This is a genomic window from Pseudomonas sp. FYR_7 (assembly GCF_043106155.1).
Lineage (GTDB): Bacteria > Pseudomonadota > Gammaproteobacteria > Pseudomonadales > Pseudomonadaceae > Aquipseudomonas > Aquipseudomonas parafulva_B.
Map to the genome: position 1 here is coordinate 54544 of NZ_JBICMI010000018.1, position 57671 is coordinate 112214.

Genomic DNA, 57671 nt, shown 5'->3' on the forward strand with positions numbered 1-57671 from the left:
CCAAGGGCAATCCATCGGGTTGCAGATCGGCGAAAACGCCGACACCGAGCGATAGCGGCCGGGGTTGCGCAATGCGCAGACCAGGGCGCCGTGCCCGCCCATGGAGTGCCCACTGATGCTGCGCTCGCCCGAGGCGGGGAAATGCGCCTCGATCAGGGCCGGCAGTTCCTGCACCACGTAATCATGCATGCGGTAGTGCTGAGCCCAGGGTTGCTGCGTGGCGTTGAGGTAGAAGCCAGCACCTAGACCAAAGTCCCAGGCACCGTCAGGATCGCCGGGTACCTGCTCGCCGCGAGGGCTGGTGTCGGGCGCCACGATGATCAGCCCCAGCTCTGCGGCCAGGCGCTGGGCGCCGGCCTTCTGCATGAAGTTCTCGTCGTTGCAGGTCAAGCCGCTAAGCCAGTACAGCACCGGCAGCTTCTCGCCCTGCTCGGCCTGAGGTGGCAGGTAGACGGCGAAGACCATGTCGCAACCCAGCACCTTGGAGGTGTGGCGGTAACGCTTGTGCCAGCCGCCGAAGCTCTTCTGGCAGGAAATGTTGTCCAGGGTCATGGCAAGCCTCAGAAGTGGATGACGCTGCGAATGCTCTTGCCTTCGTGCATCAGGTCGAAGGCCTTGTTGATGTCCTCCAGGCCCATGGTATGGGTGATGAAGGTATCCAGCGGAATCTCGCCCTTTTCGGACATTTCCACGTAGCTCGGCAATTCGCTGCGGCCACGCACGCCGCCGAAGGCCGAACCGCGCCAGACGCGCCCGGTGACCAATTGGAACGGCCGGGTGGCGATTTCCTGACCGGCGCCGGCGACACCGATGATCACCGACTCGCCCCAGCCCTTGTGGCAGCACTCCAAGGCGGCACGCATCAGTTGCACGTTGCCGATGCACTCGAAGGAGAAGTCCACGCCGCCGTCGGTCAGGTCGACGATCACTTCCTGGATCGGGCGATCGTGCTCCTTGGGGTTGATGCAATCGGTAGCGCCCAGTTGGCGAGCGATTTCGAACTTGGCCGGGTTGATGTCGATGGCGATGATGCGCGAGGCCTTTGCCTTGACCGCACCGATGATGGCCGAGAGGCCAATGCCGCCCAGCCCGAAGACGGCGACGGTATCACCCGGTTGTACCTTGGCGGTGTTCAGCACTGCGCCAATACCCGTGGTCACGCCGCAGCCCAGCAGGCAGACCTTCTCCAGCGGCGCCTCTTTCTGGATCTTGGCCACCGAAATTTCCGGCAACACGGTGTATTCGGAGAAGGTCGAGGTGCCCATGTAGTGGAACAACTGCTGACCCTTGTAGGAGAAACGCGTGGTGCCGTCGGGCATCAGGCCCTTGCCCTGGGTGGCGCGGATGGCCTGGCACAGGTTGGTCTTGCCGGACAGGCAGAATTTGCACTTGCCACACTCAGGGGTATACAGCGGAATCACATGGTCACCCACCGCCACCGAGGTCACGCCCTCGCCCACGGCTTCGACGATGGCGCCGCCTTCGTGGCCGAGGATCGACGGGAAGATGCCTTCCGGGTCAGCACCGGACAAGGTATAGGCATCGGTGTGGCACACGCCGCTGGCGACCACGCGCAGCAACACCTCGCCCGCCTTGGGCATGGCCACATCGACTTCGACAATTTCCAAGGGTTTCTTGGCTTCGAAAGCTACGGCAGCGCGGGATTTGATCATCGCAGGGTCTCCAGATACGTGAATGAAATCGGCAGACAGTGTATTTCACCCGCAATTGTTGAATAATCCGGTGAAAGACAAAACATTATTGCCGTGCAGGGATAATCATGAATAACCGCTGGGAGGGCATCGATGAATTCGTTGCCGTGGCCGAATTGGGGCAGTTCACGGCGGCAGCGCAACGGCTGGGCGTGTCCTCTTCCCATGTAAGCCGGCAGATAGCGCGCTTGGAAGAACGCGTACAGACGCGCTTACTGTATCGCAGCACACGAAAAGTCACGCTCAGCGAGGCCGGCCAGACGTTTCTGCAGCACTGCCAGCGCTTGCAGGACGGGCGCGAGGAAGCGCTGCGGGCGATGGGCGATCTGGCCAGCGAGCCCAAGGGGCTGCTGCGCATGACGTGCGCCGTGGCCTATGGCGAGCGCTTCATCGTGCCCTTGGTCACCCGTTTCATGGCGTTGTACCCGCAGTTGAGGGTGGACGTCGAACTGAGCAACCAGACCCTGGACCTGCTGCACGAAGGCATGGACCTGGCCATCCGCCTCGGTCGCCTGGCCGACTCGCGCCTGATCGCGACGCGCCTGGCACCCCGGCGCATGTACGTGTGCGCCTCGCCAGGCTACCTGGCGCGCTACGGCAGGCCGCACAGCCTGTCGGAACTGGCCAGGCACAACTGCCTGATAGGCAGTTCGGATGTGTGGGCGTTGCAAATGGAGGGGCGTGAAATCAGCCAGCGCGTTCAGGGCAACTGGCGGTGCAACAGCGGCCAGGCGGTGCTGGACGCGGCGCTTCAAGGCATCGGCTTGTGCCAACTGCCGGATTACTACGTGCTCGAACACCTGCACAGCGGTGCTTTGGTCCCGCTGCTGCAAGCCCACCAACCTCCCAATACGGCGGTGTGGGCCTTGTACCCGCAGCAGCGGCACCTGTCGCCCAAAGTGCGGCGCCTGGTGGACTATCTGAAAGAGGGCCTGGCAGGTCTGCCGGAGTATCGGGCATGACCGGCGCTCAGCCACAATGGCGGGCGCTGGCAGCCTGATTCAATCACTGGCGAGGTGAACGGCCCAGGTCAACGTCTCCCACTCCAGCGCTGGCGCAGCCACTCCAGGTCTTCAGGGCGCGTAACCTTGAGGTTGTCACTGCGGCCCTCGATCAGCCGTGGCGATTGACCGGACCATTCCATGGCCGAAGCCTCATCGGTCACCACCACATCCGACACCAGGCACTCGGCCAGTGCCCGATGCAGCGCCCCCAAACGGAACATCTGCGGTGTATAGGCCTGCCAAATGGTGCTGCGGTCAACCGTGGCGCTAACGCGCCCGTGGCCGTCGGCCCTTTTGAGCGTGTCACGGGCAGGTACGGCCAACAGGCCGCCCACCGGATCATCTGCCAATTCCGATAGCAGCTTGTCCAGGTCACTGCGTGCCAGGTTGGGCCGCGCCGCGTCGTGCACCAACACCCAGTCATCATCTTCCGCGCCCTGGGCATGCAACAGCAACAAGGCATTGAGCACCGAGTCAGCACGCTCGCGCCCTCCGGCAGCCCGGCGGATGCGCGGGTCGCTGGCGCACCGAAGGCCGGGCCAGTACGGGTCATGTTCAGCGATGCTGACCACGACCCCCTTGAGGGAGGGGTGGCCGAGAAAACACGCCAGGCTGTGCTCGATGATGGTCTGCCCTGCCAGCTCCAGGTATTGCTTGGGACGATCGGCAGCCATGCGAGCGCCCACACCCGCTGCAGGAATCACGGCCCAGAAGGCCGGCAAGCGTTCACTCATTTCTGGGGCAACTGAAAGAGGGTTTCGCCTTCCTTGACCATGCCGAGCTCGTGGCGGGCACGCTCTTCGACGGTTTCCATGCCTTTTTTCAACTCCAGCACTTCGGCGTCGAGCACACGGTTACGCTCCAGCAGCCGCTCGTTCTCGGCATGCTGCTCGTCAATCTGCTGCTTGAGCTCGGCCACCTGCGCCAGGCTGCCATTGCCTACCCACAAACGGTATTGCAGGCCGCCCAGCAGCAGAAGCAGGACCAGGAACAACCAATAAGGACTGCGCATCAAGATATCCAGGTTGAAAGACCCTGTTGGTTCAGGGTCTCAGATAGCACGAAGCCTGGCCTAAGCCAGGCTTCTCAGACAGAAACCCGATGGAACGTAGGAAGTTACGGTACGAACGTTCCTACAGCTCCGGCTGCTGTCTTTTTACCATCTCTTGCTTAGCCGCGAAACTCGGTACGGCCACGGTAAACCGCCTTGGCACCCAGTTGCTCTTCGATGCGCAGCAATTGGTTGTACTTCGACACGCGGTCAGAACGGCACAGCGAACCGGTCTTGATCTGACCGGCCGCAGTACCCACGGCCAGGTCGGCGATGGTGGAGTCTTCGGTTTCACCCGAGCGGTGGGAGATCACGGCCGTGTAACCGGCGGCCTTGGCCATCTGGATGGCCTCCAGGGTCTCGGTCAGCGAGCCGATCTGGTTGAACTTGATGAGGATCGAGTTACCGATGCCCTTCTCGATGCCTTCCTTGAGGATCTTGGTGTTGGTCACGAACAGGTCGTCACCGACCAGCTGCACCTTCTCGCCGATCTTGTCGGTGAGGATCTTCCAGCCAGCCCAGTCGGACTCGTCCAGGCCATCTTCGATCGAAATGATCGGGAAGCGCTCGGTCAGGCCTTTGAGGTAGTCGGCAAAGCCTTCGGCGTCGAACGACTTGCCTTCGCCGGACAGGTTGTACTTGCCGTCTTCATAGAACTCGGAGGCGGCGCAGTCCAGGGCCAGGGTCACGTCGGTGCCCAGCTTGTAGCCGGCTTTCTCGACGGCTTCGGCGATGGCGCCGAGGGCATCTTCGTTGGAGGCCAGGTTAGGGGCGAAGCCACCTTCGTCACCGACGGCAGTGTTCAGGCCACGGGCCTTGAGCACGGCCTTGAGGTGATGGAAGATCTCGGTCCCCATGCGCAGGCCGTCGGAGAAGGTCTTGGCACCCACCGGCTGGACCATGAACTCCTGAATATCGACGTTGTTGTCGGCATGCTCGCCACCGTTGATGATATTCATCATCGGTACCGGCATCGAGTACTGGCCTGGAGTGCCGTTGAGGTTGGCAATGTGGGCATACAGGGGCAGGTCCTGATCCTGGGCAGCCGCTTTGGCAGCCGCCAGGGACACGGCCAGGATCGCGTTGGCGCCCAGCTTGGCCTTGTTCTCGGTACCGTCCAGCTCGATCATGGCGTGGTCCAGGGCCTTCTGGTCGGAAGGGTCCTTGCCCAGCAGCAGGTCGCGGATCGGGCCGTTGATGTTGGCGACAGCCTTCAGCACACCCTTGCCCAGGTAACGGCTCTTGTCGCCATCACGCAGCTCCAGCGCTTCGCGCGAGCCGGTGGAAGCACCGGACGGCGCGCACGCGCTGCCGATGATGCCGTTGTCGAGCAGTACATCGGCTTCCACGGTGGGGTTGCCACGCGAATCGAGAACTTCACGACCTTTGATGTCGACGATTTTTGCCATTGTTGTAAGCACTCCAGAATTGACGAAAACAACGCAGCTTAGAAAATTCTTGCCGTTCACCGGACGAGGATGCTGTGGCAGGCCCGGCGAAGGGAGCCCCTGACCGAGTGGTCAGGGGTGAATCGGACGGTACTTTACCCGAGAAAAGTGCTTTACGCGGTTTCTACCGTCGGAAAACTTTTCACCAGGTCATCCAGTTGCTTGAGCTGAGCCAGGAATGGCTCCAGCTTGTCCAGGCGCAGGGCACACGGGCCGTCGCACTTGGCGTTGTCCGGATCGGGGTGAGCTTCGAGGAACAGCCCTGCCAGCCCCTGGCTCATGCCAGCCTTGGCCAGGTCGGTCACCTGAGCGCGGCGCCCGCCAGCGGAGTCGGCACGACCACCCGGCATCTGCAGGGCATGGGTCACGTCGAAGAACACCGGGTATTCGAACTGCTTCATGACACCGAAGCCGAGCATGTCCACGACCAGGTTGTTGTAACCGAAGCTCGAACCACGCTCGCACAGGATCAATTGGTCATTACCGGCTTCTTCGCACTTGGTCAGGATGTGTTTCATCTCCTGGGGTGCGAGGAACTGGGCCTTCTTGATATTGATCACCGCGCCGGTCTTTGCCATCGCCACCACCAGGTCGGTCTGGCGCGACAGGAAAGCCGGCAACTGGATGATGTCGCAGACCTTGGCTACCGGCTCGGCCTGGTAAGGCTCGTGCACATCGGTAATCACCGGCACGTTGAAGGTACGCTTGATCTCCTCGAAGATCTTCAGGCCTTCTTCCATGCCAGGGCCGCGGTAGGAGGTGACCGAGGACCGGTTGGCCTTGTCGAAGCTGGCCTTGAACACATACGGGATACCGAGCTTTTCGGTAACCCGCACGTACTCTTCGCACACCTTCATGGCCAGGTCGCGGGATTCCAGCACGTTCATGCCACCGAACAGGACGAATGGCTTGTCGTTGGCGATATCGATATGACCGACGCGGATGATCTTCTGGGGCATGGATCAGGCCTTGTTCTTCTGGGCGAGCGCCGCCTTGACGAAGCCACTGAACAGCGGGTGGCCATCGCGTGGGGTGGAGGTGAACTCCGGGTGGAACTGGCAGGCGACAAACCAGGGGTGGTCCTTGGACTCCACCACCTCGACCAGGGCGCCGTCTTCGGAACGACCGGAAACCACCAGACCTGCGTCCACCAGTTGCGGCAGCAAGTTGTTGTTCACTTCGTAGCGGTGACGGTGGCGCTCGGTGATGATGTCCTTGCCATAGCACGCATGCACGTTGGAACCTGCAGCCAGCTGGCAGTCCTGAGCACCCAGGCGCATGGTGCCGCCCAGGTCGGACGCCTCGCTGCGGGTTTCGACCGCACCGGTGGCGTCTGCCCACTCGGTGATCAGGCCGACGACCGGATGACCACTATCGCGATCGAACTCGGTGGAGTTGGCGTCGCTCCAGCCCATCACGTTACGGGCGAACTCGATGACGGCCACTTGCATGCCCAGGCAGATACCCAGGTACGGCACCTTGTTCTCACGGGCGTATTGCACCGCCGTGATCTTGCCTTCGACACCGCGCAGACCGAAACCACCGGGGACCAGGATGGCATCGGCGCCTTCGAGCAGGCTGGTACCCTGGTTCTCGATGTCTTCGGAATCGATGTAGCGCAGGTTGACCTTGGTGCGGTTGGTGATGCCCGCGTGGCTCATCGCTTCGATCAGCGACTTGTACGCATCGAGCAGCTCCATGTACTTGCCGACCATGGCGATGGTGACTTCATGCTCCGGGTTGAGCTTGGCGTCGACCACCTTGTCCCACTCGGACAGGTCGGCACCCGTGCACTGCAGGCCGAAACGCTCGACGACGAAGTCGTCCAGGCCCTGGGCATGCAAGACACCTGGAATCTTGTAGATGGTGTCGACGTCTTCCAGCGAAATCACCGCACGCTCTTCAACGTTGGTGAACAAGGCGATCTTGCGGCGCGAGGATGCATCGACAGGATGATCGGAGCGGCAGATCAGCACGTCAGGCTGCAGGCCGATGGAGCGCAGCTCCTTGACCGAATGCTGGGTCGGCTTGGTCTTGGTTTCACCGGCGGTGGCGATGTAAGGCACCAGCGTCAGGTGCATCAGCATCGCGCGCTTGGAGCCTACTTCCACGCGCAGCTGGCGAATGGCTTCGAGGAACGGCTGGGACTCGATGTCACCCACGGTGCCGCCGATCTCGACCAGGGCCACGTCGGCATCGCCTGCACCCTTGATGATGCGGCGCTTGATTTCATCGGTGATGTGCGGGATGACCTGGATGGTCGCGCCCAGGTAGTCACCACGGCGTTCCTTGCGCAGCACGTGCTCGTAGACGCGGCCGGTGGTGAAGTTGTTGTTCTGGGTCATGGTGGTGCGGATGAACCGCTCATAGTGGCCCAGGTCCAGGTCGGTCTCGGCGCCGTCCTGGGTGACGAATACTTCACCGTGCTGGAACGGGCTCATGGTGCCTGGGTCGACGTTGATGTACGGATCCAGCTTGAGCATGGTGACCTTCAGGCCCCGCGCCTCCAGGATGGCCGCCAGGGAAGCCGAGGCAATGCCTTTCCCCAATGAAGAAACAACACCGCCCGTGACGAATATGTAGCGCGTCATGAAAAACCCTAGAAGTCTGCGTTAAAGCGGCCAGCGCCGCCGGAGATAGCGAAGGAGGGCAAACGCCCCCGATCACCTGCGTCAATCACAGTGCATCTCGAAAAACTGCCGCGTGTGTACAGACCAGGGGTAACCCTGGCAGGGCGCTCGCTCGTCATTTCTAAGAATCAGCCCAGCAAAAAACTGCTTGGTAATCGGCAACTCCTGTGTTTTCGCGGAACCCACAGAAGCTGTATCAAGAAGGGAGGGTAGTCTACCCGAATGTACCCACTAGCTCAAACCTTGCGCGCTGGTCGGCAACTGCCAGTGCAGGCAGTAATCGCCCTGGGCCAGACTGGGTAGGTTGGCTACCGCCAGCAGCCGCTCGCCTTGGTAGAGCAGCGGCAGGCGCAGGCGCAGAAAATGCGGCACGTGCAGTTCATTGAGCAAGCGCTTGAGATCACGTCGCCCGCGCCCTGGGATGTCCAGCCACTCCCCGCCCTGACGGTAGCCGATACGCAGGCCCGTCAGCGCGCCTGCGCCAACAAGTCGCACGCTGCCGTTGCCAGGTAAGGCCAACGGCTGATCGGCGTTTTCCCACTCCATGGCCTTACAGGGCGTTTGCAACCAGTCGCCGCTCAGCCACCAGATGCGCCCCTGGCTGCGCACCAGTTGGCCATCGGCCAGTTGCCACACGGGGCAGGCATCGACCGCGGCATTGCGCAGGTCCGCCCAGCCGGCCCAGTGGCGCGCGTCGGGCAACCGGGTTCGGTGGCTGAGCCAATACTGCAACGCATTGCGCTGGCGGGCAGGTGAAAGCGCGAGCAGGCCGGCCAGGTCCAGCGAATCGAGTCCAGGCCAAGCAGCAGGAGCACCCTGGCGTACGGGCGCCAGGTCGTTTTCGGCCAGCTCGTCCAGCAGGCTCAGGGCTTCGCCCAGGTGTTCGGCGGCGCGGGCCAGGTTCTGCCCGGCTTGCGGCCAGCGCTGCACAAGGGATGGCAAGACCTCCCTGCGCAGATAGTTGCGGGCAAACCGTGTATCGGCATTCGAAGGGTCCTCGACCCAGCCCAACGCATGCGCCTGGGCATAGCCTTGCAACTGTTGCCGGGAACAACCAAGCAACGGCCTGACCAGCCTGCCCTGCCCTAGCGCCCGCTCCCTCGGCATCGCCGCCAGGCCACGCAACCCCGCGCCCCGCAGCAGGCGAAACAGCAGCGTTTCAGCCTGATCGTCGCGGTGCTGGCCGGTGAACAGCATGTCACCTGCCGCCAATACCCGCTCGAACGCAGCGTAACGGGCCTGACGGGCAGCCTGCTCCAGGCTCGGGCCTGGGGCGACGTCGACCTCGATGACCTGCAGCTCGACGCCCAGGTCATCGCACACACGCTGGCAATGGGCAGGCCACGCCTGCGCGGCGGGTTGCAGGCCATGATGGATGTGAATTGCGCGCAGCGGCGGTGCAGGATGGCTACGGGCGTAGGCGGCGAGCCAGTGCAGCAGGACGGTGGAATCGAGGCCGCCTGAGAGGGCGACGTACCACGTACGGGCGCATAGCCAGGGGGCGAGATCAATCATCGAGGCCTCGATCAACCTGGGTGACGGATGTGAGTGAGCCTGGGATACAGGCTCACCCGAGGGGCCGACAGGCGGCCCCAAGGGCGATCAGACGCCGTAGCTCATCAGGCGGTCGTAGCGGCGCGCCAACAGTGCGTCGTGGTCCAAGCCGCTGAGCATGTCCAGCTGCTCCACCAGCTCGGCGCGGATGCTTTCGGACATGGCGGCAGGATCACGGTGAGCGCCACCCAGTGGCTCCGGGATGACCTTGTCAACGATGTCCAGGCTCTTGAGGCGCTCAGCCGTGATGCCCATGGCCTCGGCGGCATCGGCAGCCTTGTCGGCCGTCTTCCACAGGATCGAAGCGCAGCCTTCGGGCGAAATGACCGAGTAGGTGGAGTACTGCAGCATGTTCAGCTGGTCGCACACGCCGATGGCCAGTGCGCCGCCCGACCCGCCTTCACCGATCACCGTGGCGATGATGGGCGTCTTCAGGCGCGCCATCACGCGCAGGTTCCAGGCGATGGCCTCGCTCTGGTTACGTTCCTCGGCATCGATGCCTGGATAGGCACCCGGCGTGTCGATGAAGGTCAGGATCGGCATGCGGAAACGCTCGGCCATTTCCATCAGGCGGCACGCCTTGCGGTAGCCCTCGGGGCGCGGCATGCCGAAGTTGCGGCGAACCTTTTCCCGCACTTCGCGGCCCTTCTGGTGCCCGATGACCATGACTGGCTTGCCGTCCAGGCGTGCGGTACCGCCAACGATGGCGGCATCGTCGGAGAAGTGGCGGTCGCCGTGCAGTTCTTCGAATTCGGTGAAGATGTGCTGCAGGTAGTCCAGGGTGTAGGGACGACGCGGGTGACGTGCCAGGCGAGCGATCTGCCAGCTGGTCAGGTTGCCGAAAATGCTTTCGGTCAGGGTATTGCTCTTGTCTTGCAGACGGGCAATTTCATCGCTGATGTTCAGCGAATTGTCGTTGCCTACCAGGCGCAGGCCTTCGATCTTGGCTTGCAGGTCGGCAATCGGCTGTTCGAAGTCGAGAAAGTTCGGGTTCATAGTCATCCGTCTTGGGTCTACGGCCAGGCGGCCGGCCGGTTGATCCGTTTGGCGCCATACCTTAAGGGATCAGGCGCCTTCAGGTCGAGATTAAATGTTGAGCGGCTCAACGGTATTGCAAAAAGACGTTCTCACGTCCGAACTGGTCACGCAGGGTCTGAATCAGCCCGTCTGCGGGATCGATGGCCCACTGGTCGCCAAATTGCAGCATGGCCTTGGCATCGCTGCCGGTGTATTCCAGCGTGATCGGGCAGGCGCCGCGGTGACGGGTGATCAGCTCACCCAGCCACTTGAGGCGATCGCCCTTGAGCGCCTCGTGGGCGACCTTCAGGCGCAGGCTCTCGGCCAGCTTTGTGCGGGCATCCTCCAAGGTCATCACCTGCTTGACCCGCAGCCGCAGGCCGCCTGAGAAATCGTCGTTGCTGACCTCCCCTTCGACCACCACCATCGCATCGTTCTGCAGCAGTGATTGGGCCGTGATGTAGGCATCGGCAAACAGCGAGGCCTCGATACGTCCAGACCTGTCATCCAGGGTGACGAACCCCATCTTGTCGCCCTTTTTGTTCTTCATGACCCGCAGGGCGATGATCATGCCGGCAATGGTCTGGGTTTCGCGCGACGGCTTGAGGTCAATGATGCGCTGGCGCGCGAAGCGGCGGATTTCAGCCTCGTATTCATCGATCGGGTGGCCGGTGAGGTAAAGGCCCAGCGTGTCCTTCTCGCCCTTGAGCCGTTCCTTGAGTGTCAGTGGCCGCGCCTTGCGGTAACTGGCATACACGTCAGCGTCCGGTTCGTCGAACATGCCGCCGAACAGGTCGATGTGACCGCTGTCGGCCGTGCGGGCCGTCTGTTCGGCCGCCTTGATGGCATCGCCCAGTGCGGCCAGCAGGATGGCCCGGTTGATGTCGATGTGGGCGTGGTAGGCCTTGATCTCGTCGTGAAAGTGCGGGCCGAGCCGGTCCAGCGCGCCACTGCGCACCAGTGCATCGAGGGTGCGCTTGTTGACGCGCTTGAGGTCGATGCGCTCGCAGAAGTCATACAGGTCCTTGAACGGGCCGCCTTCGGCACGGGCCTCGACGATCGCCTCCACAGGCCCCTCACCCACGCCCTTGATCGCGCCAAGGCCATAGACGATGCGGCCATCGTCGTTGACGGTGAACTTGAAGTCCGAGAAGTTCACATCTGGCGCATCCAGACGCAACTTCATGGTGCGCACTTCCTCGACCAGCACCACCACCTTGTCGGTGTTGTGCATGTCCGCCGACAGCACCGCCGCCATGAACGGTGCCGGGTGGTGGGTCTTGAGCCAGGCCGTCTGATAGGACACCAGGCCATAGGCCGCCGAGTGAGATTTGTTAAAGCCGTAGCCTGCGAACTTCTCTACCAGGTCGAAGATGTTACCTGCAAGATCTTCATCGATTCCATTGTTGGCACAGCCTTCGATGAAGCCGCCGCGCTGCTTGGCCATTTCCTCGGGCTTTTTCTTGCCCATCGCCCGGCGCAGCATGTCGGCGCCGCCCAGGGTGTACCCGGCCATGACCTGGGCAATCTGCATCACCTGTTCCTGATACAGGATGATGCCGTAGGTCGGCGCCAGCACCGGCTGCAAGCCTTCGTACTGATAGTCCGGATGCGGGTAGGCTAGCTCGGCACGGCCGTGCTTGCGGTTGATGAAGTCGTCCACCATGCCCGACTGCAGCGGGCCGGGACGGAACAATGCCACCAAGGCGATGAGGTCTTCGAGGCAGTCGGGCTTGAGCTTCTTGATCAGCTCTTTCATGCCGCGCGACTCGAGCTGGAACACCGCCGTGGTTTCGGCCTTCTGCAACAGCTCGTAGGTCTTGCGATCATCGAGCGGGATGAAGTCGATGTTCAGGTCGGGCAGGTCTTTCTTGGCCTGCTCACGGTTGATGATCTCCATCGCCCACTTGATGATGGTCAGGGTGCGCAGGCCGAGGAAGTCGAACTTCACAAGGCCCGCCGCCTCCACGTCGTCCTTGTCGAACTGGGTGATCAGGCCGCCGCCCTCTTCGTCGCAGGCGATGGGCGAGAAATCGGTGAGCTTGGTCGGCGCGATGACCACGCCACCGGCGTGTTTGCCGGTACCGCGCGTGACGCCTTCGAGCTTCAGGGCCATGTCCCAGATTTCACGAGCGTCTTCGTCACCCTTGAGAAAATCGCGCAGAACTTCTTCCTGCTCGTAGGCCTTCTCCAGGGTCATGCCCACTTCGAACGGAATCATCTTCGACAGACGATCGGCCAGGCCGTAGGACTTGCCTTGCACGCGCGCCACGTCGCGCACCACGGCCTTGGCCGCCATGGTGCCGAAGGTGATGATCTGGCTCACGGCATTACGCCCATAGGCCTCTGCCACGTAGTCGATCACCCGGTCCCGACCGTCCATGCAGAAGTCGACGTCGAAGTCGGGCATGGACACCCGTTCAGGGTTCAGGAAGCGCTCGAACAGCAGGTCGTAGGCCAGTGGGTCGAGGTCGGTGATCTTGAGCACATAGGCCACCAGCGAACCTGCACCCGACCCCCGGCCAGGCCCCACCGGTACGCCATTGTTCTTGGCCCACTTGATGAAGTCCATCACGATCAGGAAGTAGCCGGGGAAACCCATCTGGATGATGATATCCAGCTCGAACTTGAGGCGGTCCAGGTACACCTGGCGCTTTTGCTCGTAGTCGGGCGTGGTCTCTTTCGGCCACAGCACCGCCAGGCGTTCTTCCAGCCCTTCGTGGGACACGTGCCGCAGGTAATCATCGATCCCCATGCCATTGGGCGTCGGGAAGTCGGGCAGGAAGTACTTGCCCAGTTGCACCTGGATATTGCAGCGCTTGGCGATTTCGACGGTGTTGGCCAGGGCGTCCGGCAGGTCGCTGAACAGCTCGGCCATTTCTTCGGCCGACTTCAGGTATTGCTGGTCGCTGTACAGGCGCGGGCGACGCGGATCGTCCAGTGTCCAGCCTTCACCGATGCACACCCGGGTCTCGTGGGCGTCGAAATCGGTCTGCTTGATGAAACGCACATCGTTGGTGGCCACCAGCGGCGCACCCAGCCGATCGGCCAGGGCCACGGCGGCATGCACATACTCTTCATCCCTGGGGCGACTGGTGCGCTGGACTTCGACATAAAAGCGCTCGGGGAACATGGTCATCCAGTCCTCCAGCAGCGCTTGCGCCTCCTCGCTGCGCCCCCCCAGCAACGCCATGCCGATGTCGCCTTCCTTGCCCGCCGACAGCGCGATCAGACCTTCACTGGCCGCTGCAATCCAGTCGCGCTGGATGATGACCAGGCCATTGCGCTGGCCCTCGGTCCAGCCCCGGGAGAGCAGCTCGGTCAGGTTACGATAGCCCTGGGGGTTCATGGCCAGGAAGCAGATGCGCGACAGCGGCGCCTGTGCATCTTCGCCGGCCAGCCACAGGTCGGCACCACAGATCGGCTTGATGCCCGCCCCCATGGCCGCCTTGTAGAACTTGACCAGTGAGCACATGTTGCTCTGGTCAGTGATCGCCACCGCAGGCATGTTCATCCCGGCCAGCGCCTTGGCCAGCGGTTTGATCCGGACCAGACCGTCGACCAGCGAGAATTCGGAGTGGACGCGCAGGTGAACGAAGGAAACCGACATGAATGATCCTGTAGCAGTGCTAAACGACAAGGGCGCGATTGTAGCTCAATTGGGCAGGGGTTTTGGGCGTCGGTTGCCGCCGTGCGACGGTAGGGCTACCTGAGCACGTGCCAGGGTAAGCCGCCCAGCCCGGCCCCGCAGGGCCTAAGCCCCTTAGGTGCGCAATGGCGGGTATCAGATCAGCGAGGCGGTCACAGCCTCACGCACACCCCAGGCGGCACGCACGGGCGCAAACGATCGACGATGAATGGGTGTGGGCCCGAGCCGTGCCAGCGCCTCCAGGTGCACCGGCGTCGGGTAGCCTTTGTGCGCACCTATGCCGTAGCCGGGGTAGATCAGCTCGAAGGCGCCCATCTCGCGATCACGCGTCACCTTGGCCAGGATCGAAGCCGCCGCGATCGCAGGCACTTTGGCGTCCCCCTGCACCACCGACGCCGATGGCACCGACAGCTGCGGGCAGCGATTGCCGTCGATCAAGGCCATGTTCGGGGTGATGTGCAAACCTTCCACCGCGCGCTGCATGGCCAACATGGTGGCATGCAGAATGTTGAGGCGATCGATTTCCTCGACCGCGGCGCGGGCAATGAAAAAGCTCAGGGCCTTGTCGCAAATTTCGTCGAACAAGGCTTCGCGGCGCGCCTGGGTTAGCTTCTTCGAGTCGTTGAGCCCAAGGATTGGGCGTGCCGGGTCGAGGATCACGGCAGCCGTCACCACGTCACCACACAGGGGGCCGCGGCCCACTTCGTCGACGCCGGCGACCAGGTCTTCGACCAGATTGAAATCCAGACCGAACTGCATGTCAGCGTTTCTCCAGCAGGGCCAGCACAGCGTCGGCGGCTTGGTTGGAGGCATCCCGGCGCAAGGTGCGGTGAATCTCGTCGAACGAGTCGGTTTGTCCGGTGCCGTCGCGCAGCAAAGGCAGCAGCGCATCGACCAGCGCTTCGCTAGTCGCGGCGTCTTGCAGCAACTCAGGCACCAGCGCACGGCGCGCCAGCAGGTTGGGCAAGGACACGTAGGGGCTTTTGACCAGCCGCTTGAGTATCCAGTAGGTCAGCGGCGCCAGGCGGTAGGCAACCACCATGGGCCGCTTGAACAGCAGCGCTTCCAGGGTGGCTGTACCCGATGCAATCAGGACGGCGTCACAGGCGGCCAGCGCCTCGTGCGAACGGCCATCGAGCAGGGCCAGCGGCAAGTCGCGACCCTCGAGCATCTGCTCCAGTTGGGCGCGGCGGGCGGCGTTGGCACAGGGCAGCACGAAGCGCACCCCCGGCACCCGCTGCTGCAAACGTTGCGCTGCATCCAGGAACAACGCACCCAGGCGCCCGACTTCACCCCCGCGGCTGCCGGGCATCAGGGCGACCACCGGACCCTCGCCCAGCCCCAGGGCGGCGCGCGCTGCGGGTCGATCCGCCTGCAGGGCAATGGTATCGGCCAGGGGGTGGCCGACGAATCGCACCGGCACGCCCTGTTCTTCATAGAAGCGGGCCTCGAACGGCAACAGTGTCAGCATCAGGTCACAGCCCTGACGGATTTTCAACACACGCTTCTGCCGCCATGCCCACACTGATGGGCTGACGTAATGAACGGTCTTGATACCCGCCTGGCGCAGCTTGAGTTCGATCTCCAGGGTAAAGTCGGGCGCATCGATACCGATGAACACGTCCGGCTTCTGCTCGATCAGGGTCTGGACCAGCAGCTTGCGACGCTTGAGCAATTCACGCAGGCGACCAAGCACCTCGACCAGCCCCATGACGGCCAAACGCTCCATGGGGAAGTAGGATTGCAGGCCTTCGGCTTCCATGAGCGGGCCACCGACCCCGATGAAGCGCACATCGGGATGGCGCGCCCTCAAGGCGCGCATCAAGCCGGAACCGAGAATGTCGCCGCTGGCTTCACCCGCGACCAGGGCTACGCAAAGCTGGACCATGTCAGCGAGTGATGCCGCGGGCCGAACTCACGATCGACTGGCGGAACAGCTCGACCTCCGGATGCTGCGCCGCCGGCGCTTCGAGTTCGCGCAATGCATCCTCCACCGTCAGGCCCTGGCGGTAGACGATTTTGTAGCAGCGACGCAGCACATGGATTACTTCGTCGCTGAAACCACGGCGGCGCATGCCTTCAAAGTTCATGCTGCGCGCTTCGGCGGGGCTGCCGAAAACGGTGACGAACGCGGGTACGTCCTTGCCGATGGCCGTGCCCATGCCGGAAAACGCATGGGCACCGATGTGGCAATACTGGTGAACCAGGGTGAACCCGGATAGGATCGCCCAGTCGCCCACATGCACATGGCCCGCCAGCGCGGTGTTGTTGACCAGGATGCAGTGGCTGCCGATCACACTGTCATGGCCAATGTGGGCATAGGCCATGATCAGGTTATGGTCGCCAACGGTGGTTTCGGCGCGATCCTGCACGGTACCACGATGGATCGTGACGCCTTCACGGATGACGTTGTGATCGCCGATCACAAGGCGAGTCGGCTCACCCTTGTACTTGAGGTCCGGGGTGTCTTCGCCAATCGAGGAAAACTGGAAGATACGGTTGTGCTTGCCGATCCGGGTCGGCCCCTTGAGCACAACGTGTGGGCCGATGACGGTGCCCTCCCCGATTTCGACATCGGGGCCAACGATCGACCAAGGGCCCACCTCGACGCCTTCGGCCAGCTTGGCCGAAGGGTCGATGATGGCCCGAGGATCAATCGAATTCATAGGGAGCGTTCCGCACAGGTGATTTCGGCCGAGCATACTGCCTTGCCGTCGACCAGGGCACGGCATTCGAACTTCCAGATCATGCTCTTGCGGCTCAGGAACTTCGCTTCCAGCACCAGCTGGTCACCCGGCAGCACCGGCTGACGGAAACGCAGCTTGTCGGAGCCGACGAAGTAGTACAAGGTGCCGTCGGCAGGTTTGGCATCGAGCATCTTGAAACCGAGAATGCCGGCCGCCTGGGCCATGGCTTCGATGATCAGGACGCCGGGCATGATGGGGTGCGCCGGGAAGTGGCCGTTGAAGAATGGCTCGTTGATGCTGACATTCTTGTAGGCACGAATGCTCTGGGCCTCGTAATCCAGATCCGTCACGCGGTCCACCAGCAGGAACGGGTAACGGTGAGGCAGGTATTCGCGAATCTCGTTGATGTCCATCATTTCGGGGGGAAGCCTGTATAAGAATAGGGAGCGCAGGTGCTGACCACACGCTCCTTTTGCAATCCAAAGAGGAGCCAGCTAGCGACTGTTCACTCTTGCTCAGGAAATGGTATCAGCCTTCTGATGTCGGCTGCCCACCTGAGGTCACGGTATCGACGCGTTTTTCCAGCTGCTGGAGACGCTTGGCCATGTCGTCCAGGTGGCGGATGCGCGCGGCGCTCTTGCGCCAGTCAGCCAGAGGCTGCATGGCAGTACCGGAAGAATAGCCACCCGGCTCGGTGATCGAGCGGGTCACCATGGTCATCCCGGACACGAAAACGTTGTCGCAAACATCGATATGACCGACCATGCCTACGCCACCGGCGATGGTGCAATGCTTGCCGATACGTGTGCTGCCGGAGATGCCCACGCACGCAGCCATGGCCGTATGCTCCCCGATCTGCACGTTGTGGGCAATCTGGATCTGGTTGTCGAGCTTGACGCCGTCGGCGATACAGGTGTCGGACAGCGCGCCACGGTCCACGGCCGTGTTCACACCGATTTCCACATCGTCACCGATGCTCACACCGCCAATCTGGGCAATCTTGCGCCACACGCCTTTTTCGTTGGCAAAGCCAAAGCCTTCACCACCGATCACTGCGCCGGACTGGATAACCACTCGCTTGCCGATGGTGACATCGTGATACAGCGTGACCCGCGGCGCCAGCCAGCCCCCTTCGCCGATCACGCAGCGGGCACCGATGAAGCAATGGGCGCCGATGGTGACATGGGCGCCGATACGCGCACCGCTTTCAACGACCGCGAAAGGCCCGACACTGGCCGTCGCATCCACCTGGGCATCCCCGGCCACCACGGCGCTGGGGTGAATCCCCGCCACAGCCTTGGGTTTGGGGTCGAACAGGTGGGAAATGCGGGCATACGCCAGGTAGGGGTCGGCAACGATCAGGGCATGACCGGCGAACGCCTCGGCATCGGCCGCCTTGAGCAGCACGGCAGCCGCCTGGCTCTCGTCCAGGTACTTGCGGTACTGCGGGTTGGCAAGAAAGCTCAACTGACCCGGCCCGGCCTCCTGCAAGGTGGCAAGGCCCGTGATCTGCAGCGTCTCGGGACCCTTGAGGGTGGCCCCGAGGGTCTCGGCCAGTTGGCCAAGCGTCATGGTCACGGTCATATCAACGGGCTTGGTTCATACGCTCGATAACCTGGCGGGTGATGTCGTACTGAGGCTTGACATCAATGACCGCACCGCGCTCGAGCACCAGGTCGTAACCGCCCTTCTTGATCACTTCCTCGACCGCGCCGTCCAGCTTGGGCTTGAGCTGCTTGAGCATGTCGCGGTCGGCAACGGCCTTGGCTTCGTTCAGCTCCTTGGACTGGAACTGGAAGTCGCGGGCCTTTTGCTTGAACTCGAGCTCCAGGCGCTCACGCTCCTGCTGCTGCATCTTGTCGCCGCCTTTGATCAGGCGATCCTGGATGCCCTTGGCGCTGCTCTCCAGGCCCTTGAGCTTGGTCAGCTGAGGGCCGAACTTCTTTTCGGCATCCACGGCGTATTTCTTGGCGGCATCGGACTCGAGCAGGGCCATCTGATAGTTCAGAACGGCAACCTTCATTTCGGCGAAAGCCGGGGTGGCGACCAGCGCCGCGGCCACTACGGCCATTTGGGTCAACTTGCGCACGATGAACTCCTGGATAAACCGTTGTCGTTAAGCAAGGGCCGACCTTAGAAGGTCTGGCCCAGAGAGAATTGGAACACCTGGGTGTCTGCCTCGTCCGGCTTCTTGATCGGCATCGCCAGGCTGAAGCTCAACGGGCCCAAGGCCGTGATCCACGTCACGCCAAGACCGACCGAACTGGCCATGTCGGAGAAACCGACCTTAGCGCAGTCCGGTTTTTTACCGCAGTTGGTGTCGAATACGTTACCCACGTCCCAGAAGACCGAGGTACGCAGGGACCGCTGGTCCTTGACGAACGGCAGCGGGAACAGCAACTCGACGCCGCCTTGAACCAGGACGTTGCCACCGAATGGAAGCGGGTCTTGGTCGGGGTCGCGGATGGTGCCTGGTCTGTGACCAACTTCGCCAACCCCTTTACTTGGGGTACTGCGGGGACCGAGGCTACTGTCCTTGAAACCGCGAACAGAGTTGAAACCACCCGCGTAATAGTTTTCATAGAACGGCAAGCCAGAGGTACCCCCAAAGCCATCGCCATAGCCGAGTTCTGTGTGCAGACGCAAGGTGTAGTTCTGGCTGAGTGGCTTGAACAACTGGCCGCGGTAATCGAGCTTGTAGAACGACAAGTCACTACCAGGGATCGTGGTCTCAAGGCTCAAGCTTTGAGAATGGCCCCGCGTCGCCAGTACACCCTTGTTCAAGGTCGACTCGGACCAACCAATCGATGCTTTGAAGTTGGTGAAGTTACTGCCTTCCTTGTCAATGAAATCAAAGATCTCACCGACGGTGTACTTACCCGTCTTCAGCTTGTCCTGCTGCACGCTCAACCCATAGGTCAGGCGCGACGTCTCGCTGATCGGGTAACCCAGGCTCACACCGGCACCCAGGCTGTCCACCGCATAGCTCGCCACGTCGACGTCGAGGTCGTCATAGTCGGTGCTGCGGTAGAAGGCGTTGTAACCCAGGCTCACGCCATCGGCAGTGAAGTAGGGATCAACGAAACCGAAGTTGTATCGCGACTGGTACTCGGACCGGGTCAGGCCAACGGACACCTTGTTACCTGTACCCAGGAAGTTGCTCTGGCTGATCGAGCCACCCAGGATCAGGCCCGCGCTCTGGGCAAAGCCGACGCTGGCGGTGATCGAACCGGAGGCCTGCTCCTCGACGCTATAGTTCACGTCGACCTGGTCGTCGGTACCCGGTACCGGTGGGGTCTCGACGTTCACGTCCTTGAAAAAGCCCAGGCGCTCAAGGCGGGTCTTGGATTGGTCGATCAGGTAGGTCGATGCCCAGCCGCCTTCCATCTGACGCATTTCGCGGCGCAGCACTTCGTCTTCGGTCTTGGTGTTGCCGCGGTAGTTGATGCGGTTGACGTAGGCACGCTTGCCCGGATCGACCACGAACATGATGTCCACGGTGTGATCCTGGTCGTTTGGCTGAGGCACGCCGTTGACGTTGGCGAAGGTATAGCCTTCGTTACCCAGGCGACGGGTGATCAGCTCGGACGTGCTGGTCATCACCTTGCGCGAGAACACCTGGCCCGGCTGCACCAGCAGCAGCGACTTGATCTGGTCTTCCGGCACCTTGAGGTCACCGGAGAGCTTCACGTCACGGACGGTGTATTTCTCGCCTTCGTTGATGTTGACGGTGATGTAGACGTGCTTCTTGTCAGGCGTGATGGACACCTGGGTGGACGCGATGTCCATGTTGATGTAGCCGCGGTCCAGGTAGTAGGAACGCAGACGTTCCAGGTCACCGGACAGTTTTTCACGGGCATACTTGTCGTCGTTCTTGAAGAAGGACAACCAGTTAGTCGTCTTGAGCTCGAACAGCTGCCCCAGGGTGTCGTCATCGAACACGTTGTTGCCAACGATGTTGATGTGCTGGATGGCAGCGACGGTGCCTTCGTTGATCTTGATCTTCAGGGCCACACGGTTGCGCGGCTGCGGCACCACCTCGGCGTCGACCTCGGCCGAGTAACGGCCCTGGGCCACGTACTGGCGCTGCAGCTCGTTACGCACGCCTTCGAGGGTGGCACGCTGGAAGATCTCGCCTTCGGCCAAGCCCGATTGCTTCAGGCCCTTCATCAGGTCTTCGGTACTGATCGCCTTGTTGCCTTCGATCTCGATGCTCGACACCGACGGGCGCTCGACCACATTGATGATCAGCACGTTGCCATCACGGTTCAGCTCGATGTCCTGGAAAAACCCGGTCTTGAACAGCGAGCGGGTCGACTCCACCAGGCGCCGGTCATCGGCCTGGTCGCCCACATTGAGGGGCAAGGCACCGAAGACACTGCCCGCGGAAACCCGCTGCAGGCCGTTGACGCGGATATCGGAGATGGTGAAGGACTCGGCGTGAACTTCAGCGATCATCAGTGCGGAGAGCACCGCAGTTAGCAACAGACGTTTCATGAAGTCCTTTTATTCCAACTGGCAATAAACAACCTGCCGTCATGAACGACAGATTTCGCAATTGAGCGAAGCTTTTATAGTCGACCCAGATCGTTGATCAGGGCGAGCAGCATCACCCCCAAGACCAAACTGATACCGATCTGGACCCCCCAACCTTGTACCCGATCAGACAACGGACGACCGCGCGCCCATTCAACCAGGTAGAACAGCAAGTGCCCCCCATCCAGTACCGGGATGGGCAGCAGGTTAAGAACCCCCAGGCTTATGCTCAGGTAGGCCAGGAAATTCAGGAAATCCCCCACGCCGGACTGGGCTGAAGCGCCCGCCACTTTAGCAATGGTTATCGGTCCACTCAAGTTTTTTACCGAGAGCTCACCGAACAGCATTTTCTTCAGTGACTGGAGCGTGAGCACGCTCATGTTCCAGGTGCGCGACAGGCCTTCACCCACCGCCTCCACCGGCCCATAGCTGACTTCGCGCAGCATCGAGGCCGGCCATTGACCGCCCTTGACGCCCGCTCCCAGGTAGCCTGCAGCGGCCTCACCTTCGCCCTTCGCGCCCAGCGTCACCGGTATGTCCAGCGGCGCACCGTCACGCTCCAGACGCACCACCACCTGGGCGCCGGGCCGCGCGCGCACGCTATCGACCACCTGCTGCCATTCGCTCACCGACTGGCCGCCGACGCCCAGCAACCGGTCACCGGTTTTCAAGCCTGCAGCCGCGGCCGGCCCCTTGGGATCGATCTCGGCCAGCACCGGCACGATGGCCGGGCGCCAGGGTTCAAGGCCCAGCGAGCGAATCGGATCAGGCTCATCGGCACCTTTCAACCACTGGTCGAGTTTCACCTGGCGCTGTTGCTCGGCACTGCTGCCCTCATCGCGCACAACGATGTTCAGCGTGCCACTCTCACCCAGGCGGCGCACCAACTGCAGATTGACTGCCGACCAGCCGTTGGTCGGCTTGCCGTCCACCGAGACGATCTCCTGGCCGGCCGTCAGCCCTGCAGCCGCCGCCAGGCTACCCGTCTCGACGGTGCCGATGACCGGCCGGATCTGCTGGCTGCCAAGCATTGCCAATACCCAGAAGAAGAAGATGGCCAGCAGGAAGTTGGCGACCGGCCCGGCGGCAACGATCGCGATGCGCTGGCCGACCGGCTTGCGATTGAACGATTGGCCCACCAGCGCAGGGGGCACATCGCCTTCGCGCTCGTCGAGCATCTTCACGTAGCCGCCCAGCGGAATGGCTGCGATGACGAACTCGGTACCCTGACGATCATGCCAGCGCACCAGCGGCGTACCGAAGCCCACCGAGAAACGCAGCACTTTCACGCCACAGCGACGCGCCACCCAGAAGTGGCCGAACTCGTGGAAGGTGACCAGCACACCCAAGGCGACGAGCGTACCAATAATCATGTAGAGCGCTGTCATGTCCATCTCCGAATGATGAGCAATGGGTCAGTGGGGGTGCTGTTGTCGATAACCGGGCCAGCCAGCCTCAGCGGCCGTTGCGGTGCAGCCAGGCCCAGGCCAGCTCGCGCGCTCGCTGGTCGGCGGCAAACACTGCCTCCAGCGAAGTCAGCGGCACCACGGGCTCCTGGTCCAGTACCTGTTCGATCATACTCGCGATCTCCGGGAAGCGGATACGGCCCTGGAGGAACGTCTGCACCGCCATTTCGTTGGCCGCATTGAGCACGGCAGGGGCGCTGTTGCCCACCTGCGCCGCCTGTCGCGCCAGGCGCAGACAGGGGAAACGCTGCTCATCGGGCGCCTCGAAATCCAGGCGAGCAATGCTGAACAGGTCCAGCGGGGCCACCCCGGAATCGATTCGCTCCGGCCAGGCCAGCGCATTGGCGATGGGGGTACGCATGTCCGGATTACCCAACTGCGCCAGCACCGAACCGTCGACGTAATCGACCAGCGAGTGGATCACGCTTTGCGGGTGCACCACCACCTCGACCAGGCTTGGCGGCGCATCGAACAGCCAGCAGGCCTCGATCAACTCCAGGCCCTTGTTCATCATGCTCGCCGAGTCGACGGAAATCTTGCGCCCCATCGACCAGTTCGGGTGGGCGCACGCCTGTTCAGGTGTGACGTCCAGCAAGGCCTCGGTCGATGTCTGACGGAACGGCCCACCCGAGGCCGTCAGCAGAATGCGGCGCACCCCCACAGCGCTCAACCCGCGCCCGTAGTCGCTGGGCATGCACTGGAAGATGGCGTTGTGCTCGCTGTCGATGGGCAGCAACACCGCACCCGACTGGCGCACGGCGTCCATGAACAGGGCGCCGGACATGACCAGCGCTTCCTTGTTGGCCAGCAGCACTTTCTTGCCGGCCTGTACGGCCGCCAAGGTCGGCCGCAGGCCTGCCGCGCCGACGATGGCGGCCATGACCGCATCCACTTCACTAGCACAGGCTACCTGGCACAACCCGGCCTCGCCTTCCAGCACTTCGGTAGCGCACCCTGCCGCCGTCAGGCCCGCACGCAGGCGCCCCGCCGCCTCAGCGCTCGGCACCACGGCATAGGCCGGGCGATGCCGCACGCACAGGGCCAACAGCTCCTCGATGCGCGTGTAGCCGGTCAAGGCGAAGGCCTGATAGCGCTCAGGATGGCGGGCGATCACGTCCAGGGTGCTCAGGCCGATGGAGCCGGTCGCCCCAAGTACGGTAATGCGTTGCACCTGACTCACATCACACCCCATTCGGCCGCCCACAACAGCACGGCGAACAATGGAATGGCCGCCGTCAGGCTGTCGATGCGGTCGAGCACGCCACCGTGGCCGGGTAGTAGGTTGCTGCTGTCCTTGATGCCCGAGCGGCGCTTGAACATGCTTTCGGTCAGGTCTCCGATCACCGAGGCCATCACCACCAGTGCAGCGCCTGCCAGGCCGAGCAGTAGCTGACCGAAGCTCCAGTCACGACTGATACCCACCACCAGGGTGATCACCAGGCTGACCGCCAACCCGCCGTAGACGCCTTCCCAGCTCTTGCCAGGGCTGACCTGCGGCGCCAGCTTGCGCTTGCCGAAGGCCCTGCCGGAAAAGTACGCACCGATGTCGGCCGCCCAGACCAAAGCCATGACCGACAGGATCAGCCAGTTACCCAGCGGCCAGTGCTTGAGCAGCACCAGGCCTTGCCAGGCCGGCAGCAACACCAGCAGGCCGATCAACAGCCGGCAGGCGGCACTGGCCCACAGTTCGCTGGTGCGCGGGTAGGTCAGCACCAGCCAGGTGGCCAGCCCCCACCAGATGACGGCCGCCCCAAGCACCCAGGGGGCCAGTTCCGGGAGGATGTACAGCAGCATCAATGCCCCAGCGACGACCAGGGCATAGGCGACACGCAAGGGCTGAGCCATCAACCCCGCCAAACGCGCCCACTCCCAGGCGCCGAGCGTAACCACCAGGCCGATGAACAGGGCGAAGTTGCCCCCCTCGAGCAGGAAGAACCCGCCCAGCGCTATCGGCAAAAGGATCAGCGCGGTAATGATGCGTTGTTTAAGCATTAAGCACGCGCTCCAGCCTCGACCTGCTCGCTGGTCTTACCAAAGCGGCGCTGGCGCGAAGCGAAATCAGCCAATGCACTGCGCATGGCTTCGTGTTTGAAGTCCGGCCAGTAAAGGTCGGAGAAATACAGCTCGGCGTAGGCCAGTTGCCACAACAGGAAATTGCTGATGCGATGCTCGCCACCGGTACGGATGCACAAGTCCGGCAAGGGCTGCTCGCCGGTCGCAAGGCACGTCTGCAACAACCCCGGGGTGATGTCATCGGGGCGCAAATGGCCAGCCTGGACTTCACGCGCCAGCCGCTGCGCGGCCTGGGCGATGTCCCACTGCCCACCGTAGTTGGCGGCGATCTGCAGGATGAAGCGGCTATTGCCTGCAGTCAGCGCCTCGGCTTCGCGCATGGCAGCCTGCAGTTCCGGGTGAAAACGGGAGCGGTCGCCGATGATGCGCAGGCTGATGTTGTTGTCGTTCAAGCGACGTGCCTCACGGCGCAACGCCGAGAAGAACAACTCCATCAATGCACCGACCTCATCGGCAGGGCGTTGCCAGTTCTCACTGGAGAAGGCAAAGAGGGTCAGCACTTCGACGCCGGCCTCGGCGCAGACTTCGATGACTGCACGCACGGCATCGACACCCGCCTTGTGCCCGGCAACGCCAGGCAACAAGCGCCGTTTCGCCCAGCGGTTGTTGCCGTCCATGATGATCGCGACGTGACGCGGCACCGAGGGAGGCACCGCTGGCTTGGTCTTTTCCATTAAAAAAAACCTGGCCTTAGACGGCCATCAGGTCCTTTTCCTTGGCTTTGAAGGCTGCATCCACCTCGGCGACGAACTTGTCCGTCAGCTTCTGGATGTCATCGGCGGCGCGGCGTTCTTCGTCTTCGCTGATGGACTTGTCCTTGGTCAGCTTCTTCAAGTCCGCCAGGGCATCACGACGCACGTTGCGCACGGCGACCTTGGCGTCCTCGGCAACGCCGCTGGCCTGCTTGGTGTAGCCCTTGCGGGTTTCTTCGGTCAGGGCAGGCATCGGCACACGGATGGTGGTGCCGGCGCTCGATGGGTTGAGCCCGAGGTCGGAGGTCAGGATGGCCTTCTCGATGGCAGCGCTCAGGTTTTTGTCGTGAGCGACGATCTTCAGGGTGCGCGCGTCCTCGACGCTGATCGCAGCGACCTGGTTCAGCGGCATCTCGCTACCCCAGGCAGTGACCTTGACGCTGTCCAGAATGCTTGGGTGCGCGCGACCGGTGCGGATGGCCGCCAGGTTGCGGCCCAGGGCCTCGATGGACTTGGTCATGCGCTCCTGCGCGTCTTTCTTGATGTCGTTGATCATGCTTGGCCTTCCTCGATCAGAGTGCCTTCAGCGCCGCCCACCACGATGTTCAGCAGGGCGCCTGGCTTGTTCATGTTGAATACCCGCAATGGCATGCCGTGGTCACGGCACAGGCAGATTGCGGTCAAGTCCATCACGCCGAGCTTACGATCCAGGACCTCGTCATAGGTCAGGCGATCGAACTTCTCGGCATGCGGGTCCTTGAATGGATCGGCAGTGTACACACCATCGACCTTGGTCGCCTTGAGCACCACGTCGGCATCGATTTCGATGGCCCGCAGGCAGGCTGCCGAGTCGGTGGTAAAGAACGGGTTGCCGGTACCGGCGGAGAAAATTACCACATCCCCGGAGTTGAGGTGGCGAATCGCTTTGCGACGGTCATAGTGATCGGTGACGCCCACCATGGAGATGGCCGACATGACCAGTGCCGGGATATTCGAGCGCTCCAGCGCATCGCGCATGGCCAGGGCGTTCATCACGGTGGCCAGCATCCCCATGTGGTCGCCGGTGACGCGATCCATGCCGGCGGCGCTCAGTGCGGCCCCTCGGAACAGGTTGCCACCACCGATGACCAGGCCGACCTGCACACCGATACCGACCAGCTGCCCGACTTCCAGGGCCATGCGATCGAGCACCTTCGGGTCGATCCCGAAGTCTTCGGAGCCCATCAGGGCCTCGCCGCTAAGTTTGAGCAAAATGCGTTTATAGCGAGGTTGGCGACCACTCACCTGCTGAGCCATTGCGAGTCTCTCCTGCGGCGTACTGTAGAAAATTCGTGCGGGCTGTTTGCAGCCTGCTAACTGTAGCGTGGCACCGTTTCGGCGCCAGCGGCGGCAGCGTTGTGTAAACGCCTCGCCGCTTTGACAAAGAGGCTGCGCGCGTGAGCGGGCAGCCTCTTTGGGGCGACAGACGGGGCTGTCTTACTGCTTGGCAGCAGCAACCTGTGCGGCAACTTCAGCAGCGAAGTCGTCGACTGGCTTCTCGATGCCTTCGCCAACCTTGAAGTAGGTGAAGGAAACGATTTCAGCACCGGCTTTCTTGGCCAGTTCGCCGACCTTGACTTCCGGGTTCATGACGAACGCCTGCTCTTTGAGCGAGGCTTCAGCCTTGAACTTGGTGATGCGGCCGTTGATCATGTTTTCAACGATGTTTTCCGGCTTGCCGGCGATCTTGTCGGCGTTCAGCTGCAGGAAGACACCCTTCTCGCGCTCGATGGCTTCGGCGGAGATTTCCGACGAGTCCAGGAACTCGGGGTTGGACGCTGCAACGTGCATGGCGATGTTCTTGGCCAGCTCGACGTCACCGCCTTTCAGGACAACGACAGCACCGATCTTGTTGCCGTGCAGGTAGGCGCCGACTACGTCGCCTTCCACGCGCACCAGGCGACGGATGTTGACGTTTTCGCCGCACTTGGCGACCAGGGCTTCACGGGCAGCTTCACGCGAGGCGATCAGCGGAGCGGCGTCGGTCAGCTTCTGGGCGAAGGCTTCTTCCAGGCTTTCGGCGACGAAGTTCTTGAAGTCGTCTTGCAGGGCCAGGAAGTCGGTCTGCGAGTTCACTTCCAGCAGTACGGCGGCCTTGCCGTCGGTCTTGACGGCGATCGCGCCTTCGGCAGCCACGTTGCCAGCCTTCTTGGCGGCCTTGATGGCGCCCGAGGCACGCATGTCGTCAATGGCTTTTTCGATGTCGCCGCCAGCCTTTTCCAGGGCTTTCTTGCAATCCATCATGCCTTCGCCGGTACGCTCGCGCAGTTCTTTGACCAGCGCTGCAGTAATTGCTGCCATTTCAAAATCCTCTTGGAAAGTTTTTCAACCATTCCACCCGTTTGTGACGGGCGTTCAATTCTGCTAATCCGCTGTCTGTGCCTGCATGCCCATGGAAGGGACGGCTGTCGACAGCAGGATTTCAAGGTGGCAAAAAGGGGGCATAGCCCCCTTTTCGCGTGCCAAGTCGACGCTAGCGTCTATTACTCGGCAGCAGGTGCAGCCGCTTCTTCAGCGTAGACTTCGGTGCCGCCAGCAACATTGTTGCGGCCACGGATGACAGCGTCAGCCATGGAAGTCATGTACAGCTCGATAGCGCGAATGGCGTCATCGTTACCTGGGATGATGTAGTCAACACCTTCCGGGCTGCTGTTGGTATCGACAACACCAATGACCGGGATACCCAGTTTGTTGGCTTCGGTGATCGCGATGCGCTCGTGATCAACGTCGATGACGAACAGAGCGTCAGGCAGACCGCCCATGTCCTTGATGCCGCCCAGGCTGCGGTCCAGTTTTTCCAGATCGCGGGAGCGCATCAGGGCTTCTTTCTTGGTCAGCTTGGCAAAGGTGCCATCTTCGGCCTGAGTTTCCAGGTCGCGCAGACGCTTGATCGAAGCACGGATGGTCTTGTAGTTGGTCAGCATGCCGCCCAACCAACGGTGGTCAACGTACGGCGAACCGCAGCGAGCAGCTTGCTCGGCGACGATCTTGCCGGCGGAACGCTTGGTGCCGACGAACAGGATCTTGTTCTTGCCCTGGGCCAGGCGCTCTACGAACGACAGAGCGTCGTTGAACATCGGCAGGGTTTTTTCCAGGTTGACGATGTGGATCTTGTTGCGCGCACCGAAAATGTACTTGCCCATTTTCGGGTTCCAGTAACGGGTCTGGTGGCCGAAGTGCACACCGGCCTTCAGCATATCGCGCATGTTGACTTGGGACATGATAGTTCCTTGATAAGTCGGGTTGGGCCTCCACGTATCCCAATGACCAACCCGCGAACCCTGAAGCTCGGGGCACCCAGGCCATCGTGTCGACACGTGTGTGGGTTTGGATGCAGACGGAGCTGGCTCCGAAAGCGGCGCATGTTATACCACAGGCTGCGCGTAAACAAAACACGAAACTCACCCCCCAATCGCCGGACGGCAGGGCATGGGCGCCAGCGCACGGCCAGGGCGGTTGGAGGGATGCCTTTGCAAGGGCAGCGTGCCGCTACGAGCCCGCACCTCTGATAGAATGACGCCTTTCCCGATTTGAACGCGCCGTCTGCGGCGCCGAGTAGAGAGCCTGTAATGACCGTCACCATCAAGACTGCAGAAGACATCGAGAAGATGCGCATCGCCGGCCGCCTGGCAGCCGACGTGCTGGAAATGATCGAGGAGCATGTCAAGCCCGGTGTCACCACCGAAGAGCTCGATCGCCTGTGCCACGACTACATCGTCAATGTCCAGCAGGCCATCCCGGCGCCGCTCAACTACAAGGGCTACCCCAAGTCCATCTGCACGTCCATCAACCACGTGGTCTGTCACGGTATCCCCAATGACAAGCCCCTGAAAAATGGCGATACCCTGAACATCGACATCACGGTGATCAAGGACGGCTACCACGGCGACACCAGCCGCATGTTCCACGTCGGCACCGTGCCGGTATGGGCCGAGCGCCTGTCCCAGGTCACCCAGGAATGCCTATACAAGGCCATCGAGCTGGTCAAGCCGGGCTGCCGCCTGGGCGACATCGGCGAAGTCATCCAGAAGCACGCCGAGAAGAACGGCTTCTCGGTGGTGCGCGAGTTCTGCGGTCATGGCATCGGCAAGGTGTTCCACGAAGAGCCGCAGATCCTCCATTACGGCCGCGCCGGCACTGGCATGGAACTCAAGGAAGGCATGACCTTCACCATCGAGCCGATGATCAACCAGGGCAAGGCCGACACCAAGGTGCTGGGCGATGGCTGGACCGCGATCACCAAGGACCGCAAGCTCTCGGCGCAGTGGGAGCATACCCTGGTGGTCACGGCGACCGGGTACGAGATCTTCACCCTGCGCAAGGACGACACCATCGCCCGCACTTCGGCCTGAGCCACCCTAGCAGCCTTCGATGACAGGAACCTGACCCCATGCCCCAGCTCGACCCCGAACTGTTCGACCGTGGTCAGTTCCAGGCGGAACTGGCCCTCAAGGCCAGCCCCATACCCGCCTTCAAGAAGGCCATTCGCCAGGCGGGCGAGGTGCTGGACAGACGCTTTCGCGCAGGCCACGCCATCCGCCCACTGATCCAGGCCCGGGCCTGGCTGGTGGACAACGTCCTGCAGCAGGCCTGGAACCAGTTCGACTGGGGCGCGCAGGACGGCATTTCCCTGGTGGCGGTCGGCGGCTACGGGCGTGGTGAGCTTCACCCGCACTCGGACATCGACCTGCTCATCCTGCTGGGTGATGCCGAGCATGAGCGGTATCGCGACGCCATCGAGCGCTTTCTGACCCTGCTGTGGGACATCGGCCTGGAGGTCGGCCAGAGCGTGCGCACCGTCGACGAGTGTGCCGAACAGGCCCGCGCCGACCTCACCATCATCACCAACATGATGGAGAGCCGCACCATCGCCGGCCCGGAAGCCCTGCGCCAGCGCATGCTCGAGGTCACCAGCACGGCGCACATGTGGCCGAGCCGCGAGTTCTTCCTGGCCAAGCGCGCCGAGCTGCAGGCGCGTCACCACAAGTACAACGACACCGAGTACAACCTCGAGCCCAACGTCAAGGGTTCGCCTGGCGGGCTGCGGGACATCCAGACCGTGCTGTGGGTGGCGCGCCGCCAGTACGGCACCCTGAACCTGCATGCCCTGGCCGGCGAAGGCTTCCTGCTGGAAAGCGAGAACGCGCTCCTGGCCTCCTCCCAGGACTTCCTGTGGCGGGTGCGTTACGCCCTGCACATGCTCGCCGGCCGTGCCGAGGACCGCCTGCTGTTCGACCACCAGCGCAGCATCGCCGCCCTGCTGGGCTACAGCGACGAAAACCCCAAGCGTGCCATTGAGCAGTTCATGCAGCAGTACTACCGGGTGGTGATGAGCATCAGTCAATTGTGCGACCTGATCATCCAGCATTTTGAGGAAGTCATTCTCGCCGACGACGACAGCGGCACCACCCAACCGCTCAATGCACGCTTCCGCCTGCATGACGGCTACATCGAGGCCGTGCGCCCGAACGTGTTCAAGCGCACGCCGTTCGCCATGCTGGAAATGTTCGTGCTGATGGCCCAGCACCCGGAAATCAAGGGCGTGCGTGCCGATACGGTACGCCTGCTGCGCGAGCATCGGCACCTGATCGACGACACCTTCCGCAACGATATCCGCAACACCAGTTTGTTCATCGAGCTGTTCAAGTGTGAAATCGGTATTCATCGCAACCTGCGGCGCATGAACCGGTACGGCATCCTCGGGCGCTACCTGCCGGAGTTCGGGCTGATCGTCGGGCAGATGCAGCATGACCTGTTCCACATCTATACCGTCGATGCCCACACCCTCAACCTGATCAAGCACCTGCGCAAGCTGCAGTACACGCCGGTGTCGGAGAAATTCCCGCTGGCCAGCAAGCTCATGGGCCGCTTGCCCAAGCCTGAGCTGATCTACCTGGCCGGCCTCTACCACGACATTGGCAAGGGCCGTCAGGGCGATCATTCCGAGCTCGGCGCGGTGGATGCCCTCAAGTTCTGCGAGCGCCACCAACTCCCTGCCTGGGACAGCCGGTTGATCGCCTGGCTGGTACAGAACCACCTGGTCATGTCCACCACCGCCCAGCGCAAGGATTTGTCCGACCCGCAGGTGATCAATGACTTCGCCTTGCACGTAGGGGACGAAACGCGGCTGGACTACCTCTATGTGCTGACAGTGGCGGATATCAACGCCACCAACCCCACCTTGTGGAATTCGTGGCGAGCCAGCCTGTTGCGCCAGCTGTACACCGAAACCAAGCGTGCCCTGCGCCGTGGGCTTGAAAACCCGCTGGATCGTGAGGAGCAGATCCGCCAGACCCAGTCCTCGGCACTGGACACGCTGGTGCGCGACGGCACCGACCCGGATGACGTGGAGCAGTTGTGGTCTCAGCTGGGGGATGATTACTTCCTCAAGCACACCGCCTCCGACGTGGCCTGGCACACCGACGCCATCCTGCAACAGCCCGCTGACGGCGGCCCGCTGGTGTTGATCAAGGAAACCACCCAGCGCGAATTCGAAGGCGGGACCCAGATCTTCATCTATGCCCCTGACCAGCACGATTTCTTCGCCGTGACGGTGGCGGCCATGTCGCAGTTGAACCTGAACATCCACGACGCCCGCATCATCACCTCCAGTAGCCAGTTCACCCTGGACACCTACATCGTGCTGGATAACGACGGCGGTGCGATCGGCGACAACCCGCAGCGGGTCAGGCAGATTCGCGACGGCCTGACCGAGGCCCTGCGCAACCCCGAGGACTACCCCACGATCATCCAGCGTCGGGTGCCGCGCCAACTCAAGCACTTCGACTTCCCGCCGCAGGTGACCATCCTCAACGACGCCCAGCGCCCGGTGACCATTCTCGAAATCACCGCGCCCGACCGGCCGGGCCTGCTGGCGCGGCTGGGGCGCATCTTCCTGGAGTTCGACCTGTCGTTGCAGAACGCCAAGATTGCCACCTTGGGCGAGCGGGTGGAGGACGTGTTCTTCATCACCGATGCCGACAACCAGCCACTGTCCGACCCGCAACTGTGCAGCCGCCTGCAGGAAGCCATCGTGCAACAACTGCAAGCAGGGCAGGCCAGCGCCAGCCCTGCCCGCGTGACCTTTTGACGACATGATTGACGAGACCTTGCGCCAATGAATCCTGCCTTGAGCCAGCTTCAGCCCTACCCTTTCGAAAAGCTGCGTGCCCTGCTGGGTAGCGTTACACCCGCTGCTGACAAGCGCGCCATTGCCCTGTCGATCGGCGAGCCCAAGCACGCCTCGCCACCCTTCGTGGCCCAAGCGATGGCCGACAATCTCGACAAGCTGGCGGTATACCCCAGCACCCTGGGCCTGCCTGCCTTGCGCCAGGCCATCGGACAGTGGTGCGAGCGACGCTTTGGCGTGCCGGCTGGCTGGCTGGATGCCGAACGTCATATCCTGCCCGTGAACGGCACCCGCGAAGCGCTGTTCGCTTTTACCCAGGCGGTGGTCGACCGTGATGCCGATGGCCTGGTGTTGAGCCCCAACCCGTTCTACCAGATCTATGAAGGGGCTGCGCTGCTGGCCGGCGCCACCCCGCATTACCTGCCATGCCTGGAAAGCAATGGCTTCAACCCCGACTTCGACGCGGTGCCCGACCACGTCTGGGCCCGTTGCCAGGTCCTGTTCCTGTGTTCACCCGGCAACCCCACCGGCGCCCTGGTGCCGATGGACACCTTGAAGAAGTTGATCGCGCTGGCCGATGCGCACGACTTTGTGATCGCCGCCGACGAATGCTACAGCGAGTTGTATTTCGATGAAGATGCACCGCCCCCGGGGCTGCTGACGGCCTGCGCGGAGCTGGGACGTCGCGATTTCAAGCGCTGCGTGGTATTCCACAGCCTGTCCAAGCGTTCGAACCTGCCGGGTCTGCGCTCGGGCTTCGTCGCCGGCGATGCCGACATCATCAAGCCGTTCCTGCTGTACCGCACCTACCATGGCTGCGCCATGCCGGTGCAGACACAGCTGGCCAGCATCGCCGCCTGGGAGGACGAGGCGCATGTGCGCGCCAACCGCGACCAGTACCGCGCCAAGTACGACGCCGTGCTGGCCATCCTTGAACCGGTACTGGACGTGCAACGCCCGGACGGCAGTTTCTACCTGTGGGCCAAGGTACCGGGTAGCGATGTCGACTTCACGCGCGATCTGTTCGAGGCCGAGCACGTGACCGTGGTACCAGGCTCGTACCTGTCCCGTGAAGTGGATGAGGTAAATCCCGGCGCCGGACGCGTGCGCATGGCACTGGTCGCCCCACTGTCCGAATGCATCGAGGCAGCCGAGCGAATTCGCGCGTTCATGCACGCGCGCTGAAGCCTTTACGCGAGACGGGGCCAGCTCACTTGACCTGGCCCAGGTTAGCCTCGCTCATGTCCAACTCGCCCAGCACATGCCGCACCACCTCGTCACCGAGCAGGTGCTGGCGGTGCAGGTTGTACAGTTCCAGGCGCTGGGCCCGCAGCGCACGCAAGCGCAGACGGCGCTCGAGCAGGTCCATCTGCTCGGCCAGGGCCCTGGCCTCTTCGCTGTCGTTGTGCCGGTCCAGCTGATCGCGATACTCGGCCATCAGCCGAGCTTTCAACTCCGTAGCCAGTGTGGCCTGGGCGGCATCCTGCGGGGCGTTGGCATCGACCACCTCCTCGGCCTCCAAGGCGTGAATCGCAGCCTCAGCGGTGCGTCGCCAGGCCTCATGTACCTCTTGCTGCATGCGCTCGTCAGGGCTTTTGCTCACCCCGCGCAGCAAAAGCGGCAACGCGACACAGGCGCTGATCAACGACAGCAGGATGACACCGGCGGCAATGAAGATCAGCAGGTCGCGTTCTGGAAACGCCTTGCCCGCCCCAATCAGCAACGGGATCGACATCACACCTGCCAGGGTGACAGCCCCTCTCACACCGCCCAGCGTGAGCAGCCAGCACGAGCGCGCGGTGGGCAACATCACCAGCGCAGGCCTGCCCCGCCAGCGGCGTAGAACCCCCACCAGGCGCCAGATGCTCTGCACCCAGATGAACCGCAGCAAGATCAGCGTCGCGAAGATGGCGACCACGTCCAGGCAGCGCCAGGCCAGGGTCGGCCACAGCGTGGTTTCATGGCTGACCACCGCCTTGACGATGTCGGGCAGTTGCAAGCCCAGCAGCAGGAAAATCAAGCCGTTGAACGCGAACTCCAGCAGCGACCACACGCTGCGATTGAGCAGGCGGGTACTGGTCTGGCGTGGCAGCAGGTCGAGCCAGCTCTGCATCATGCCAGCCGCCACTGCCGAGAGGATGCCCGATACCCCGAGGCGCTCGGCCACCACATAGGCCGCGAACGGCAGCAGCAGCATGAACACCACATGGGTAGCCGGGTCGTCCCAGCCGCGGCCGATCATCCAGGCACGCAGGCGGCCGACCAGCCAACTCAGCGCCACCCCCACAGCCAGGCCGCCGAGCGCTACCAGTGCGAAGCTGAAGCTGGCGTCGGTCAGTGAAAACACACCGGTAATGGCGGCAGCCAGGGCGAACTTGAATGTGACCAGGCCCGAAGCATCGTTCATCAACGCCTCACCCTGGAGCATGTGCATCAATGGCGTAGGCAGGCGGTCCTGGGTAATGGCCGAAACGGCCACCGCGTCGGTCGGCGACAATACGGCTGCCAGCGCGAATGCTACCGGCAACGGGATGCTCGGCAGCAGCCAGTGGATGAAATAGCCCGCACCGACCACGGTAAACAGCACCAACCCCACCGCCAGGGCCACCACCGGGCCCCGAATGCGCCACAACTCGCGCTTGGGAATGCGCCAGCCATCGGCGAACAACAGCGGCGGCAAAAACAGGAACAAAAACAGCTCGGGGTTCAGGGCGACATGCAGCCCGAGGGTCGGCCAGGCCAGCAAAGCGCCAGCGGCGATCTGTACCAGCGGCAGAGGCAGGGGAATGAGGCGGCCGACCAATTTCGACACGCTGACCAGCATCAGCAGGATAAGGACGGTATAGGCGGACTGCATCCAGTGGGTCTTCCTTCTTCAAACGGCCCCGTGCACGAGGACAAAACGTAAACCTGGATCAGCATGGTAACGGGTGACAAGCTTGCCTGGCCGCTGCACCAAGGTCGCAGGTGGCGAACTAATGTGTAACATGAAGATACACCTGACACCCAAGGGTTCAGCCGGGATTGGGCAATGACTGGTGGTTGGGTGCAATTGGGCGCACGTTGCTGCCTAGGCAGAGCGGCAGCAGGAGTATGCAGCAGCAACCCCGCCCGTTCGGGTCAACCGCCCGTGGCGCCGTGCGAAGGGTTATCGCATAATCGCGCGACTGACATTCGGAAATGGAGAGATTGGGGCGACACGTATCCCCGATGCACACAATGACCTACACGCTCTACGGCATCAAAGCCTGCGACACCATGAAAAAGGCTCGTACCTGGCTCGACGACCAGGCCATCGCCTACGAATTCCATGACTACAAGACTCAAGGCATCGACCGTGACAGCCTGAACCGCTGGTGCGACGAGCACGGCTGGGAAACCATCCTCAACCGCGCCGGCACCACGTTCCGCAAGCTGGACGACGCCAGCAAAGCCGATCTCGACCAGGCCAAGGCCGTCGAGCTCATGCTGGCCCAGCCTTCGATGATCAAGCGCCCGGTACTCGACCTGGGTACGCGCACGCTGGTGGGTTTCAAGCCCGACCTGTACGCCGCAGCCCTGGCCTGAGTCCCTACCCCATTTAGTACGAGGTAACTACATGTTCAATTCCCTGTTCAGCCTGGCCTTCGGTGTCGGCTCCCAGAACCGCCAGGGCGCCTGGCTGGAAGTGTTCTACGCACAGCCCCTGATCGACCCGAGCCCCGAGTTGGTCGCTGCCATCGCACCGATCCTTGGCTATGAAGGTGGCAACCAGGCCATCACCTTCAGCAACGCCCAGGCCGCGCAACTGGCCGACGCCGTCAGAAGCGTCGATGCCGCTCAAGCCGCCCTGCTCACGCGCCTGGCAGAAAGCCAAAAACCGTTGGTAGCCACCCTGCTGGCCGAAGACGCCACCCTGGCCTCCACGCCCGAGGCGTACCTCAAACTGCACCTGCTGTCCCATCGCCTGGTCAAGCCGCACGGCGTGAGCCTGGCCGGTATCTTCCCCCTGCTGCCAAACGTGGCCTGGACCAACATCGGTGCCGTGGACCTGGCCGAGCTCGCCGAGCTGCAACTCGAAGCGCGCCTGCGTGGTGAGCTGCTGGAAGTGTTCTCGGTGGACAAGTTCCCGAAGATGACCGACTACGTGGTCCCGGCCGGCGTGCGCATCGCCGACACTGCACGGGTACGCCTGGGCGCCCACATCGGCGAAGGCACCACCATCATGCACGAAGGCTTCGTCAACTTTAACGCCGGCACCGAAGGCCCAGGCATGATCGAAGGGCGTGTTTCGGCCGGCGTCTTCGTCGGCAAGGGCTCGGACCTCGGTGGCGGCTGCTCGACCATGGGAACCCTGTCCGGTGGCGGCAACATCGTTATCAAGGTGGGCGAAGGCTGCCTGATCGGTGCCAACGCCGGTATCGGCATCCCGCTGGGTGATCGCAATACTGTTGAAGCGGGTCTGTACATCACCGCCGGGACCAAGGTGAACCTGCTGGATGAGCACAACGAACTGGTCAAGGTCGTCAAGGCACGCGACCTGGCTGGCCAGGCCGACCTGTTGTTCCGCCGCAATTCGCTCAATGGCGCCGTCGAGTGCAAGACCCACAAGTCAGCCATCGAGCTGAACGAAGCCTTGCACGCACACAACTGAAACCCCCGCCGGGTATGAAGTGTTAAGATCGGGTCTGGCGCCTCCACGCCAGACCCGATTTTCATTCCAGGCCCCGCGAATATGTTCCAGCCCTCCCCCTGGCGTGCCGATTTTCCTGCCATCGACGCCCTGCAAAGCCAGCACCAGACCTATCTGGACAGCGCCGCGACCGCCCAGAAACCCCAGGCGCTGCTCGAGGCCCTGGGCCATTACTATGGCAACGGCGCGGCCAATGTCCACCGTGCCCAGCACCTGCCTGGCGCAAGGGCGACCGAGGCCTTCGAAGCCAGCCGCGACAAGGTTGCCCGCTGGTTGAATGTCGGCCAGACCGGGCAGATCGTGTTCACCCACGGCGCCACGGCTGCGCTGAACCTGCTGGCCTATGGCCTGGAGTCTCGCTTCGAGGCCGGCGACGAGATCGCCATCAGCGCCCTTGAACACCATGCCAACTTGCTGCCCTGGCAGCAGCTGGCACACCGGCGCAACCTGCGCCTGGTGATATTGCCGGTCGATACGCGCGGCTTCATCGACCTGGAGCGAGCGCTGCAGATGATCGGGCCACGCACTCGTGTGCTCGCCGTCAGCCAGCTGTCCAACGTGCTGGGCACCTGGCAGCCGCTGCCGGCCCTGCTCGCCCATGCCCGCGCACAGGGTGCTCTGACGGTGGTGGACGGCGCCCAGGGTGTGGTGCATGGGCGCCAGGACATGCAGCAACTGGGGTGCGACTTCTACGTGTTCTCCAGCCACAAGCTGTACGGGCCGGACGGGGTGGGCGTGCTGTACGGGCGCAATCAGGCGCTGGGCCTGCTGCGCCATTGGCAGTTTGGCGGGGAGATGGTGCAACTGGCCGAGTACCAGCGCGCGAGCTTCAGGCCGGCGCCACTGGGCCTGGAAGCTGGCACCCCGCCCATCGCCGGGGTGATCGGCCTTGGCGCTACGCTCGATTACCTCGCGGGCCTGGACACGGCGGCGGTGCTGGCTCACGAGGCCGGCTTGCATGCCCGGCTGATCGAGGGCCTCACGCAACGCGAAGGCATTCGCCTGCTAGGCCTGCCGCAGTGCGCGTTGGCCAGCTTTGTCGTGAAAGGCGTGCACAACGCCGACATCGCGCACCTGCTCACCGAGCAGGGCATCGCCGTGCGGGCAGGCCATCACTGTGCGATGCCACTGCTCCAGGGGTTGGGCCTGGACGGGGCGATCCGCGTGTCGCTGGGCCTCTACAATGATCAGGCCGACCTGCAACGTTTCTTCGAGGCGCTGGATCAGGCGCTGGAGCTGCTGCGATGACCTTGCCGGCCCAAGCCCATCAGGCACTGGAGGCCTTTGCGCAGAGCAAGGGCTGGGAGCAGCGTGCGCGGCTGTTGATGCAGTGGGGGGAACGGCTGGAACCGCTGGCCGAAGCCGAGAAAACCGAGGCCAATCGCGTGCACGGGTGCGAAAGCCTGGTCTGGCTGGTGGCCGATGCCGTAGACGGCCACTGGCAATTCAAGGCCAGCAGCGATGCACGCCTGCTGCGCGGTCTGCTGGCGCTGCTGCTGGTGAGGGTGCAGGGCTTGAACAGTGAGGCGCTGGTGGCGCTGGACGTACAGGACTGGTTCGGGCAACTGGGCCTTGAGCGCCAGTTGTCGCCCTCGCGCAGCAACGGCTTGCATGCCGTGGTGCAGCGCATGGCGGTGCTGGCATCGGGGCGGTGATGCCAGCACGCACTCACGCTGGCCGGACACGCTCCGAAGGCCGCCTGGCACCTGCTACCAGCTTCTCCACAGCTTTACTGGCGGCCACCATGCCGAAGGTGGCCGTCACCATCATCACCGCGCCAAAGCCGCCGGAGCAGTCCAGCCGCACGCCCTCACCCACAAAACTCTTCTGCAGGCACACGCTGCCATCCCCCTTGGGATAACGCAGCTGCTCACTGGAAAACACACAGGGCACGCCATAGTTACGGCTGACATTGCGCGAGAAGTTGTAGTCGCGGCGCAGGGTCGAGCGCACCCGTGAGGCCAGCGGGTCGTTGAAGGTCTTGTTCAAGTCCGCGATCTGGATCTGGGTCGGATCGATCTGGCCACCTGCACCACCGGTGGTGACGATGCCGATCTTGCGCCGCCGGCACCAGGCGATCAGGGCTGCCTTGGCCATCACGCTGTCGATGCAGTCCACCACGTAGTCGAACTGTTCAGTGATGTACTCGGCCATGGTCTCGCGGGTGACGAAATCGGCCACTGCATGCACCTTGCACGCCGGGTTGATTGCCCGCAGGCGCTCGGCCATTACCTCGACCTTGGGCCGGCCCACCTGCCCTTCCAGCGCGTGTGCCTGACGGTTGGTATTGCTCACGCACACATCGTCCAGGTCGAACAAGGAGATCTCACCCACCCCCGAGCGGGCCAGGGCTTCGGCCACCCATGAGCCCACCCCGCCAATCCCGACGATGCCCACATGGGCCTGTTGCAGGCGCTGCAAGCCCTGGTCGCCATACAGGCGGGCCACCCCTGCAAACCGTGGATCTTCTGTGCTCATGTCAGTACCTCAAAAAACCGGCGCGCATTATAGGCCAGCCAGGCCATGGCCTGCACGGTTAGGAAAGACACCTTAACCCTGCTTTAATGTCGTAACACTTCGACACTTATGGACGACAATGTCTTCACGTAAATTCGGCCTGAACCTGGTAGTGGTCCTGGCCATCGCGGCGCTGTTCACCGGTTTCTGGGCGCTGATCAATCGCCCGGTATCGGCACCGGCCTGGCCCGAACAGATCTCCGGCTTTTCCTATTCGCCGTTTCGCCTGGGCGAAAGCCCGCAGAAGGGTCAGTACCCGGACGACAACGAGATGCGTCAGGACCTGGAGCAGATGAGCAAGCTCACCGACAGCATCCGTATCTACACCGTCGAAGGCACTCAGGCGCACATACCCAAGCTGGCCGAGGAATTCGGTTTGCGGGTCACGGTGGGCATCTGGATCAGCCCGGACCTGGAGCGCAACGAGCGCGAGATCGCCACAGCCATCGAACTGGCTAACACCTCGCGCAGCGTGGTACGGGTGGTGGTCGGCAACGAGGCGTTGTTCCGCGAGGAAGTGACGACGGAAAACCTCATCCGGTACCTGGACCGTGTACGTGCAGCCGTGAAAGTGCCTGTGACCACCAGCGAGCAGTGGCACATCTGGAAACAGAACCCGCAGCTGGCCAAGCACGTGGACCTGATCGCCGCCCACATCCTGCCCTATTGGGAATTCGTGCCCATGAAAGACTCGGTCGAGTTCGTCCTCGACCGTGCCCGCGAGTTGAAACACCAGTTCCCCCGCAAGCCGCTGCTGCTCTCGGAAGTGGGCTGGCCAAGCAATGGCCGGATGCGCGGCGGTGCCGATGCCACCCAGGCCGACCAGGCGATTTACCTGCGCACCTTGGTCAATACGCTCAATCGACGTGGCTTCAACTATTTTGTGATCGAAGCTTACGACCAACCCTGGAAAGCCAGTGATGAAGGCTCGGTCGGGGCCTACTGGGGTGTGTTCAACGCCGAACGCCAGCAGAAATTCAACTTCGAAGGCCCCGTGGTCGCCATTCCCCAATGGCGAGCCCTGGCAGTGGCCTCGGTGGTGCTGGCGATGATCGCATTGATGGTGCTGTTCATCGATGGCTCGGCCCTGCGTCAGCGTGGACGCACCTTCCTGACCTTCATCACCTTCCTGTGCGGGTCGGTGCTGGTGTGGATCGCCTACGACTACAGCCAGCAGTACAGCACCTGGTTCAGCCTTACGGTCGGCGTGCTCCTGGCCCTCGGCGCACTGGGCGTGTTCATCGTGCTGCTGACCGAGGCTCATGAACTGGCCGAGGCGGTATGGACTCACAAGCGGCGGCGCGAATTCCTGCCGGTGCAAGGCGACAGCGCCTACCGACCGAAAGTGTCGGTGCATGTGCCGTGCTACAACGAACCGCCGGAAATGGTCAAACAGACCCTTGATGCTCTGGCCGCGCTGGATTATCCGGACTACGAAGTGCTGGTCATCGACAACAACACCAAGGACCCGGCCGTGTGGGAGCCGCTCAAGGCCCATTGTGAACAGCTCGGCGAGCGCTTCCGGTTCTTCCACGTCGCCCCCCTGGCTGGTTTCAAGGGCGGCGCGCTCAACTACCTGCTCCCGCTCACGGCCAAGGATGCTGAAGTGATCGCGGTGATCGACTCGGACTACTGTGTAGACCGCAACTGGCTCAAGCACATGGTGCCGCATTTCGCCGATCCGAAGATCGCCGTGGTGCAGTCGCCGCAGGACTACCGCGACCAGCACGAGAGCGCCTTCAAGAAGCTGTGCTACAGCGAGTACAAGGGCTTCTTCCACATCGGCATGGTCACCCGCAATGACCGCGATGCGATCATCCAGCACGGCACAATGACCATGACCCGGCGCAGCGTGCTGGACGAACTGGGCTGGGCCGAGTGGTGCATTTGCGAGGATGCCGAACTGGGCCTGCGGGTGTTCGAGAAGGGCCTGTCGGCGGCCTACGCCCACAACAGCTATGGCAAGGGCCTGATGCCTGACACCTTCATCGACTTCAAGAAACAGCGCTTCCGCTGGGCCTATGGCGCCATCCAGATCATCAAGCACCACGCCGCGGCCCTGCTGCGCGGCAAAGGCAGCGAATTGACCCGGGGCCAGCGTTACCACTTCCTGGCCGGCTGGCTGCCGTGGATTGCCGACGGCATGAACATCTTCTTCACGGTGGGGGCCTTGTTGTGGTCTGCCGCCATGATCATCGTGCCGCACCGGGTGGACCCGCCGCTGATGATCTTCGCCATCCCGCCACTGGCGCTGTTCTTCTTCAAGGTCGGCAAGATCGTGTTCCTGTATCGCCGCGCCGTGGGGGTCAACCTCAAGGATGCCTTGGCGGCTGCGCTGGCCGGGCTGGCGTTGTCGCACACCATCGCCAAGGCCGTGCTGTACGGGTTCTTCACCAGCAGCATGCCGTTCATCCGCACACCGAAGCATGCCGACAGCCATGGCTTGCTGGTGGCGATTTCCGAAGCGCGGGAGGAACTGTTCATCATGCTGCTGTTGTGGGGCGCTGCAGCCGGGATCTATCTGGTGCAGGGCTTGCCGAGCTCGGACATGCGCTTCTGGGTCGCCATGCTGTTGGTGCAGTCGCTGCCCTACCTGGCCGCGTTGGTGATGGCGCTTCTATCATCACTGCCCAAGCCTGAAGAGAAGGCCGCAGATAAGGCTGCCGAGACACACTAGGCTTCAGGGCGTGCAGGCCGACCTGCCGGCCATCACCGGCAAGCCGGCTTGCACACAACGTGTTTTGTTCGGATGCGTGCAGGACCGGTGAGGGCCGGCTTGCCGGCGATTGGGCCGTGAAGCCCAGCATCATTTGATATAAGATAACGCCCCTCAGTTTTCCCGCCTTGCCTTGCCCCGGAGTTCCCCATGACGGCCCCTGCCGAGCTCTCGCCTACCCTTCAACTGGCCTGCGACCTGATCCGTCGTCCCTCGGTCACCCCCGTCGACGCCGATTGCCAGGCGCAGATGATGCAGCGCCTGGGCGCCGTGGGCTTCGAGCTGGAACCGATGCGCATCGAGGACGTCGACAATTTCTGGGCCACTCACGGCACCCAGCCAGGCCCGGTGCTGTGCTTTGCCGGTCACACCGATGTAGTGCCCACCGGCCCCGTCCAGCAGTGGCAACACGAGCCGTTCCAGGCGTTGATCGATGCCGACGGCATGCTCTGTGGCCGTGGCGCGGCCGACATGAAGGGCAGCCTGGCGTGCATGGTGGTGGCCAGCGAGCGCTTCGTGCGTGACTACCCCGAGCACCGGGGCCAGGTCGCCTTCCTGATCACCAGTGACGAGGAAGGCCCGGCCCATCACGGCACCAAGGCCGTGGTCGAACGCCTCAAGGCGCGCAACCAGCGCCTTGACTGGTGCATCGTCGGCGAGCCCTCCAGCACCACCGTGCTGGGCGATGTGGTCAAGAATGGCCGTCGTGGCTCGCTCGGCGCCACGCTGACTGTGCGCGGCAAGCAGGGCCACGTTGCCTACCCGCACCTGGCGCGCAACCCGATCCACCTGGCCGCGCCAGCGCTGGCGGAACTGGCTGCCGAACATTGGGACCAGGGGAACGCCTTTTTTCCCCCGACCAGCTTCCAGATTTCCAATCTCAATGCCGGGACCGGCGCAACCAACGTGGTGCCCGGCGAACTGACAGCGCTGTTCAACTTCCGCTTCTCCACCGAGTCCACCGTAGAGGGCCTGAAGGCTCGGGTCTCGGCCATCCTGGACAAGCATGAACTGGATTGGTCGGTGGAGTGGGCGTTGTCCGGCCTGCCGTTCCTGACCGAGCCAGGCGAGCTGCTCGATGCGGTTTCGGCCAGCATCAAGGGCGTCACCGGCCGCGAGACCCAACCCTCCACCAGCGGCGGCACCTCCGATGGCCGCTTCATTGCCACCATGGGCACCCAAGTGGTCGAACTTGGCCCGGTCAATGCCACCATCCACCAGGTCGACGAGCGCATCCTGGCCAGCGACCTGGACCTGCTGACCGAAATCTATTACCAGACCCTGGTACGGTTGCTCGCCTGATGCTGACCTGCCCACTCTGCCAGGCTGCCCTGAGCCCGCTCGACAACGGCGTGGTGTGCCCAGCCGGCCACCGCTTTGATCGCGCGCGCCAGGGCTACCTGAACCTGCTGCCGGTGCAGCACAAGAACAGTCGCGACCCAGGTGACAACCAGGCCATGGTCGAAGCACGCCGTCATTTTCTGGACGCCGGCCATTACGCACCTGTGGCCGGACGGCTGGCGCAGTTGGCGGCCGAGCGCCAGCCCGGCGCGTGGCTGGACATCGGTTGCGGCGAAGGCTACTACACAGCGCAAGTGGCCCAGGCACTGCCTGATGCCGATGGCTACGCCCTGGACATCTCCCGTGAGGCGGTCAAGCGTGCCTGCCGCCGCGCACCGGACGTCACCTGGATGGTAGCCAGCATGGCGCGCGTGCCGTTGGCCGATGCCAGCTGCCAGTTCGTCGCCAGCGTCTTCAGCCCGCTGGATTGGGCCGAAGCCAGCCGGGTGTTGAGCCCAGGCGGCGGCCTGATGCGCGTAGGCCCTACCAGCGGCCACCTGATGGAGCTGCGCGAAGTACTCTACGACCAGGTACGCCCCTATGCTGACGACAAGCATCTGGCCCTGGTGCCCCAAGGCATGTACCACGCCCATGGCGAGGTCCTGGAATTTCGCCTGAGCCTGGCCGAACCTCAAGCCCGTGCTGCGTTGCTCGCCATGACCCCGCACGGCTGGCGTGCCAGTGCAGAGCGTCGGGCGCAAGTGGTCGAGCAGCCGGAACCGTTCGAGGTCACCGTCTCCATGCGTTTTGACTATTTCGTGCGCCAAGCATGAGCACACCCGGAGGTGTTATGCGCCAACCTGATATCGAGATTTACCTCAAGGACGCCGAAGTCGACCACAAGCAGATTGCAGCCTGGCTGACCCAGGCCATCGGCCCGTGCACCGAATGGAAGCAGAAAGGCCAGACCTACAAGTGCCAGGCCGGTAACATTCCGGTCACTTGGTTACCCAAGGCTGTAGGGAAATGGAACAGCCTGTACCTGGAAAGCGACCAGACGCCCTGGGCCGATGATATCGCCTGTGGGCGTGATGCCCACGCGGCCCTGGGTGTGGAAGTACGCTGTGCACCCGGCGGCTGGGTAGAGGAAGACGGCGAGGAGGATGCTGACCGCTGGGTGCGTATCAGTGCCGACGGCGAAGAGGAAATCACCTGGCGTACATCGTCCTGACGGGCGTCCCTGAAGCTGCAAGCACAGCCGGCTTGCAGCTTCAGGCTTGAGCCTGGCCGCTCAGAGACCCACGACATCCTCGGCCTGCAGGCCTTTCTGGCCCTGTACGCAGGCATACTCGACCTGTTGGCCCTCGACCAGGCTGCGATGCCCCTCACCCCGGATGGCCCGGTAGTGGACGAAGACATCCGCGCCCCCTTCCCGTTGAATGAAGCCATAGCCCTTGGCATCGTTGAACCACTTCACGTTCCCAGTCTCACGAGACGACATCTGCACTACTCCGGATTTTTATTGTGAAAATCGCCTTGCCGACACGAGACAATCGCCCCGAATCAGCGCCGCGTGCGTAAATCTCCTGCAAGCGGCAGGCCTGAACGGTGCTGGCGCATAAAAAATTTGAAGACCGGCGAGGTGCACGGCAAGCTAGGCGCAACGCGAACGACTGGCCAGTATGGGCCAACCGCGCAGCGATCGCTGCGCCCAGCATTCCTCACCGTCAACCAGGGCCCCTCTTCATGACCCGTTCCCCCCTGCACCGCTTGGTATTCGGTGTTCTGCGCCGATTGTTGTACCTGTGGGTGCGCTCCGAAACCATCAATCAGTCGGCCCTGACCCTCAAGCTCGACCGCAGTCGCCCTGTTTTCTATGCCTTGCCTTCGCCTGCGCTCACGGACCTGGCGGTGCTCGACCACGAATGCACCAAGGCAGGGCTGCCACGCCCGGTACTGCCAGTGGTCGTCGGCCCCCTGCACGAGGCGGCTGCGTTCTTCTATCTCACCCCTGATCCGGACTGGCTGGGGCGCCATGACAAAAGCGGCGCCCCGCCTACCCTGGAGCGTCTGGTAGAAGTGCTCGGCCAGCACGCCGAGGAAGATGCGCAGATCATTCCAGTCAGCGTGTTCTGGGGACAGTCGCCCGACAGCGAGTCGAGCCCGTGGAAGCTGCTGTTCGCCGACAGCTGGGCGGTGACCGGGCGCTTGCGCCGCTTGCTGAGCGTACTGATCCTGGGGCGCAAGACCCGGGTGCAGTTCTCCACCCCGATCCACCTGCGCGAACTGGTGCAGCACAACAAGGGCCACGCCCGCACCGTGCGCATGGCCCAGCGCCTGATGCGCGTGCATTTGCGCAACCTCAAGACAGCGGTCATCGGGCCGGACATCTCCCACCGACGCAACCTGGTCAAAGGCTTGATCCATGCGCCGTTAGTGCGCCAGGCCATCGCCGAGCACGCCGAGCGCGAGCACGTGCCCCAAGCCAAGGCCGAGGCACAGGCCCGCCATTACGGCAATGAAATCGCCTCGGACTACACCTACACGGCCATTCGCTTCCTCGAAGTGGTGCTCAGCTGGTTCTGGCACAAGATCTACGACGGCATCAAGGTCAACCACATCGAGCAGGTGCAGGGCATCGCCCCGGGCCACGAGGTGATCTACGTCCCTTGCCACCGCAGCCACATCGACTACCTGCTGCTGTCGTACCTGCTGTTCAAGAATGGCCTGACACCCCCGCATGTGGCGGCCGGCATCAACCTGAACATGCCCGTGGTGGGCAACCTGCTGCGCCGCGGTGGCGCCTTCTTCATGCGCCGCTCGTTCAAGGGCAACCCGCTCTACACCGCCGTGTTCAACGAATACCTGCACACGCTGTACACCAAAGGCTTCCCGGTGGAGTACTTCGTCGAGGGTGGCCGTTCGCGTACCGGGCGCATGCTGCAGCCACGCACGGGAATGCTGGCCATCACCCTGCGCAGCTTCCTGCGTTCCTCGCGCACGCCAATCGTGTTCGTGCCTGTCTACATCGGGTACGAGCGCGTCCTCGAAGGGCGCACCTACCTGGGTGAGTTGCGCGGGGCGAGCAAGAAGAAAGAATCCATTTTCGATATTTTCAAAGTGCTGGGTGCGCTCAAGCAACGCTTTGGCCAGGTCTACGTCAACTTCGGCGAACCTATCCGCCTGGCCGACTTTCTCGACCAGCAGCAACCCGGCTGGCGAGACCAGGACCACGGGCCGCAGTACCGCCCGGCTTGGCTCAGCGAAACCACGACGCGCCTGGGCGATACCGTGGCCAGGCACTTGAACGGCGCAGCGGCCATCAACCCGGTCAACCTGGTGGCGCTGGCCCTGCTCTCCACCAGCAAGCTGGCCCTGGACGAACGTGCGCTGGTGCGCGTGCTCGACCTGTACCTGGCGTTGATGCGCCAGGTGCCCTACTCCGCCCATACCACATTGCCCGAAGGCGACGGTCAGGCCCTGATCGAGCATGTGCGCGGGATGGATCTGGTGGCAGAGCAGAAAGACGCGCTCGGGCGCATTCTGTACCTGGATGAAAACAACGCGGTACTGATGACCTATTACCGCAACAATGTCCTGCACATCTTTGCCCTGCCGGCCCTGCTGGCAAGCTTCTTCCTCAGCAGCTCACGCATGAGCCGCGCGTTGCTAGGCCAATATGTCCATGCCTTGTACCCCTACTTGCAGGCAGAGCTGTTCCTGTGCTGGGAACCTGAGCAGCTCGACGAGGTGATCGACCAATGGCTGGGCGCCTTGGTGGAGCAAGGCTTGCTTCGCCAGGACAATGACATCTTTGTCCGTGCCGCGCCCAGTTCTCGTCAGTTCGTGCTGCTGACCCTACTGGCGCGCAGCATCACCCAGACCCTGCAGCGCTTCTACATGGCGACTTCGCTGCTGCTCAACAGCGGCCAAGGTACCCTGAGCGCCGAAGCGCTCGAAGCGCTGTGCGTGACGATGGCCCAGCGCCTTTCTATTTTGCATGGTCTGAACGCACCGGAATTTTTCGACAAAAGCCTGTTCCGCCACTTTATCCAGACGCTGATCGACCAAGGTGTGCTGCGCGTCAATGCACACGGCAAACTGAGCTACAGCAACAAGCTAGGCGGTTTGGCCGAAGGCGTGGCCAAGCGCGTGCTGTCGGCCGAGCTGCGCTTGTCGATCCGCCAGGTTGCCCTGCACCGGGATGACGGCCTGGCAACAGCGACCCTATGACCCTTTTTCTGATTACAAGGACACTGCCATGACCCGCTCCTCCCTGCGTCTGACCACCCTGTGCGCCGGCCTGCTGCTGTCGGCCAGCGCCTTTGCCCTGTCGCTTGGCGACCTCAGCCAAAAGGACGCCACCGGTGGCCTGAAAGACGCACTGACCCAAGGCGCGCAACTGGCCGTCAAGCAGCTAAGCACGCCGGGCGGCTTCAGCAACAACCCGGACGTGCGTATCGAGCTGCCCGGCAACCTGGGCAAGGCGGCCAAGGCCATGAAAATGTTCGGCAAAGGCGAGCAGGTGGACGCGCTCGAAGCCGGCATGAACAAGGCCGCCGAAGCGGCTGTGCCGCAGGCCCAGGCCATTCTCGTCAACGCCGTGAGAAACATGACCGTGACCGATGCCAAGGGCATCCTTGGCGGCGGTCAGGATTCGGCGACCCAGTACCTGAACAAAAGCAGCCGTGAGCAGATCCGTGCCAAATTCCTGCCGATCGTCAAGCACGCGACCGACCAGGTCGGCGTGGCCCAGCAGTACAACGCTTTTGCCGCACAGGCCAAAGGCCTGGGGCTGATCAAGAATGACGCCAACATCGAAAGCTACGTGACGGAAAAGGCCATGGACGGTTTGTTCGAGATGATCGCCAAACAGGAGCAGAGCATTCGGCAGAACCCTGCCCAGGCCGCCACGAGCCTGGCCAAGAAAGTGTTTGGCGCACTCTGATCGCACCCTGCGAGGGGCTCCTTCGTGAAGTGCGCCCCTTTTACATCGAAGCAACAAAGCCGCTAGTCGCTCTCCCTGACCTTGAACCAAGCGGCATACAACGCCGGGAGAAACAACAGGGTCAGGGCGGTAGCGACGATCAGCCCGCCCATGATCGCCACGGCCATTGGCCCGTAGAACACGCTGCGCGACAACGGGATCATGGCCAGCACAGCCGCCAAGGCGGTCAGCACGATAGGCCGGAAACGGCGCACGGTGGCTTCGACAATGGCTTGCCAGCGCACCAGCCCAGAGGCGATATCCTGCTCGATCTGGTCTACCAGAATGACCGAATTGCGCATGATCATGCCTGCCAGGGCGATGGTCCCCAGCATGGCGACGAACCCGAACGGCTGGTTGAACACCAGCAGGAACAGGGTCACGCCAATCAGGCCCAGCGGCGCCGTCATAAAGACCATGATCGTGCGCGAGAAACTGCGCAGCTGAATCATCAGCAGGCTCAACACGACCACGATGAACAACGGCATGCCGGCATTCACCGATTTCTGCCCCCGCTCGGCATCTTCCACCGTGCCGCCCACCTCCAGCAGGTAACCATCGGGCAACTTGGCCCGGATGCCCTGCAAGGTAGGCTGTACCTGCCCGACCACCGTGGCCGGCTGCACCTTGTCATAGATATCGGCGCGCACGGTCACCGTCGGCAAACGGTCGCGGTGCCAGATGATGCCTTCCTCGAAGCCGTAGGCCAGCGTGGCCACCTGTGACAGAGCCACGCTACGCCCGTTGTCCGTGGGCAGCGACAAGCTTGCAAGCTGACTCAGGTCGTTGCGTTCCTGTGAGGTGCCTCGCAGCAGGATTTCGATCAGTTCATCGTCTTCTCGGTACTGGCTGACCGCGGTGCCCGTCAGCGAGCTTTGCAGGAAACTGGACAACTGGCGGGTGCTGACGCCCAGGGCGCGGGCGCGGTCCTGATCGATTTCCACGAACACGGCCTTGCTGGGTTCTTCCCAGTCCAGGTGCACGTTGACCACATGGGGGTTCTCCCGCACCTTTTCTGCCACCTCCCGGGCCAGGGCGCGGGCCTGTTCGATATGCTCGCCTGTCACCCGAAACTGCACGGGGTAGCCCACCGGTGGACCGTTCTCCAGCCGAGTGATGCGCGCGCGCAGATCAGGGAACTGCTGCTCGACCGTGTTGATCAACCAACTGCGCAAGTTTTCGCGTGCCTGCATGGAGTCGGCCAGCACCACGAATTGGGCGAAGCTGGCGGCAGGCAGTTGCTGATCCAAGGGCAGATAAAAGCGCGGCGACCCTGAGCCGACATAGGCAACGTAGTTGACGATGCCCTGTTGCTGCTTGAGCAACTGCTCCAGTTGCCGGACTTTCTCGCCCGTGTTGACCAGCGATGCGCCTTCGGCAAGTTTAAGGTCGACCATCAGCTCAGGACGCCCAGAGGCCGGGAAGAACTGCTGCGGCACGAAGCGAAACAGGAACACGCTGCCCACGAACACGGCGATGGTCAGCACGATGACGGTCTTGCGGCGCCGTACGCACCATGTCACCACGCGGCGCACGCGCTGGTAGAAGGGCGTGGCATACGGGTCCGGTGCAGCCCGGCCGTTACCGTGGCGAGCGGCGTGTCGCTTGGCCAGGTCCGGCAGCAACCGCTCGCCCAGGTAGGGTACGAAGAGCACGGCGGCCACCCAGGAGGTGAGCAACGCAATGGTCACCACCTGGAAGATCGAACGTGTGTACTCGCCGGTGCTGGAGGCAGCCGTGGCAATGGGCAGAAACCCAGCTGCAGTGATCAGGGTGCCGGTCAGCATGGGGAAGGCCGTGCTGGTCCAGGCATAGCTTGCCGCTTTGAGGCGGTCCAAGCCCTGTTCCATCTTGATCGCCATTATCTCCACGGCAATGATGGCGTCATCGACCAGCAACCCCAGGGCGAGCACCAGCGCACCCAGCGAGATCTTGTGCAGGCCGATGCCAAAGTAGTACATGGCGGCGAAGGTCATGGCCAGCACCAGGGGGATGGCCAGGGCTACCACCAACCCCGTGCGCAGGCCTAGCGAAAAGAAACTGACCAACAGGACGATCACCAGTGCCTCGCACAGCACCTGGACGAATTCACCAACCCCTGCCTTCACCGCAGCGGGCTGGTCAGACACCTTGTGCAGCGACATGCCGGCCGGCAAGCCGCGGGCCAGGCGCTCGAATTCCGTTTCCAGGGCCTTGCCCAGGGTCAGGATGTCACCCCCGTCCCTCATCGACACCGCCAGGCCGATGGCGTCTTCGCCCATGAAGCGCATCCGTGGCGCAGGCGGATCGTTGTAGCCCCGGTACACGTGCGCCACATCGCCCAGGCGAAACGTGCGCTCCCCCACGCGCAGCGGCAACTGGCGAATCTGCTCGACACTGTCGAACCGCCCACTCACCCGCAGTTGCACACGCTCGCTGGGCGTTTCGAAGAACCCGGCCGTGCTTACCGCATTCTGCTCCTGCAACGCCTGCTGCACCGCCTGCAAGGGGATGCCTAGGGTGGCCAGCTTGACGTTGGACAGCTCGATCCAGATCTTTTCGTCCTGCAAACCGATCAGCTCGACCTTGCCCACATCCCTGACCCGCTGCAGCTGGATCTGAATACGGTCTGCATAGTCCTTGAGCACCGCGTAGTCGAAACCCGGCCCTGTCAGCGCATAGATGTTGCCGAACGTGGTGCCGAATTCATCGTTGAAGAACGGGCCCTGCACCTCGGGCGGGAGGGTGTGGCGGATGTCGGCGACCTTCTTGCGTATCTGGTACCACAATGTCGGGATATCGGCTGAGTGCAAGGAATCGCGGGCCATGAAGGTCACCTGCGATTCACCCGGGCGCGAGAACGAGACGATCTTTTCGTACTCGCCGGTTTCCATGAGCTTTTTCTCGATGCGCTCTGTGACCTGGCGCGACACTTCCTCAGCGGTGGCCCCGGGCCATAAGGTGCGGATGACCATGGCCTTGAAGGTGAAGGGCGGGTCTTCGCTCTGACCCAGCTTGGTGTAGGACAGCGCACCAACGCCTGCGAGCACTATCATCAGGAACAGCACGATCTGGCGGTTGCGCAGCGCCCAGGCAGAGAGGTTGAAACCCATCGTGAGTTACTCCTTGCCCGTCAGGGCGACGGCACGGTTGGCGCGGTCCACGGGTCGCACCTGCTGGCCTTCGCGCAGTACATGGCCGCCGGCTGCCACCACCCAGTCGTCAGCCGTAAGCCCCGCCAGCACAGGCACGCTGTCAGTACCGTAGGCGCCAAGCTGCACCGTGACCCGCTGCACACGGTGCTCGCCAGTGACCCGCCAGACGTACGCCTGGCCAGCTTCAGCCGTGACGGCCGACAGGGGAACCGACAGCGCCGCCTGACCTGGATGGGCGATGAACACCCTGGCGCTCTGACCCAGGGTCGCCGGCACGTCGGCGGAGGTAAAGGCAACCCGAGCCGCGTAGGTTCTGGAGCGAGGATCAGCGGCCGGCGACAGCTCGCGGATCCGCCCTTCGAAGCGCTGCCCCGGGTGCGACCACAGCTCCACGGTGACAGGCTGGCCCACGGCGAAGCGGGCGTATTGCTGCTCGGGAACGGCGATGGCCACTTCGCGCTCGCCGTCAGCTGCCAAGGTGAATACCGTCTGCCCCGCAGCGACGACTTGACCGACCTCGACCTGGCGCCTGGCTATCACCCCTGCCTGGGGCGCACGCAACACCGCGTAGTCTGCCTGGTTGCCGGCCACGTCGAACTCAGCCTTGGCCTGCTTGAGCCGAGCGATTCCAGCGCGGTAGAGGTTTTCGGCGTTGTCGTACTGAGAGTGGCTGATCATCTGCTTGTCGAGCAGTTTCTGGTAACGGTCACGCTCGGTGCGCACCAGCGCCAGGTTGGCCTCGGCACCGGCTACTTGCGCGCGGTTAGCCTCCAACTGAAGGCGCACATCCTGCGGGTCCAGTTCGGCCAGCGGCTGGTTGAGCTTGACCCGTTGGCCTTCTTCCACAAGCCGCTTGCTGACCTTGCCACCGATGCGAAAAGCCAGTTCCGGTTCCAGTCGCGCCCTGACTTCGCCTGGATAAGTATCCGCCACCGCCTCGGCTGGCTGCGGCTTAACCACCAATGCGGGGCGGACCACCGCAGGTGAGGCGGGTTCCTGATTACACGCCGTGAGCATCAACAAGACCACGGGCAGGGCAAGGCTGAGGGCACGGTGCAACATCGGGAATCCCTTCGCAAAATGCTGATCGAATATTTGAACCGGCCGGCATAGTAAGTCAGCCGTCAGAGCGCGGGAAGAGCGTCCCGAGTTTTTTTGGAGCGTTTTCACGGTATTGCGGTCAAGGACAGCGAGCCCAGCTCAAGCCGTATAAGATAGGCAACCTTCTAGGTAGATGCAGATCCCAATGTCCAATGACGTCTCCAGCGGCCCAGGCCGCCCAAAGGACCTTGCCAAGCGCCAGGCCATTCTCGAAGCGGCCAAGTCGTTGTTTCTGAGCCTGGGTTACGCAAGCACCAGCATGGATGCGGTCGCGGCAGCAGCAGGTGTATCGAAGCTTACGGTGTACAGCCACTTCACCGACAAGCAGACGCTTTTCTGCTCGGCGGTCATGGCCACCTGCCAGATCCAGCTGCCTGACCTGTTGTTCGAGTACCCCGAAGGTGTACCAGTAGAAGAGGTACTGCTGACAATTGCCCGTGGTTTCCAGGCACTGATCAGCAGTGACGAAGCGGTCAAGCTCAGCCGCCTGATCATGGCCCAGGGCAGCCTGGACCCGAGCTTTGGCGAATACTTTTACGAAGCCGGGCCCAAGCGCGTGCTGGCCGGAATGGAAGCGCTGCTGCGTGCGGCCCATGAGCGCGGGCTACTGCGCATAGACAACCCGCTGCGTGCGGCAGAGCACTTCTTCTGCCTGGTCAAGGGGGCACCGGATTACCGGTTATTGCTGGGGTGCGCAGCGCCGCTGGAGGAGGATGAGGCCGAGGTGCATGTACGCGAGGTGGTGGGGGTATTCTTGCGGGCATTCAAACCCTGAGGCGTAAACGGGCCTTTGTGTGCGGCCTTGTGTCGCGAAAAGGCCGTAGAGCCCCAGCAATATTCGCGACAACGCTGGAATCACGGGCTGCCTTGCAGCCCTTTCGCGATACAAGGCCGATCCTGCGCGGACCACGCTCGCCAATTGGCCAGAGCCTGTTTAACCAACACGCCCATGACTACTGGCATTATTGCCAGTAGTCAACCCTGAAACTCTTCAACAAGCTCGTATCCTCTACGACTATGAGCACACCCCCATGAAAGCGCGAACACTGAAGATCTTTTACAAAGGCAATAAGCTTTCGACTTTGTATACAGGCAGTACTCACCAGACAGTGCTCAGCGCCAATAGCCAGAACCTATGCGAAACGACAAGCCTACCTTCGCAAGCGAGCCTCCTGGCTACAGACGCACAATCGTCGACCGTCAACATTGTCTCAGAAAGCCAGACGACCATTAACTACGGCCCCTACGGCAATGACAGTAGCCCGCCTGACAATCCCTTGTTATCTCGATTCACAGGCCAGAGTTGGTTACCCGCCGCCATAGGCTACTTGCTGGGTAATGGTCACCGCCTGTTCAATCCAGAGCTGATGCGCTTTTACAGTGTGGACAGCTTGTCACCATTTGGAAAAGGGGGAATCAATGCTTACGCCTACTGCAGCAATGACCCGATTAACCGGTCGGACCCAAGTGGCCGATATACTTCGTTCTTCAAGTGGCGAAAAGGCGGATACTCGTATCAAAAGCTTTCACCCAAGCTATACACCCCCAACTCCAGCTTGTCCGCTAACGAACACATGGCGCTCGGCAAATCGCTAAAGAAACGCCTATCAGGTGCAAGGACTATGCTGAGTGATGCGACCGATCGGGGGCGCACAGAGAAGATCCAGCACGCAAATCATATTATCGAGAGGCTTGATAAAGAAAAAATGCTATACGACATGTATTCGGCTACACGCTCGTCAAAATGGCGATATACGCGGAACGAGGTGGCCGTCAGCCTGGCTCTGGTACCAGACTCCCAAACCCCGCCTCCAGGTCCAAGTTCAAGTCCAAGTCCAAGTCGCCGACCTTCCGTCGACTCCCAAGTTAGTCTCGCATTCTATGAGGAAAACGAGGATGCAATCATGGATGCACTACGGGAAGATCTCCGCAGACTTCGGGAATGATCACACTGGCCGATACATTTCCTTTTAAGCTTTCAACGCCTTCTTGGGGTAAATGTCATACCGGCTCGACTTGCCCTCCAGGCTATGGCTCGGCTTCGGCCCGTCGATGATCGGTGCCTTGCGCGGGCGCTTCACCACCACCCGGTGGCTGGCCAGCGCCAGGGCAGCTTCAAGCAGGGCCGGGGCATCCAGGTCATCACCCACCAAGGGCCGGAACACGCGCATTTCCTTTTTCACCAGAGCGCTCTTGTCGCGGTGCGGGAACATCGGGTCGAGGTAGATGACCTGTGGTGCCTCGCCTTCCCAGGCGCGCATACGCTCGATGGCGTTGCCGGCCAGCAGGCGCATGCGCCCGACAATCGGGCCCACCTCTTCATCCGCACGGGCGCGCGCCAGGCCATCTTCCAGCAACGCGGCGATCAGCGGCTGGCGCTCGATCAGGGTTATCTGGCAGCCCAGGCTGGCCAGCACGAACGCATCCTTGCCCAGCCCCGCCGTGGCATCCAGCACCTGCGGCCGTATGCCTTGGGCGATGCCCACCGCCTTGGCGATCATCTGCCCGTTGCCACCGCCAAACTGGCGCCGGTGCGCGGCCTGGCCTTCGACGAAGTCGACCCGCACCGGCCCCGGGGCCTGCGGCCCCAGCTGCTGGATCTGCAAGCCGTCAGCGCCGATCTGCACGGCGAAGCCGGCGCTCTCGTCCTGTAGCGGCAGGCCTAGGCGTTCAGCCCAACCCTTGGCCTGCTCCGCGTACTCAGCCGACATCGCCTCGACCCTGATACCCGCACCTTGCTCTTCCATCGTCTACACCTAAAAATCAAACCAAGCCTTAATGAATCAGCAGCCACGGCCGATACAGGCAATATCCCGCTATTCTGCCAGAGCACAACGCGCGCGACTGCCATGTCAGAAATTCTTCCTATCGGCTTGACCTACCTGTCGCCTGTCGACAACTACAGTCAGCACAATACCCAGGCACTGGGGGGCGTCAGCCACCTGTGGCAGGATTTCTTCGCCCGGGCAATGGCCGAGCAGCCTGAAACGTCCGTCGACAGCGTCAGCCAGTCATTCGTGCAGTACGACCAGGACAGCGGAGAACCTGTTGGCGGTGCGCGTGCCTTGGCGCTGATCGACGCACAACGCGCCTGCCCGGTGCAAGACACGGTGGTCGCGCCGCCCGAGCCGTTGTTCCTGCCCAAGGCCGAACTGGAGGCCAACCTGCTGCCGCCTGCCCCTGAGCCGTTCGGTGCGCTGGAAATGATCGAGCAGCAGCGCCAGCTCGATATCGACAACAGTTGGGTTCGGCCCGTGGTCGCCCGCCAGGGCCAACCGGTCGCCGAGCCGGGGCCCGGCCCTGCGCCACGGCCGCTGTTCCTGCCGATCGCCGAATTCGACAGCACCCTGCTGGACCCGGCCCCCGAACCGTTCGATGAGCCGACCCTGGCACGCCAGCAGCACGACCTGGCCTTCGACATGCACTGGGCGCGCCCAGTGGTGTTGAACAATGTGCGCGCCTACGCCTGAGGCTAACGGCACACCTGCCAACGGCCCATGTCCACGTGAAAGTGATCGCGGTGCGCGGCGTTGTACTCCGGCCCCAGAACCGTGCTGAAGTGCTCGCACGCTGCCTGACGTACCTCACGCAGGAACACCGCCTTGTCCCCGCTCCCCTGCCAGTCGCGCGCCAGGACAATACGTTGGCCGTCGCGCAGACGAAACCCGGCAATGTCCAGAGCGTTGGCGCTGGCATGCTGGCTCAAGCGCCCTGCCTTGCGGTTGTAGACGTTGCGGCAGGCAAAGCTGCCCAGGTGATCGACCTGCACCACCGGCTGGCCCAGCACGCGCTGAGCCACCGGCTGCAGGCCATGGCGCTCGAACAAGGCGTAGGCGACCGCCAGTGGGCAACTGGCCAGGAAACTGCTGCTCAGGCGGGCTTGGCCACCCTCGATACGCCAGACATTGCTCAGCGGGCATTTGGCCGAAGCAGGGCTGTCAGCCTGCGCCCGGTAGCGCAGTTGACTGCTCTGAAGCGCCTGCTGGCAAAGCGCCGGGTCGTCGCGTAGGCGCTTGAGCTTGAAGCCAGTCAGCCAGTTGGGTGGCTGGCTAACGTCCAAGGGGGCCAGCGGGTTCCACTGCGCAGGCGGGCGCCAGCCCAGGTGCCACGCCTGGCCGGCCGCCAGCACCAGTACGCCCAGAAGCGCCAGAACGACCTTCATCCGCGACGGAACAGGTCATTGAGCTGGTCGAACGGCAAGGCCTCTTCGGCGTAGCCGAAAGTACCCTGCTCACGGATTTCCTGCGCTGCACGCTGCAAGGCGCCAAAGGCCACACGCGCCATCGACGAACCCACGCTGATGCGCCGTACACCCAGGTCCTGAAGCTGGTTGACGCACAACGGCACCCCCGCCATGCCCATCAGCACGTTCACCAGGCGCGGGGCCAGCGCCTGCACCACTGCCCGCACTTCCTCGGCCGTACGCAGGCCAGGGGCGTAAGCACGTCGGCGCCCGCCTCGGCGAACGCTTGCAGGCGCTCGATGGTGTCGTCCAGGTCCTGGCGACCGTGCAGCAGGTTTTCCGCGCGCGCGCACAAAGTGAAGGGAAACGGCAGGCTGCGCGCCGCCTGCACGG

Annotated in this window: 49 protein-coding genes and 1 pseudogene (2 of these 50 only partly in view); 17 read left to right on the plus strand and 33 right to left on the minus strand. The window is 62.7% G+C overall.

Annotation, left to right across the window (positions count from 1 at the left end; translation table 11 throughout):
• Positions 1-552, minus strand: partial view of an S-formylglutathione hydrolase gene (fghA, locus tag ACF8R3_RS04550; protein ID WP_167339241.1) — the 5' portion only. Its footprint begins 303 nt before the window's first position; 552 of the gene's 855 nt are visible here — the first part of the coding sequence; its start codon is at positions 550-552; its stop codon lies beyond the left edge, outside the window.
• Positions 553-560: 8 nt separating this feature from the next.
• Complete coding sequence (locus ACF8R3_RS04555) at positions 561-1673, minus strand: S-(hydroxymethyl)glutathione dehydrogenase/class III alcohol dehydrogenase (RefSeq protein ID WP_182138992.1); 1113 nt, start codon at positions 1671-1673, stop codon at positions 561-563.
• A 107-nt stretch (positions 1674-1780) separates the two neighbouring features.
• On the opposite strand from ACF8R3_RS04555, the gene ACF8R3_RS04560 reads away from it, so the two are divergent.
• Positions 1781-2674 carry a LysR substrate-binding domain-containing protein gene (locus ACF8R3_RS04560; protein WP_078478980.1) on the plus strand — a complete coding sequence of 298 codons (894 nt, stop codon included), beginning with the start codon at positions 1781-1783 and terminating at the stop codon, positions 2672-2674.
• A gap of 68 nt (positions 2675-2742) precedes the next feature.
• On the opposite strand, the gene ispD is transcribed toward ACF8R3_RS04560, so the two are convergent.
• The 23 genes from ispD to rpsB all read right to left on the minus strand — a co-directional run bounded on the left by ispD (position 2743) and on the right by rpsB (position 28779).
• Positions 2743-3450: a 2-C-methyl-D-erythritol 4-phosphate cytidylyltransferase gene (gene ispD / locus ACF8R3_RS04565; RefSeq protein ID WP_197843884.1), complete on the minus strand. Its 708-nt coding sequence runs from the start codon at positions 3448-3450 to the stop codon at positions 2743-2745.
• Positions 3447-3728 carry a cell division protein FtsB gene (gene ftsB, locus ACF8R3_RS04570; protein ID WP_023534037.1) on the minus strand — a complete coding sequence of 94 codons (282 nt, stop codon included), beginning with the start codon at positions 3726-3728 and terminating at the stop codon, positions 3447-3449. Before ftsB ends, ispD begins: the two co-directional genes overlap by 4 nt.
• Positions 3729-3886: 158 nt before the next feature.
• Positions 3887-5176 carry a phosphopyruvate hydratase gene (eno, locus tag ACF8R3_RS04575; protein ID WP_058605315.1) on the minus strand — a complete coding sequence of 430 codons (1290 nt, stop codon included), beginning with the start codon at positions 5174-5176 and terminating at the stop codon, positions 3887-3889.
• Between the two features lie 152 nt (positions 5177-5328).
• Complete coding sequence (gene kdsA, locus ACF8R3_RS04580) at positions 5329-6174, minus strand: 3-deoxy-8-phosphooctulonate synthase (protein WP_058605314.1); 846 nt, start codon at positions 6172-6174, stop codon at positions 5329-5331.
• Between the two features lie 3 nt (positions 6175-6177).
• Positions 6178-7806: a CTP synthase gene (locus ACF8R3_RS04585; RefSeq protein WP_058605313.1), complete on the minus strand. Its 1629-nt coding sequence runs from the start codon at positions 7804-7806 to the stop codon at positions 6178-6180.
• 270 nt (positions 7807-8076) lie between these two features.
• The gene (gene tilS / locus ACF8R3_RS04590) at positions 8077-9360 is read right to left on the minus strand and encodes a tRNA lysidine(34) synthetase TilS (protein ID WP_392515048.1); all 1284 of its coding nucleotides are present in this window, start codon (positions 9358-9360) and stop codon (positions 8077-8079) included.
• An 87-nt stretch (positions 9361-9447) separates the two neighbouring features.
• On the minus strand, positions 9448-10395 hold the full coding sequence (locus tag ACF8R3_RS04595) for an acetyl-CoA carboxylase carboxyltransferase subunit alpha (RefSeq protein ID WP_058605311.1): 948 nt from the start codon (positions 10393-10395) through the stop codon (positions 9448-9450).
• A 106-nt stretch (positions 10396-10501) separates the two neighbouring features.
• Positions 10502-14026, minus strand: coding sequence for a DNA polymerase III subunit alpha (dnaE, locus tag ACF8R3_RS04600; protein ID WP_058639514.1), 3525 nt, complete (start codon positions 14024-14026; stop codon positions 10502-10504).
• Between the two features lie 174 nt (positions 14027-14200).
• Complete coding sequence (gene rnhB / locus ACF8R3_RS04605) at positions 14201-14824, minus strand: ribonuclease HII (protein WP_058639515.1); 624 nt, start codon at positions 14822-14824, stop codon at positions 14201-14203.
• 1 nt (position 14825) lies between these two features.
• Positions 14826-15953, minus strand: a complete 1128-nt coding sequence (gene lpxB / locus ACF8R3_RS04610; protein ID WP_078478983.1) for a lipid-A-disaccharide synthase — start codon at positions 15951-15953, stop codon at positions 14826-14828.
• 1 nt (position 15954) lies between these two features.
• Entirely contained in the window at positions 15955-16731 is a 777-nt protein-coding gene (gene lpxA, locus ACF8R3_RS04615; RefSeq protein ID WP_027913879.1) for an acyl-ACP--UDP-N-acetylglucosamine O-acyltransferase, read from the minus strand.
• Complete coding sequence (gene fabZ / locus ACF8R3_RS04620; RefSeq protein WP_023534097.1) at positions 16728-17168, minus strand: 3-hydroxyacyl-ACP dehydratase FabZ; 441 nt, start codon at positions 17166-17168, stop codon at positions 16728-16730. The genes lpxA and fabZ overlap by 4 nt, the downstream gene beginning before the upstream one ends.
• Positions 17169-17280: 112 nt before the next feature.
• Entirely contained in the window at positions 17281-18336 is a 1056-nt protein-coding gene (gene lpxD / locus ACF8R3_RS04625) for a UDP-3-O-(3-hydroxymyristoyl)glucosamine N-acyltransferase (RefSeq protein ID WP_023534150.1), read from the minus strand.
• Position 18337: 1 nt separating this feature from the next.
• Positions 18338-18841 (minus strand): OmpH family outer membrane protein, encoded by a 504-nt coding sequence (locus ACF8R3_RS04630; RefSeq protein WP_023534153.1) that lies wholly within the window; start codon positions 18839-18841, stop codon positions 18338-18340.
• A gap of 44 nt (positions 18842-18885) precedes the next feature.
• On the minus strand, positions 18886-21249 hold the full coding sequence (gene bamA / locus ACF8R3_RS04635) for an outer membrane protein assembly factor BamA (protein ID WP_196185621.1): 2364 nt from the start codon (positions 21247-21249) through the stop codon (positions 18886-18888).
• Positions 21250-21323: 74 nt separating this feature from the next.
• Complete coding sequence (gene rseP, locus ACF8R3_RS04640; protein WP_145256190.1) at positions 21324-22676, minus strand: RIP metalloprotease RseP; 1353 nt, start codon at positions 22674-22676, stop codon at positions 21324-21326.
• A gap of 67 nt (positions 22677-22743) precedes the next feature.
• Positions 22744-23934, minus strand: a complete 1191-nt coding sequence (gene ispC / locus ACF8R3_RS04645) for a 1-deoxy-D-xylulose-5-phosphate reductoisomerase (RefSeq protein WP_196125270.1) — start codon at positions 23932-23934, stop codon at positions 22744-22746.
• Positions 23931-24746 carry a phosphatidate cytidylyltransferase gene (locus ACF8R3_RS04650; protein WP_058603721.1) on the minus strand — a complete coding sequence of 272 codons (816 nt, stop codon included), beginning with the start codon at positions 24744-24746 and terminating at the stop codon, positions 23931-23933. Before ACF8R3_RS04650 ends, ispC begins: the two co-directional genes overlap by 4 nt.
• Positions 24746-25501 (minus strand): polyprenyl diphosphate synthase, encoded by a 756-nt coding sequence (gene uppS, locus ACF8R3_RS04655; RefSeq protein ID WP_027913873.1) that lies wholly within the window; start codon positions 25499-25501, stop codon positions 24746-24748. The genes ACF8R3_RS04650 and uppS overlap by 1 nt, the downstream gene beginning before the upstream one ends.
• Before the next feature lie 16 nt (positions 25502-25517).
• Complete coding sequence (gene frr / locus ACF8R3_RS04660) at positions 25518-26075, minus strand: ribosome recycling factor (RefSeq protein ID WP_023534036.1); 558 nt, start codon at positions 26073-26075, stop codon at positions 25518-25520.
• Positions 26072-26815, minus strand: a complete 744-nt coding sequence (gene pyrH, locus ACF8R3_RS04665; RefSeq protein ID WP_023534028.1) for a UMP kinase — start codon at positions 26813-26815, stop codon at positions 26072-26074. Before pyrH ends, frr begins: the two co-directional genes overlap by 4 nt.
• Before the next feature lie 180 nt (positions 26816-26995).
• Positions 26996-27859 (minus strand): translation elongation factor Ts, encoded by an 864-nt coding sequence (tsf, locus tag ACF8R3_RS04670; RefSeq protein ID WP_058603722.1) that lies wholly within the window; start codon positions 27857-27859, stop codon positions 26996-26998.
• A 182-nt stretch (positions 27860-28041) separates the two neighbouring features.
• The gene (rpsB, locus tag ACF8R3_RS04675; RefSeq protein WP_003252287.1) at positions 28042-28779 is read right to left on the minus strand and encodes a 30S ribosomal protein S2; all 738 of its coding nucleotides are present in this window, start codon (positions 28777-28779) and stop codon (positions 28042-28044) included.
• A 348-nt stretch (positions 28780-29127) separates the two neighbouring features.
• Between rpsB and map the strand changes: the two genes are divergently transcribed.
• From map to dapC, 3 genes are read left to right on the plus strand one after another with little or no spacing between them, the layout of a single operon-like run.
• Positions 29128-29910 (plus strand): type I methionyl aminopeptidase, encoded by a 783-nt coding sequence (map, locus tag ACF8R3_RS04680; protein WP_028686887.1) that lies wholly within the window; start codon positions 29128-29130, stop codon positions 29908-29910.
• Positions 29911-29948: 38 nt separating this feature from the next.
• Positions 29949-32648, plus strand: a complete 2700-nt coding sequence (locus ACF8R3_RS04685; RefSeq protein ID WP_078478987.1) for a [protein-PII] uridylyltransferase — start codon at positions 29949-29951, stop codon at positions 32646-32648.
• Between the two features lie 27 nt (positions 32649-32675).
• Positions 32676-33872 (plus strand): succinyldiaminopimelate transaminase, encoded by a 1197-nt coding sequence (gene dapC, locus ACF8R3_RS04690; protein ID WP_196127410.1) that lies wholly within the window; start codon positions 32676-32678, stop codon positions 33870-33872.
• A gap of 25 nt (positions 33873-33897) precedes the next feature.
• Here the strand turns inward: dapC and ACF8R3_RS04695 are convergent, their stop codons facing one another.
• Positions 33898-35544, minus strand: a complete 1647-nt coding sequence (locus tag ACF8R3_RS04695; RefSeq protein WP_078478989.1) for a Na+/H+ antiporter — start codon at positions 35542-35544, stop codon at positions 33898-33900.
• Positions 35545-35906: 362 nt separating this feature from the next.
• On the opposite strand from ACF8R3_RS04695, the gene ACF8R3_RS04700 reads away from it, so the two are divergent.
• From ACF8R3_RS04700 to ACF8R3_RS04715, 4 genes are all read left to right on the plus strand, one after another.
• On the plus strand, positions 35907-36254 hold the full coding sequence (locus ACF8R3_RS04700) for an ArsC family reductase (RefSeq protein ID WP_167339266.1): 348 nt from the start codon (positions 35907-35909) through the stop codon (positions 36252-36254).
• A 31-nt stretch (positions 36255-36285) separates the two neighbouring features.
• Positions 36286-37320, plus strand: a complete 1035-nt coding sequence (gene dapD, locus ACF8R3_RS04705) for a 2,3,4,5-tetrahydropyridine-2,6-dicarboxylate N-succinyltransferase (protein ID WP_392515053.1) — start codon at positions 36286-36288, stop codon at positions 37318-37320.
• 81 nt (positions 37321-37401) lie between these two features.
• Positions 37402-38607: an aminotransferase class V-fold PLP-dependent enzyme gene (locus ACF8R3_RS04710; protein WP_196185616.1), complete on the plus strand. Its 1206-nt coding sequence runs from the start codon at positions 37402-37404 to the stop codon at positions 38605-38607.
• Positions 38604-39014 (plus strand): SufE family protein, encoded by a 411-nt coding sequence (locus tag ACF8R3_RS04715; protein WP_392515055.1) that lies wholly within the window; start codon positions 38604-38606, stop codon positions 39012-39014. Before ACF8R3_RS04710 ends, ACF8R3_RS04715 begins: the two co-directional genes overlap by 4 nt.
• 13 nt (positions 39015-39027) lie before the next feature.
• On the opposite strand, the gene tcdA is transcribed toward ACF8R3_RS04715, so the two are convergent.
• On the minus strand, positions 39028-39837 hold the full coding sequence (tcdA, locus tag ACF8R3_RS04720; RefSeq protein WP_196125276.1) for a tRNA cyclic N6-threonylcarbamoyladenosine(37) synthase TcdA: 810 nt from the start codon (positions 39835-39837) through the stop codon (positions 39028-39030).
• 118 nt (positions 39838-39955) lie between these two features.
• Here tcdA and ACF8R3_RS04725 point away from each other — a divergent pair, with 118 nt between their 5' ends.
• From ACF8R3_RS04725 to ACF8R3_RS04740, 4 genes are all read left to right on the plus strand, one after another.
• Positions 39956-42553, plus strand: coding sequence for a glycosyltransferase (locus ACF8R3_RS04725; protein ID WP_058639530.1), 2598 nt, complete (start codon positions 39956-39958; stop codon positions 42551-42553).
• Between the two features lie 189 nt (positions 42554-42742).
• Positions 42743-43894, plus strand: coding sequence for a succinyl-diaminopimelate desuccinylase (gene dapE, locus ACF8R3_RS04730; protein WP_058603731.1), 1152 nt, complete (start codon positions 42743-42745; stop codon positions 43892-43894).
• Positions 43894-44706 (plus strand): putative RNA methyltransferase, encoded by an 813-nt coding sequence (locus ACF8R3_RS04735; protein ID WP_392515057.1) that lies wholly within the window; start codon positions 43894-43896, stop codon positions 44704-44706. Before dapE ends, ACF8R3_RS04735 begins: the two co-directional genes overlap by 1 nt.
• Before the next feature lie 17 nt (positions 44707-44723).
• A complete protein-coding gene (locus tag ACF8R3_RS04740; RefSeq protein ID WP_196185615.1) occupies positions 44724-45104 on the plus strand; it encodes a hypothetical protein in 381 nt (126 codons plus the stop codon).
• Between the two features lie 60 nt (positions 45105-45164).
• Here the strand turns inward: ACF8R3_RS04740 and ACF8R3_RS04745 are convergent, their stop codons facing one another.
• On the minus strand, positions 45165-45374 hold the full coding sequence (locus tag ACF8R3_RS04745; RefSeq protein WP_023534051.1) for a cold-shock protein: 210 nt from the start codon (positions 45372-45374) through the stop codon (positions 45165-45167).
• A 245-nt stretch (positions 45375-45619) separates the two neighbouring features.
• On the opposite strand from ACF8R3_RS04745, the gene plsB reads away from it, so the two are divergent.
• Both plsB and ACF8R3_RS04755 read left to right on the plus strand, forming a co-directional pair.
• The gene (gene plsB, locus ACF8R3_RS04750) at positions 45620-48106 is read left to right on the plus strand and encodes a glycerol-3-phosphate 1-O-acyltransferase PlsB (RefSeq protein WP_078478993.1); all 2487 of its coding nucleotides are present in this window, start codon (positions 45620-45622) and stop codon (positions 48104-48106) included.
• 28 nt (positions 48107-48134) lie between these two features.
• A complete protein-coding gene (locus ACF8R3_RS04755; protein ID WP_058639534.1) occupies positions 48135-48821 on the plus strand; it encodes a DUF4197 domain-containing protein in 687 nt (228 codons plus the stop codon).
• A gap of 62 nt (positions 48822-48883) precedes the next feature.
• Here ACF8R3_RS04755 and ACF8R3_RS04760 read toward each other — a convergent pair whose 3' ends face one another.
• Together ACF8R3_RS04760 and ACF8R3_RS04765 are read right to left on the minus strand one after the other, a co-directional pair.
• Positions 48884-51952 (minus strand): efflux RND transporter permease subunit, encoded by a 3069-nt coding sequence (locus ACF8R3_RS04760; RefSeq protein ID WP_197843874.1) that lies wholly within the window; start codon positions 51950-51952, stop codon positions 48884-48886.
• 6 nt (positions 51953-51958) lie between these two features.
• Positions 51959-53056 (minus strand): efflux RND transporter periplasmic adaptor subunit, encoded by a 1098-nt coding sequence (locus ACF8R3_RS04765; RefSeq protein WP_196185613.1) that lies wholly within the window; start codon positions 53054-53056, stop codon positions 51959-51961.
• Between the two features lie 172 nt (positions 53057-53228).
• Here ACF8R3_RS04765 and ACF8R3_RS04770 point away from each other — a divergent pair, with 172 nt between their 5' ends.
• Positions 53229-53870, plus strand: coding sequence for a TetR/AcrR family transcriptional regulator C-terminal domain-containing protein (locus ACF8R3_RS04770; RefSeq protein ID WP_145256214.1), 642 nt, complete (start codon positions 53229-53231; stop codon positions 53868-53870).
• Positions 53871-54126: 256 nt separating this feature from the next.
• The gene (locus ACF8R3_RS04775; protein WP_078478996.1) at positions 54127-55041 is read left to right on the plus strand and encodes an RHS repeat-associated core domain-containing protein; all 915 of its coding nucleotides are present in this window, start codon (positions 54127-54129) and stop codon (positions 55039-55041) included.
• Between the two features lie 24 nt (positions 55042-55065).
• Here the strand turns inward: ACF8R3_RS04775 and ACF8R3_RS04780 are convergent, their stop codons facing one another.
• A complete protein-coding gene (locus ACF8R3_RS04780; protein WP_058639538.1) occupies positions 55066-55842 on the minus strand; it encodes a class I SAM-dependent methyltransferase in 777 nt (258 codons plus the stop codon).
• Between the two features lie 102 nt (positions 55843-55944).
• On the opposite strand from ACF8R3_RS04780, the gene ACF8R3_RS04785 reads away from it, so the two are divergent.
• Positions 55945-56565 (plus strand): energy transducer TonB, encoded by a 621-nt coding sequence (locus tag ACF8R3_RS04785; RefSeq protein ID WP_196185612.1) that lies wholly within the window; start codon positions 55945-55947, stop codon positions 56563-56565.
• Positions 56566-56567: 2 nt separating this feature from the next.
• On the opposite strand, the gene ACF8R3_RS04790 is transcribed toward ACF8R3_RS04785, so the two are convergent.
• Positions 56568-57257, minus strand: coding sequence for an extensin family protein (locus ACF8R3_RS04790; protein WP_058639539.1), 690 nt, complete (start codon positions 57255-57257; stop codon positions 56568-56570).
• Positions 57254-57671, minus strand: a pseudogene (locus tag ACF8R3_RS04795) (oxaloacetate decarboxylase) (it continues 349 nt past the right edge of the window). Before ACF8R3_RS04795 ends, ACF8R3_RS04790 begins: the two are co-directional and overlap by 4 nt.

Excerpts from the sequence above, each read along its gene's own strand:
- tilS (WP_392515048.1), bottom strand. The coding sequence starts at position 9,360 with ATGATTGATCTCGCCCCCTGGCTATGCGCCCGTACGTGGTACGTCGCC.
- ACF8R3_RS04775 (WP_078478996.1), top strand. The coding sequence starts at position 54,127 with ATGAAAGCGCGAACACTGAAGATCTTTTACAAAGGCAATAAGCTTTCG.
- ACF8R3_RS04700 (WP_167339266.1), top strand. The coding sequence starts at position 35,907 with ATGACCTACACGCTCTACGGCATCAAAGCCTGCGACACCATGAAAAAG.
- pyrH (WP_023534028.1), bottom strand. The coding sequence starts at position 26,815 with ATGGCTCAGCAGGTGAGTGGTCGCCAACCTCGCTATAAACGCATTTTG.
- map (WP_028686887.1), top strand. The coding sequence starts at position 29,128 with ATGACCGTCACCATCAAGACTGCAGAAGACATCGAGAAGATGCGCATC.
- ACF8R3_RS04765 (WP_196185613.1), bottom strand. The coding sequence starts at position 53,056 with ATGTTGCACCGTGCCCTCAGCCTTGCCCTGCCCGTGGTCTTGTTGATG.
- ACF8R3_RS04780 (WP_058639538.1), bottom strand. The coding sequence starts at position 55,842 with ATGGAAGAGCAAGGTGCGGGTATCAGGGTCGAGGCGATGTCGGCTGAG.
- lpxD (WP_023534150.1), bottom strand. The coding sequence starts at position 18,336 with ATGACCGTGACCATGACGCTTGGCCAACTGGCCGAGACCCTCGGGGCC.
- ispD (WP_197843884.1), bottom strand. The coding sequence starts at position 3,450 with ATGAGTGAACGCTTGCCGGCCTTCTGGGCCGTGATTCCTGCAGCGGGT.
- ACF8R3_RS04745 (WP_023534051.1), bottom strand. The coding sequence starts at position 45,374 with ATGTCGTCTCGTGAGACTGGGAACGTGAAGTGGTTCAACGATGCCAAG.
- ACF8R3_RS04715 (WP_392515055.1), top strand. The coding sequence starts at position 38,604 with ATGACCTTGCCGGCCCAAGCCCATCAGGCACTGGAGGCCTTTGCGCAG.
- ACF8R3_RS04735 (WP_392515057.1), top strand. The coding sequence starts at position 43,894 with ATGCTGACCTGCCCACTCTGCCAGGCTGCCCTGAGCCCGCTCGACAAC.
- ACF8R3_RS04770 (WP_145256214.1), top strand. The coding sequence starts at position 53,229 with ATGCAGATCCCAATGTCCAATGACGTCTCCAGCGGCCCAGGCCGCCCA.
- ACF8R3_RS04725 (WP_058639530.1), top strand. The coding sequence starts at position 39,956 with ATGTCTTCACGTAAATTCGGCCTGAACCTGGTAGTGGTCCTGGCCATC.
- ftsB (WP_023534037.1), bottom strand. The coding sequence starts at position 3,728 with ATGCGCAGTCCTTATTGGTTGTTCCTGGTCCTGCTTCTGCTGCTGGGC.
- plsB (WP_078478993.1), top strand. The coding sequence starts at position 45,620 with ATGACCCGTTCCCCCCTGCACCGCTTGGTATTCGGTGTTCTGCGCCGA.
- ACF8R3_RS04740 (WP_196185615.1), top strand. The coding sequence starts at position 44,724 with ATGCGCCAACCTGATATCGAGATTTACCTCAAGGACGCCGAAGTCGAC.
- ACF8R3_RS04585 (WP_058605313.1), bottom strand. The coding sequence starts at position 7,806 with ATGACGCGCTACATATTCGTCACGGGCGGTGTTGTTTCTTCATTGGGG.
- dapC (WP_196127410.1), top strand. The coding sequence starts at position 32,676 with ATGAATCCTGCCTTGAGCCAGCTTCAGCCCTACCCTTTCGAAAAGCTG.
- ACF8R3_RS04685 (WP_078478987.1), top strand. The coding sequence starts at position 29,949 with ATGCCCCAGCTCGACCCCGAACTGTTCGACCGTGGTCAGTTCCAGGCG.
- ACF8R3_RS04695 (WP_078478989.1), bottom strand. The coding sequence starts at position 35,544 with ATGCAGTCCGCCTATACCGTCCTTATCCTGCTGATGCTGGTCAGCGTG.
- lpxA (WP_027913879.1), bottom strand. The coding sequence starts at position 16,731 with ATGAATTCGATTGATCCTCGGGCCATCATCGACCCTTCGGCCAAGCTG.
- rnhB (WP_058639515.1), bottom strand. The coding sequence starts at position 14,824 with ATGCAGTTCGGTCTGGATTTCAATCTGGTCGAAGACCTGGTCGCCGGC.
- fabZ (WP_023534097.1), bottom strand. The coding sequence starts at position 17,168 with ATGATGGACATCAACGAGATTCGCGAATACCTGCCTCACCGTTACCCG.
- ACF8R3_RS04790 (WP_058639539.1), bottom strand. The coding sequence starts at position 57,257 with ATGAAGGTCGTTCTGGCGCTTCTGGGCGTACTGGTGCTGGCGGCCGGC.
- dapD (WP_392515053.1), top strand. The coding sequence starts at position 36,286 with ATGTTCAATTCCCTGTTCAGCCTGGCCTTCGGTGTCGGCTCCCAGAAC.
- ACF8R3_RS04595 (WP_058605311.1), bottom strand. The coding sequence starts at position 10,395 with ATGAACCCGAACTTTCTCGACTTCGAACAGCCGATTGCCGACCTGCAA.
- uppS (WP_027913873.1), bottom strand. The coding sequence starts at position 25,501 with ATGGAAAAGACCAAGCCAGCGGTGCCTCCCTCGGTGCCGCGTCACGTC.
- ACF8R3_RS04785 (WP_196185612.1), top strand. The coding sequence starts at position 55,945 with ATGTCAGAAATTCTTCCTATCGGCTTGACCTACCTGTCGCCTGTCGAC.
- lpxB (WP_078478983.1), bottom strand. The coding sequence starts at position 15,953 with ATGGTCCAGCTTTGCGTAGCCCTGGTCGCGGGTGAAGCCAGCGGCGAC.
- dnaE (WP_058639514.1), bottom strand. The coding sequence starts at position 14,026 with ATGTCGGTTTCCTTCGTTCACCTGCGCGTCCACTCCGAATTCTCGCTG.
- bamA (WP_196185621.1), bottom strand. The coding sequence starts at position 21,249 with ATGAAACGTCTGTTGCTAACTGCGGTGCTCTCCGCACTGATGATCGCT.
- ACF8R3_RS04710 (WP_196185616.1), top strand. The coding sequence starts at position 37,402 with ATGTTCCAGCCCTCCCCCTGGCGTGCCGATTTTCCTGCCATCGACGCC.
- kdsA (WP_058605314.1), bottom strand. The coding sequence starts at position 6,174 with ATGCCCCAGAAGATCATCCGCGTCGGTCATATCGATATCGCCAACGAC.
- ACF8R3_RS04560 (WP_078478980.1), top strand. The coding sequence starts at position 1,781 with ATGAATAACCGCTGGGAGGGCATCGATGAATTCGTTGCCGTGGCCGAA.
- tcdA (WP_196125276.1), bottom strand. The coding sequence starts at position 39,837 with ATGAGCACAGAAGATCCACGGTTTGCAGGGGTGGCCCGCCTGTATGGC.
- ACF8R3_RS04555 (WP_182138992.1), bottom strand. The coding sequence starts at position 1,673 with ATGATCAAATCCCGCGCTGCCGTAGCTTTCGAAGCCAAGAAACCCTTG.
- eno (WP_058605315.1), bottom strand. The coding sequence starts at position 5,176 with ATGGCAAAAATCGTCGACATCAAAGGTCGTGAAGTTCTCGATTCGCGT.
- dapE (WP_058603731.1), top strand. The coding sequence starts at position 42,743 with ATGACGGCCCCTGCCGAGCTCTCGCCTACCCTTCAACTGGCCTGCGAC.
- tsf (WP_058603722.1), bottom strand. The coding sequence starts at position 27,859 with ATGGCAGCAATTACTGCAGCGCTGGTCAAAGAACTGCGCGAGCGTACC.
- frr (WP_023534036.1), bottom strand. The coding sequence starts at position 26,075 with ATGATCAACGACATCAAGAAAGACGCGCAGGAGCGCATGACCAAGTCC.
- ACF8R3_RS04760 (WP_197843874.1), bottom strand. The coding sequence starts at position 51,952 with ATGGGTTTCAACCTCTCTGCCTGGGCGCTGCGCAACCGCCAGATCGTG.
- rseP (WP_145256190.1), bottom strand. The coding sequence starts at position 22,676 with ATGACAGCGCTCTACATGATTATTGGTACGCTCGTCGCCTTGGGTGTG.
- ACF8R3_RS04755 (WP_058639534.1), top strand. The coding sequence starts at position 48,135 with ATGACCCGCTCCTCCCTGCGTCTGACCACCCTGTGCGCCGGCCTGCTG.
- ACF8R3_RS04650 (WP_058603721.1), bottom strand. The coding sequence starts at position 24,746 with ATGCTTAAACAACGCATCATTACCGCGCTGATCCTTTTGCCGATAGCG.
- rpsB (WP_003252287.1), bottom strand. The coding sequence starts at position 28,779 with ATGTCCCAAGTCAACATGCGCGATATGCTGAAGGCCGGTGTGCACTTC.